The 57,671-nt window shown below is 30.5% G+C and carries 57 protein-coding genes, 4 pseudogenes and 1 riboswitch (1 of these 62 only partly in view); of the genes and pseudogenes, 36 read left to right on the top strand and 25 right to left on the bottom strand.

The features are described from left to right. On the bottom strand, window positions 1-555 hold the 5' portion of the coding sequence (locus G9F70_RS26315) for a hypothetical protein (RefSeq protein ID WP_224617969.1). Its footprint begins 363 nt before the window's first position; only the first 555 of its 918 coding nucleotides appear in the window; its start codon is at window positions 553-555; its stop codon lies off the left edge, out of view. Between the two features lie 531 nt (window positions 556-1,086). Between G9F70_RS26315 and G9F70_RS26310 the strand changes: the two genes are divergently transcribed. The 3 genes from G9F70_RS26310 to def all read left to right on the top strand — a co-directional run bounded on the left by G9F70_RS26310 (window position 1,087) and on the right by def (window position 2,818). Then, window positions 1,087-1,494: a hypothetical protein gene (locus G9F70_RS26310; protein ID WP_164947492.1), complete on the top strand. Its 408-nt coding sequence runs from the start codon at window positions 1,087-1,089 to the stop codon at window positions 1,492-1,494. Window positions 1,495-2,131: 637 nt separating this feature from the next. Next, a complete protein-coding gene (locus tag G9F70_RS26305; protein ID WP_164947493.1) occupies window positions 2,132-2,368 on the top strand; it encodes a helix-turn-helix transcriptional regulator in 237 nt (78 codons plus the stop codon). Next, window positions 2,369-2,818: a peptide deformylase gene (def, locus tag G9F70_RS26300; RefSeq protein WP_164947494.1), complete on the top strand. Its 450-nt coding sequence runs from the start codon at window positions 2,369-2,371 to the stop codon at window positions 2,816-2,818. A gap of 24 nt (window positions 2,819-2,842) precedes the next feature. On the opposite strand, the gene G9F70_RS27405 is transcribed toward def, so the two are convergent. After that, window positions 2,843-2,932, bottom strand: coding sequence for a hypothetical protein (locus G9F70_RS27405; protein ID WP_202882662.1), 90 nt, complete (start codon window positions 2,930-2,932; stop codon window positions 2,843-2,845). Between the two features lie 22 nt (window positions 2,933-2,954). Beyond that, window positions 2,955-3,089, bottom strand: coding sequence for a recombinase family protein (locus G9F70_RS27400; protein ID WP_224618004.1), 135 nt, complete (start codon window positions 3,087-3,089; stop codon window positions 2,955-2,957). Window positions 3,090-3,135: 46 nt separating this feature from the next. Between G9F70_RS27400 and G9F70_RS26285 the strand changes: the two genes are divergently transcribed. Next, window positions 3,136-3,699, top strand: coding sequence for a flavin reductase family protein (locus tag G9F70_RS26285; protein ID WP_164947495.1), 564 nt, complete (start codon window positions 3,136-3,138; stop codon window positions 3,697-3,699). A 186-nt stretch (window positions 3,700-3,885) separates the two neighbouring features. On the opposite strand, the gene G9F70_RS26280 is transcribed toward G9F70_RS26285, so the two are convergent. The 3 genes from G9F70_RS26280 to G9F70_RS26270 form a co-directional block, all read right to left on the bottom strand. After that, window positions 3,886-4,518, bottom strand: a complete 633-nt coding sequence (locus G9F70_RS26280) for a glycoside hydrolase family 73 protein (protein WP_164947496.1) — start codon at window positions 4,516-4,518, stop codon at window positions 3,886-3,888. A 289-nt stretch (window positions 4,519-4,807) separates the two neighbouring features. Then, the gene (locus tag G9F70_RS26275) at window positions 4,808-4,990 is read right to left on the bottom strand and encodes a hypothetical protein (protein ID WP_164947497.1); all 183 of its coding nucleotides are present in this window, start codon (window positions 4,988-4,990) and stop codon (window positions 4,808-4,810) included. Between the two features lie 6 nt (window positions 4,991-4,996). Continuing rightward, complete coding sequence (locus G9F70_RS26270) at window positions 4,997-5,323, bottom strand: hypothetical protein (RefSeq protein WP_164947498.1); 327 nt, start codon at window positions 5,321-5,323, stop codon at window positions 4,997-4,999. Window positions 5,324-5,502: 179 nt separating this feature from the next. Here G9F70_RS26270 and G9F70_RS26265 point away from each other — a divergent pair, with 179 nt between their 5' ends. From G9F70_RS26265 to G9F70_RS26255, 3 genes are all read left to right on the top strand, one after another. Continuing rightward, a complete protein-coding gene (locus G9F70_RS26265; RefSeq protein WP_164947499.1) occupies window positions 5,503-6,225 on the top strand; it encodes a Tn3 family transposase in 723 nt (240 codons plus the stop codon). A 275-nt stretch (window positions 6,226-6,500) separates the two neighbouring features. Next, the gene (locus G9F70_RS26260) at window positions 6,501-7,001 is read left to right on the top strand and encodes a hypothetical protein (RefSeq protein ID WP_164947500.1); all 501 of its coding nucleotides are present in this window, start codon (window positions 6,501-6,503) and stop codon (window positions 6,999-7,001) included. Between the two features lie 187 nt (window positions 7,002-7,188). Beyond that, window positions 7,189-7,767 carry a Uma2 family endonuclease gene (locus G9F70_RS26255; RefSeq protein ID WP_224617968.1) on the top strand — a complete coding sequence of 193 codons (579 nt, stop codon included), beginning with the start codon at window positions 7,189-7,191 and terminating at the stop codon, window positions 7,765-7,767. Between the two features lie 183 nt (window positions 7,768-7,950). Here the strand turns inward: G9F70_RS26255 and G9F70_RS26250 are convergent, their stop codons facing one another. Further along, window positions 7,951-8,283: a hypothetical protein gene (locus tag G9F70_RS26250; RefSeq protein WP_164947501.1), complete on the bottom strand. Its 333-nt coding sequence runs from the start codon at window positions 8,281-8,283 to the stop codon at window positions 7,951-7,953. A gap of 432 nt (window positions 8,284-8,715) precedes the next feature. Between G9F70_RS26250 and G9F70_RS26245 the strand changes: the two genes are divergently transcribed. From G9F70_RS26245 to G9F70_RS26235, 3 genes are all read left to right on the top strand, one after another. Continuing rightward, on the top strand, window positions 8,716-9,087 hold the full coding sequence (locus G9F70_RS26245) for a hypothetical protein (RefSeq protein WP_164947502.1): 372 nt from the start codon (window positions 8,716-8,718) through the stop codon (window positions 9,085-9,087). 285 nt (window positions 9,088-9,372) lie between these two features. Beyond that, window positions 9,373-11,085, top strand: coding sequence for a methyl-accepting chemotaxis protein (locus G9F70_RS26240; protein WP_164947503.1), 1,713 nt, complete (start codon window positions 9,373-9,375; stop codon window positions 11,083-11,085). A 670-nt stretch (window positions 11,086-11,755) separates the two neighbouring features. Continuing rightward, window positions 11,756-12,184 (top strand): GNAT family N-acetyltransferase, encoded by a 429-nt coding sequence (locus G9F70_RS26235; protein ID WP_164947504.1) that lies wholly within the window; start codon window positions 11,756-11,758, stop codon window positions 12,182-12,184. A gap of 187 nt (window positions 12,185-12,371) precedes the next feature. Here the strand turns inward: G9F70_RS26235 and G9F70_RS26230 are convergent, their stop codons facing one another. From G9F70_RS26230 to G9F70_RS26215, 4 genes are all read right to left on the bottom strand, one after another. Next, window positions 12,372-12,524: a hypothetical protein gene (locus tag G9F70_RS26230; RefSeq protein ID WP_164948125.1), complete on the bottom strand. Its 153-nt coding sequence runs from the start codon at window positions 12,522-12,524 to the stop codon at window positions 12,372-12,374. Window positions 12,525-13,306: 782 nt separating this feature from the next. After that, window positions 13,307-13,897, bottom strand: coding sequence for an ABC transporter permease (locus G9F70_RS26225; protein WP_224617967.1), 591 nt, complete (start codon window positions 13,895-13,897; stop codon window positions 13,307-13,309). A 27-nt stretch (window positions 13,898-13,924) separates the two neighbouring features. After that, window positions 13,925-14,281, bottom strand: coding sequence for an RNA polymerase sigma factor (locus G9F70_RS26220; protein ID WP_164948010.1), 357 nt, complete (start codon window positions 14,279-14,281; stop codon window positions 13,925-13,927). Window positions 14,282-14,311: 30 nt separating this feature from the next. After that, the gene (locus G9F70_RS26215) at window positions 14,312-14,458 is read right to left on the bottom strand and encodes an RNA polymerase sigma factor (RefSeq protein WP_164948011.1); all 147 of its coding nucleotides are present in this window, start codon (window positions 14,456-14,458) and stop codon (window positions 14,312-14,314) included. 167 nt (window positions 14,459-14,625) lie between these two features. Between G9F70_RS26215 and G9F70_RS26210 the strand changes: the two genes are divergently transcribed. Further along, window positions 14,626-15,129, top strand: a complete 504-nt coding sequence (locus G9F70_RS26210; protein WP_224617966.1) for a transposase — start codon at window positions 14,626-14,628, stop codon at window positions 15,127-15,129. A 256-nt stretch (window positions 15,130-15,385) separates the two neighbouring features. Here G9F70_RS26210 and G9F70_RS26205 read toward each other — a convergent pair. Next, a pseudogene (locus G9F70_RS26205) lies at window positions 15,386-15,646 on the bottom strand (glucosaminidase domain-containing protein); the annotation flags it as partial. A 375-nt stretch (window positions 15,647-16,021) separates the two neighbouring features. Here G9F70_RS26205 and G9F70_RS26200 point away from each other — a divergent pair. From G9F70_RS26200 to G9F70_RS26165, 8 genes are all read left to right on the top strand, one after another. Continuing rightward, complete coding sequence (locus tag G9F70_RS26200) at window positions 16,022-17,272, top strand: DNA polymerase thumb domain-containing protein (RefSeq protein WP_164948014.1); 1,251 nt, start codon at window positions 16,022-16,024, stop codon at window positions 17,270-17,272. Between the two features lie 16 nt (window positions 17,273-17,288). Further along, entirely contained in the window at window positions 17,289-17,552 is a 264-nt protein-coding gene (locus tag G9F70_RS26195; RefSeq protein WP_164948015.1) for a hypothetical protein, read from the top strand. Between the two features lie 46 nt (window positions 17,553-17,598). Next, window positions 17,599-17,796, top strand: a complete 198-nt coding sequence (locus tag G9F70_RS26190) for a hypothetical protein (protein ID WP_164948016.1) — start codon at window positions 17,599-17,601, stop codon at window positions 17,794-17,796. A gap of 255 nt (window positions 17,797-18,051) precedes the next feature. Further along, window positions 18,052-18,480 carry a hypothetical protein gene (locus tag G9F70_RS26185; protein WP_164948017.1) on the top strand — a complete coding sequence of 143 codons (429 nt, stop codon included), beginning with the start codon at window positions 18,052-18,054 and terminating at the stop codon, window positions 18,478-18,480. Between the two features lie 114 nt (window positions 18,481-18,594). Further along, on the top strand, window positions 18,595-19,086 hold the full coding sequence (locus G9F70_RS26180; protein WP_164948018.1) for an HD domain-containing protein: 492 nt from the start codon (window positions 18,595-18,597) through the stop codon (window positions 19,084-19,086). Between the two features lie 4 nt (window positions 19,087-19,090). Continuing rightward, the gene (locus G9F70_RS26175; protein ID WP_164948019.1) at window positions 19,091-19,363 is read left to right on the top strand and encodes a hypothetical protein; all 273 of its coding nucleotides are present in this window, start codon (window positions 19,091-19,093) and stop codon (window positions 19,361-19,363) included. Window positions 19,364-19,573: 210 nt separating this feature from the next. After that, window positions 19,574-20,965 (top strand): transposase, encoded by a 1,392-nt coding sequence (locus G9F70_RS26170; RefSeq protein WP_164948120.1) that lies wholly within the window; start codon window positions 19,574-19,576, stop codon window positions 20,963-20,965. 238 nt (window positions 20,966-21,203) lie between these two features. Further along, a complete protein-coding gene (locus G9F70_RS26165; RefSeq protein ID WP_164948095.1) occupies window positions 21,204-21,770 on the top strand; it encodes a hypothetical protein in 567 nt (188 codons plus the stop codon). A 45-nt stretch (window positions 21,771-21,815) separates the two neighbouring features. On the opposite strand, the pseudogene G9F70_RS26160 reads toward G9F70_RS26165, so the two are convergent. Continuing rightward, window positions 21,816-22,067: pseudogene (locus tag G9F70_RS26160) on the bottom strand (recombinase family protein); the annotation flags it as partial. On the opposite strand from G9F70_RS26160, the gene G9F70_RS26155 reads away from it, so the two are divergent. Beyond that, window positions 22,066-22,602: a recombinase family protein gene (locus G9F70_RS26155; RefSeq protein WP_164948096.1), complete on the top strand. Its 537-nt coding sequence runs from the start codon at window positions 22,066-22,068 to the stop codon at window positions 22,600-22,602. The pseudogene G9F70_RS26160 and the gene G9F70_RS26155 sit on opposite strands and share 2 nt — an antisense overlap. A gap of 267 nt (window positions 22,603-22,869) precedes the next feature. Next, window positions 22,870-23,016 carry an RNA polymerase sigma factor gene (locus tag G9F70_RS26150; protein WP_164948011.1) on the top strand — a complete coding sequence of 49 codons (147 nt, stop codon included), beginning with the start codon at window positions 22,870-22,872 and terminating at the stop codon, window positions 23,014-23,016. Window positions 23,017-23,323: 307 nt separating this feature from the next. Here G9F70_RS26150 and G9F70_RS26145 read toward each other — a convergent pair whose 3' ends face one another. After that, window positions 23,324-24,184 carry an IS1380 family transposase gene (locus tag G9F70_RS26145; RefSeq protein ID WP_224618002.1) on the bottom strand — a complete coding sequence of 287 codons (861 nt, stop codon included), beginning with the start codon at window positions 24,182-24,184 and terminating at the stop codon, window positions 23,324-23,326. A 780-nt stretch (window positions 24,185-24,964) separates the two neighbouring features. After that, entirely contained in the window at window positions 24,965-26,335 is a 1,371-nt protein-coding gene (locus tag G9F70_RS26140; RefSeq protein ID WP_164948111.1) for an ISNCY family transposase, read from the bottom strand. A gap of 321 nt (window positions 26,336-26,656) precedes the next feature. Here G9F70_RS26140 and G9F70_RS26135 point away from each other — a divergent pair, with 321 nt between their 5' ends. The 3 genes from G9F70_RS26135 (at window position 26,657) to G9F70_RS26125 (ending at window position 30,948) form a co-directional block, all read left to right on the top strand. Continuing rightward, window positions 26,657-29,665: a Tn3 family transposase gene (locus tag G9F70_RS26135; RefSeq protein ID WP_164948053.1), complete on the top strand. Its 3,009-nt coding sequence runs from the start codon at window positions 26,657-26,659 to the stop codon at window positions 29,663-29,665. 214 nt (window positions 29,666-29,879) lie between these two features. After that, the gene (locus G9F70_RS26130; protein ID WP_164948052.1) at window positions 29,880-30,149 is read left to right on the top strand and encodes a hypothetical protein; all 270 of its coding nucleotides are present in this window, start codon (window positions 29,880-29,882) and stop codon (window positions 30,147-30,149) included. Window positions 30,150-30,372: 223 nt separating this feature from the next. Further along, entirely contained in the window at window positions 30,373-30,948 is a 576-nt protein-coding gene (locus G9F70_RS26125; RefSeq protein WP_164948051.1) for a recombinase family protein, read from the top strand. A 49-nt stretch (window positions 30,949-30,997) separates the two neighbouring features. Here G9F70_RS26125 and G9F70_RS26120 read toward each other — a convergent pair. Both G9F70_RS26120 and G9F70_RS26115 read right to left on the bottom strand, forming a co-directional pair. After that, window positions 30,998-33,931 (bottom strand): annotated as a pseudogene (locus G9F70_RS26120) (Tn3 family transposase). Between the two features lie 45 nt (window positions 33,932-33,976). Further along, the gene (locus tag G9F70_RS26115; RefSeq protein WP_164948133.1) at window positions 33,977-34,531 is read right to left on the bottom strand and encodes a recombinase family protein; all 555 of its coding nucleotides are present in this window, start codon (window positions 34,529-34,531) and stop codon (window positions 33,977-33,979) included. A gap of 469 nt (window positions 34,532-35,000) precedes the next feature. Here G9F70_RS26115 and G9F70_RS26110 point away from each other — a divergent pair, with 469 nt between their 5' ends. Continuing rightward, entirely contained in the window at window positions 35,001-36,272 is a 1,272-nt protein-coding gene (locus G9F70_RS26110; RefSeq protein ID WP_202882674.1) for an MFS transporter, read from the top strand. A 459-nt stretch (window positions 36,273-36,731) separates the two neighbouring features. Then, window positions 36,732-38,174, top strand: a complete 1,443-nt coding sequence (locus G9F70_RS26105) for an IS4 family transposase (RefSeq protein WP_224617501.1) — start codon at window positions 36,732-36,734, stop codon at window positions 38,172-38,174. Between the two features lie 159 nt (window positions 38,175-38,333). On the opposite strand, the gene G9F70_RS26100 is transcribed toward G9F70_RS26105, so the two are convergent. Together G9F70_RS26100 and G9F70_RS26095 are read right to left on the bottom strand one after the other, a co-directional pair. After that, a complete protein-coding gene (locus G9F70_RS26100; protein ID WP_224617965.1) occupies window positions 38,334-38,942 on the bottom strand; it encodes a transposase in 609 nt (202 codons plus the stop codon). A 176-nt stretch (window positions 38,943-39,118) separates the two neighbouring features. Further along, on the bottom strand, window positions 39,119-39,319 hold the full coding sequence (locus tag G9F70_RS26095) for a hypothetical protein (protein ID WP_164947366.1): 201 nt from the start codon (window positions 39,317-39,319) through the stop codon (window positions 39,119-39,121). Between the two features lie 174 nt (window positions 39,320-39,493). Between G9F70_RS26095 and G9F70_RS26090 the strand changes: the two genes are divergently transcribed. Beyond that, the gene (locus tag G9F70_RS26090; RefSeq protein WP_164947365.1) at window positions 39,494-39,991 is read left to right on the top strand and encodes a hypothetical protein; all 498 of its coding nucleotides are present in this window, start codon (window positions 39,494-39,496) and stop codon (window positions 39,989-39,991) included. A gap of 124 nt (window positions 39,992-40,115) precedes the next feature. On the opposite strand, the gene G9F70_RS26085 is transcribed toward G9F70_RS26090, so the two are convergent. Then, entirely contained in the window at window positions 40,116-40,982 is an 867-nt protein-coding gene (locus tag G9F70_RS26085) for a LysR family transcriptional regulator (protein WP_164947364.1), read from the bottom strand. A 161-nt stretch (window positions 40,983-41,143) separates the two neighbouring features. Here G9F70_RS26085 and ispG point away from each other — a divergent pair, with 161 nt between their 5' ends. After that, entirely contained in the window at window positions 41,144-42,193 is a 1,050-nt protein-coding gene (gene ispG / locus G9F70_RS26080; RefSeq protein ID WP_164947363.1) for a flavodoxin-dependent (E)-4-hydroxy-3-methylbut-2-enyl-diphosphate synthase, read from the top strand. Between the two features lie 312 nt (window positions 42,194-42,505). Here the strand turns inward: ispG and G9F70_RS26075 are convergent, their stop codons facing one another. Continuing rightward, window positions 42,506-42,670, bottom strand: coding sequence for a hypothetical protein (locus G9F70_RS26075; protein WP_164947362.1), 165 nt, complete (start codon window positions 42,668-42,670; stop codon window positions 42,506-42,508). A gap of 45 nt (window positions 42,671-42,715) precedes the next feature. Beyond that, complete coding sequence (locus G9F70_RS26070) at window positions 42,716-43,978, bottom strand: helix-turn-helix transcriptional regulator (RefSeq protein WP_164947361.1); 1,263 nt, start codon at window positions 43,976-43,978, stop codon at window positions 42,716-42,718. Between the two features lie 496 nt (window positions 43,979-44,474). Between G9F70_RS26070 and G9F70_RS26065 the strand changes: the two genes are divergently transcribed. The 3 genes from G9F70_RS26065 to G9F70_RS26055 are packed head-to-tail and all read left to right on the top strand — an operon-like array spanning window position 44,475 to window position 48,061. Continuing rightward, window positions 44,475-46,571, top strand: coding sequence for a hypothetical protein (locus G9F70_RS26065; protein WP_164947360.1), 2,097 nt, complete (start codon window positions 44,475-44,477; stop codon window positions 46,569-46,571). 21 nt (window positions 46,572-46,592) lie between these two features. Further along, window positions 46,593-47,444 (top strand): ABC transporter ATP-binding protein, encoded by an 852-nt coding sequence (locus G9F70_RS26060; RefSeq protein ID WP_164947359.1) that lies wholly within the window; start codon window positions 46,593-46,595, stop codon window positions 47,442-47,444. Then, entirely contained in the window at window positions 47,441-48,061 is a 621-nt protein-coding gene (locus G9F70_RS26055; protein ID WP_164947358.1) for a hypothetical protein, read from the top strand. The genes G9F70_RS26060 and G9F70_RS26055 overlap by 4 nt, the downstream gene beginning before the upstream one ends. A 78-nt stretch (window positions 48,062-48,139) precedes the next feature. Here the strand turns inward: G9F70_RS26055 and G9F70_RS26050 are convergent, their stop codons facing one another. Together G9F70_RS26050 and G9F70_RS26045 are read right to left on the bottom strand one after the other, a co-directional pair. Then, a complete protein-coding gene (locus G9F70_RS26050; protein WP_164947357.1) occupies window positions 48,140-48,301 on the bottom strand; it encodes a YvrJ family protein in 162 nt (53 codons plus the stop codon). A gap of 66 nt (window positions 48,302-48,367) precedes the next feature. Next, window positions 48,368-48,910, bottom strand: coding sequence for a sigma-70 family RNA polymerase sigma factor (locus G9F70_RS26045; RefSeq protein WP_224617963.1), 543 nt, complete (start codon window positions 48,908-48,910; stop codon window positions 48,368-48,370). 450 nt (window positions 48,911-49,360) lie between these two features. Between G9F70_RS26045 and G9F70_RS26040 the strand changes: the two genes are divergently transcribed. Next, complete coding sequence (locus tag G9F70_RS26040) at window positions 49,361-49,834, top strand: tyrosine-type recombinase/integrase (RefSeq protein WP_164947356.1); 474 nt, start codon at window positions 49,361-49,363, stop codon at window positions 49,832-49,834. Window positions 49,835-50,597: 763 nt separating this feature from the next. After that, window positions 50,598-51,783, top strand: a pseudogene (locus G9F70_RS27570) (reverse transcriptase domain-containing protein). 1,411 nt (window positions 51,784-53,194) lie between these two features. On the opposite strand, the gene G9F70_RS26030 reads toward G9F70_RS27570, so the two are convergent. After that, complete coding sequence (locus G9F70_RS26030) at window positions 53,195-54,097, bottom strand: Druantia anti-phage system protein DruA (RefSeq protein ID WP_164947355.1); 903 nt, start codon at window positions 54,095-54,097, stop codon at window positions 53,195-53,197. A gap of 415 nt (window positions 54,098-54,512) precedes the next feature. Then, a riboswitch (FMN riboswitch) is annotated at window positions 54,513-54,626 on the top strand. A 318-nt stretch (window positions 54,627-54,944) separates the two neighbouring features. On the opposite strand from G9F70_RS26030, the gene ribB reads away from it, so the two are divergent. The 3 genes from ribB (at window position 54,945) to G9F70_RS26015 (ending at window position 57,428) form a co-directional block, all read left to right on the top strand. After that, entirely contained in the window at window positions 54,945-55,583 is a 639-nt protein-coding gene (ribB, locus tag G9F70_RS26025; RefSeq protein ID WP_164947354.1) for a 3,4-dihydroxy-2-butanone-4-phosphate synthase, read from the top strand. A gap of 165 nt (window positions 55,584-55,748) precedes the next feature. After that, window positions 55,749-56,375 (top strand): HAD family hydrolase, encoded by a 627-nt coding sequence (locus tag G9F70_RS26020; protein WP_164947353.1) that lies wholly within the window; start codon window positions 55,749-55,751, stop codon window positions 56,373-56,375. Window positions 56,376-56,441: 66 nt separating this feature from the next. Then, a complete protein-coding gene (locus G9F70_RS26015; protein ID WP_164947352.1) occupies window positions 56,442-57,428 on the top strand; it encodes a phosphotransferase enzyme family protein in 987 nt (328 codons plus the stop codon). Window positions 57,429-57,671 lie beyond the last annotated feature (243 nt).

Below are 57,671 nucleotides of genomic sequence, written 5' to 3'. Positions count from 1 at the left end.
TTCATCTTCATTCTCATCCATTTTAGCTAGAAGTTCTCCAGAATTAGCTCTAAAAACAACATTTAAATTATTTAAACTTGTTTTTTCAATTTTTGTTATAAAAAAACTCTCGGATACTACAAAGTCATCTTCCTCATGAGTTACATTTATAGCTTTAGTACCTAAATCATTATTTTTTGAGCCTTTATTTAATTTAGAAATTACTTTAGTATTTTTAGGTACTTTTATAGTTCCTTCTGAACTAACTTCTACTGGACTACCATCTGCATATAATGTGAGTCCTGTTTCAGAAGAGGTTTTTATCTTAGATTTAATTATTACCTTAACAGAATCATTTGAATACTTTATTTTAGCATTTAAAGATTCTGTTAAGAAATCTATGTCTTTATTTGTAAATACTTTTTCAAAAATTTCTCTAGGAAACTCATCTGTTGTTTCAGTATATACTCCTACTTTAATATTCTCATTCTCTTTGGCAATAGCAACAGATGGTACACTAACTATTAGGGATAAGGTTAAACCTAATAGAGCTAATAACTTGGGCATTTTTTTCATTACAATAGCCTCCTGTTTTATCTTACTTAAAAATATCTATATAAATATCTATATAAATATTCAAGGTAACTAAAAGACTTAATCATAAACTAATGTATAAACAATACTATTTACAGCTTTTCACTTCTGTTAGAGAAACGTATAAGGTTTTTAAGGTCTTTTTCATAGCAGCAACTCATTTGTAATATTATAGCATTTATACAATAATCATAGTATTTTGTATGATTTTATGATAACATACATATATTACAACGTCAACATTCGATAGTATCAGAAATATAGCCAATTCCAGAATAATTGCCTGTGTTTGTCTTTCAAAACATGTAGTCAGCATTTGAAATAGGGGGTTCTACGCCTTAAATCTGAAATTTTTGATTATTTATCCATAGTCTTGTGACATAAAATAACTCCAACACAAAACCCCTACTTTTGTGACAGCTTGCATAAATAAATGGTATAATATTCCTGTGAGTTACGTCAGATTTGTTAAAAATTACGCAGTAATTAAATTTATTTTAGGGGGCTATTATTATGAAAAAAAAAATATTTACTATGTTATCTTTAATAATTATTTTACTATTAGTAGGATGCACATCTACCATAAAACCAACTTTAAAAGGTTCTTATCAGACCGAAAAAGATGTAAATGGATATGTGGCTGTAATAAGTGTTCATCAAAATGATAGTATCTTTGTTGAATATATTGATAATAGAGAAGTTGATAGAGGAACCTATGAAAAAAAAGAGAATAATGCATATAAAATGAAAAGTGATAAGCAAAATTTTGAAATTATATTAAATGCTGAAAACTCTTTTGAAATAATAATTAAAAAACTTAACAATGGAAAACCAATTCAAATGAAAAATATAAGTGCTACTCCAACAGATTTTTCAACAAAATTTGGTGATGTAGACGAGTATAAAGCTTTATTAAATTAGTAAAGTAACAAACAATATTCTTATATTGTTCATCAACAAGAGCGTAAATAAATGCTCTTGTTTTTTTATTTCAGCACCATAAACGGTCGTTTTCGGAACTTAAATAAAAGTCTTAGAAATAGCCACTTTGTAGGTGTTTTTTGGTTCTAAAACTATTACCAAAAACAAAGTATCAAAACAATTCTAATATAACCTTTATGGTACTTGCTTTGGAATACTAAGGGCTTAACGTGGGTAAAAACCATGATTTATATCCATTTTATGTCTTAGAGTGGGTTTTGTCGGAAATGTTGGCTGCACCCCTAAGTTGATTCACAATGGTAATCAACTGCGTACTAAAAGGGTAAAACAAAATGTTAATTCATACAACATATTAAAAATAATATAATCAATATTAGCATTAATTATGGTATTCGTTGTAGTTTTTTTACTATTATCATGGCATTAAAATAATGATGAGTATGCAAAACCTATTTAAGAGACATTCTTCATAAGTTACGGTGAAACTGTAAAATACGAGGATTATTAATTTAGATTGAAATTTTATTTATTCTATATTATGTAAGGTTAACTTGACACAAAAATAAAGTAATGCTATATTTACAATGTAAGGTTAACCTTACCGAGGTGGTAATTAATGAAAAATAGAATAAAACAATTTCGTGAATCTTTTGGATTAACTCAAGAACAATTAGGAGAACTTGTAGGGGTATCAAGACAAGCAATTAACTCCATTGAAACTGAAAAATTTGAGCCGTCTATATGGTTAGCTTATGATATTTGTAAAACATTCCACAGCTCCATAGAGGAAATTTTTCTTTTTGAAGAAAGTGAAAGAAAATCGAGAGCACAGCAAAGTAGGGGGGTAGTTTAAATGGCATTAAGACAAATTAGACTTTTTGATGATGAAATATTAAGAAAAAAGAGCAGAGTAGTTGAAGTAGTAGACGATAAAATAAGGCGAATTCTAACTGATATGGCGGATACTATGTATCATTCAAAAGGTGGAGGGTTAGCGTCTCCGCAAGTAGGTATACTAAAGAGGTTAGTTGTAATAGATATGGGGCAAGGACTTATAAAATTAGTTAATCCAAGGATAATTAAGCAGGAAGGTATTCAGGAAGTTGTGGAGGGCTGTTTAAGTATTCCAAATACATTGGGAAAGTTAAAAAGACCTGCAAATGTAACGGTGCAAGCGTTGAATGAAAATGGTGAGGATATTATATTGACTGGTACAGGAGATTTAGCAAAATGTTTTTGCCATGAAATAGACCATTTAGAAGGTATTCTTTTTACTGATTTAGTTACTGAATATATAAAGTAAGGTTATTATTGTAGTTTTAGATTTTCATATATATCTACATAATGTTGCCTGGCTTATTCTAGACATTGCTACAATTTCACTTATGCTGTATTCTTTTGAATTATATAGATTCAATGCCTTTTCAATATTTTTATCTTTAACTTTTGGCCGGCCACCTTTTCGCCCTCTGAACTATGAGTTCTCTCTCAAATTGGCTGAATGCTTCAAAAACTGTAAGCATAAGATTCCCTTGTGGTGCATTTAGTCTATACTTTTTTTGATTTTTCTGTATAATTATTATTGTTGCAACAAATACATAATTGAATTGGAGAAAGAATATGATAAAGAAAAAAATAGCAAATATCCCTTTTGGACCATTTATTACAGTTTTAGCAGGAGCGATGGTTAATGGAAAGCCAAACTATGCCACACTTGGTGCATACGGTGTTGTAAGTGAGAAACCTGTATTGTATATTTCATTGAAAAATTCCCACTATACAACTTCAGGTGTAGTGGAAAGTGGATTCTTTAGTGTAAACATACCATCCTCTGAATCTATTGATAAGACTGATTTTTGTGGATGCGTCTCTGGTAATAAAGAAGATAAATCAAATGTTTTTGATTCGTTTTATGATGAAGCAGGAAATGCACCAATGATAAAAGAATGTCCTGTAAATTATCTTTGTAAGGTAATACAAACTATTCCTATATTTGATTTTACGATGTTTATTGGAGAGATTGTTGCTGTATATGCCAATGAAGACTGCCTGGAAAACGGAAAGCCAAATGCTCTAAAAGTTAAACCAACAATAATGATGGGTTCAGGATACTTTGATCTAAAGGATAGAGTTGGTTCACTATTTAAAACATATAGTACCATAAGTACCGTTGATCCTAAATAATAAGTAATGAAAGGCTAGTATCTGTAACTATAATTCTAATTTGTAAATTTTATGTTGTTTATTCCAGTTTTTCATTCCATTACTGTTAGTCTTCCTCTGATACATATAGTGATAAGAGTATTTAACGATATTTCAGAAGGAAAGACTCCTACTTCTATAAGTGGGAGTTACATGCTACAACAAAAATTAAGCTTCAGTGGAGGGATAACAATTGAGAATTGTTATCTGCTCCAGAGGTCTACAAGGGGGTAAATCTCCTTCTGAAGTCGTTAATTGCAGCGACCCAGGAGATGATTTAATCTTCATCTTATTTAATGCACTCTGCAGGTATTTGATATTTTCTAAGTCACTACTAGTGGGGATTTTACCTCGAAACACAGGATCATATTGATAGAGCTTATTTTCCTGGATTATGGCCACAAGTTTTTCAGGGTACTCATAAGCAGTGCAGTAACCACAGTTATAAAGATTTTGGCAGGCCTGTTTGTAGTCTTTAGATTCTATAACAGCGCGGTATCTGCTAAAACTTAAAAGCTTCCTATGATCTAGAATGCTATCGTCAAAAGAGTCGTACTTTCTAAACTTGCATACCATGGGGGTTTTGACTCCATTTATCCATTCGTGGGTGTTTAGCTCTTGGATTTCATATCCGCAACCATTTGTCCATTTAATTCCGAAGATGTTATTGCCTTCAACATGTTGCAGCCATCCGGTCTCTAAAATAGCTTGGGCTATGGTTACTGAGGGAAGGGTGTTGTATTTTTTGTAGGATAGTAGGGCACCGGTGGTTAGGGTTTTTATTATTTGGGTTTTGTTCATTGCTTGTTCCTACTTTGGGGTTTTGATTTATATATATGGAGGAGGAGATGGGTTTTTAAGATTTGGGGAAAAATATTTTATTTTTTTGATTAAAGCATTGATTTATATGTGTTGTTAAGCAGTTAGTTAAATTTAACTAAGCAATTATGCGGTTGAATGTATTGTTTTTATTCACTATAACCATTAGTATATTGAATATTATTTTATGGCATTAAATGATACAATATATTTATAAGTTGTTTCGCAGTCGTAGAATATTGTGCAAGAAACTTACTGTAGATTCTGCTTATTAGCGGAGGTTAATCCAATATATTTGTTGTTCTTTACCTTCATGGAAATTTACGCCTGTTAATATACCACCGCAACTCATCGCAGTCTGACTTGAAGCAATATTATCTTTATCACAGATAATCATTACTTTTGGAATTTTCATATCTTTTGCAATTTCTAAAACAAGTAATGATTTCCACAAATGTATCTAAAAACCTTCTAAGTTCTGATTGTTTTCTAAAAATAGACGTACTTTCCCCCTCCCCAAAATAAACACTCTACGCGACACTATTCCATTTTTTTCACAAGGTGGGGAATTATTTTTACGGTCTAACTTCCCTTTTGTTATCATTTTACCATTGCCACAGCAAGAACAAATATTTATATCTATTCCTGTGAGCTTAAGAAGAAGGTCTGATGCATTTAATTTAACCTCTGAGTCTTGTTTTTTACTTTGCACTGAACCTGTAAGTTCTTTGCATTTCTTAAGCTTAGTTGACCTGTTCCTGTTGCTTAAGATTTTCAGTAACATCAAAAATAGATTTAACTTCCTCAGGAGATAAAACTGCAGGTAATCTTGTTGGTTCTTTAACCCTTGCAAGTTTGTCCATATTCAGTATCTATTAAGAGTTTTTATATAAAAAAACTTTAGACTCGCATTAATATAATTAACTGTACCTTCACTTAGCTTCCTTTCCATGATACAATAATGTATTGGTAGCCTTAAATACCAAATTAGATTTGGCCAAAATATGGGGTGGTGGTGAAGTTGCATCTGCTGATGGATTGCGATTTGTAACACTTGTTAGGACTATTAATTCAAGATCAAATTCCAAATATTTTGGAGCAGGACGTGGTGTTACATATTATAACTTTACGAGTCATCGATTTACAGGTTTCAATGGGATAGTTATTCCTGGCACAATAAGAGACACTCTTGGCACGATAAATTCAACGCAGCTTATTCAGACATTGCAGCGTGAAGGAAAACCTACAATGATAGGTCGTGCACTAGGAGAATTTGGCCGTATCTATAAAACTCAATACTTACTCACTTATGTTGACGATTCAGAATACCGCCGTAGAATATTAACACAGCTGAATCATGGAGAGTCCCGTCATAGTCTAGGTAGAGCTGTATTCCACGGTAAAAGAGGAGAACTTCATCAACCATATAAAGAGGGGCAAGAAGATCAATTGAGTGCGCTAGGACTTATCGTTAATGCAATAGTTGTATGGAATACACGATATATGGAAGTAGCTATTGATTCACTACACAAAACTGGTCATAACATCCCTAAATCCGATATACAAAGATTATCACCATTAGGCTATGAACATATTAATATTATGGGCAGATACTCATTTATCATTTCAAAAGAAATTGAAAATGGTATATTGAGACCATTAATGACTTTAGAGAATGAAATAGGTTAAATTTTATATGTAAATAAATGGGTCTAAATTGTAATTTTCTGTTGCATTACTACAGAGAACCCTCTTAAGACTATTATTAATGTGAAAGAAGTTAAGAGAAGAAATAATGAGAATCATAAGGTTAAGAGACGAGATGAAAAGGGGCTAACTAAAAGACAACTAGAAAAGGTAAGTAAGGAAAATAGTTTGGTATCACGAAACGTCCGATAAGATTATGGGTATAACCTGGTTCCTTTTTTAAGTTTTTTTGATATGTACATTTAGGGGGGATTATTGTGTTTTATAAAGATTTAGAACAAAGGTGGAAGCTTAGTATTAGTGGGAGTATGACTAATACTTTAAAAGGGATATCAGAGGATGACGCCTTTGGTGCTGTGTTTGATTATTGGTACACGGATAAATTTGAAATGAACGATGGAAAGCTGCAGTTTGTTAAGCGAATTACTGATGAAAGATTTGATATAGATGAGGAGCTCTTAGAGGATATTAAGAAAGTGTTTGAAGAGAGGTACCTTAAAAAAATAGATAAGTTAAAGGGTAATACTGTGGAGAGGGTTAAAAAGCAGAAGGTGGAACCAGCTACAGATAAGCAGTTAAAGTATGCGAGGAAGCTTTACAAAAAGGTTTATGGAGGAGTAAAGGGTTTTGATGATAAGGAATATAGTAAGCATGAGATGGTTTTGATAATAGGGGATCTGGTGGAAAGAGTGGATAAGATGGAGGAAGATAATCGCGGAGAGTTTGAGGTTATGGAGTTGAGTAATTTTAGAAATTAATAAAAGACAAGGATTTTTCAATTATTGTTATGTAATTGAGAGGAATGTTGGCGAGACCCCTGAGTATACGGTAATTTAAGGCCGATTAACATTATTCAATGTTTCTAAATTTCAAAACATATAAAAATCATTGAAAGAGCAAACTAGAAATATTAAAACTAAAAAAGAATAGATTGGAGCCAGCAAAATGGAGAATAATTTAATAAAAGAAGAATGGATTAATGGAAATGTTATGATGTCACCGAGACCACAATATAATCACATGGAAATCGAAAAAATGATAGGTTTTAGGTTGGAAAACTATTTTAATGGAAAATGTAAAGTAGCTTTAGAAAATGCCTTATTTTTAACCAAAGAAGATCCTAGTGAACTCAAAAATGATATAGTTAAATTAAGAAATTTAGTAACCGGAAAAGGCGCGGAACTTGTTCCAGATGTAGCAGTATATTGCGATAAACAACAGATATTTAAAAGAGGATTTTTGGGAGTGCCACAATTAGTAGTAGAGGTGTTAAGCCCTAGTAATTCAGAGGATGATACAATAAGAAAAAAAGAAATCTATGAGAAATTTGGTGTTCCAGAATACTGGATTGCATCGCCTATGTCTAAGAAATTATATGTATATAATTTAGAAAATAACAGATATGAGTTAACTTGTGAATATAATTTTTTAGAAGAAGAAATAAGGTCAATTAGATTTAAAGATTTAGCTTTAGATATAAGAGATATAGAGTTGTTTGAAAATCAAGATGATGATGATATGTAATGGAACATAAAACATGTATACCCATATTAAAAGGCACGTAATAAATATTATTATGTGCCTTTTAATATGGGTATGAAGAACATATCTGCTAGCAACCGCAAATCTGAATATCATTACATTTATTGGGATATGCTATTCTTAACGTAGGAAATATCATTTTTACGTACGCTACCTCATCATTAGCTAATGATATAATTTGAGGCGTACAGTTATACCATACATACACACCTTCCATTTACCATTTTCTTTTAAAAGCTCTATATATCCTTTTGTCACATCTGCTTGTTCAGCCTTCCCGTCAGTAGAGATAAACTTCAATTTAGTTTCATAATAATATCTTACTTTATCTTCTTTTTCTGCATACAAATTTTTACCTAAAATAAATTCTGTAACCTGCGACGTATAATTACCCTTAGCACAGATATTCGGAATTAAAAAATTGAATTTATCCGCCACAATACCTTCATACCCTTCTTTGGTCATTAAAGGTTGTATATTTTTGTCAAAGGATTGCATGATTTTGATATATTCCTCACTAGGTCCTGTTTTACTTCCGTTGGGAACACCTTCACCAATCGCACCGCCTATTGGTGTTGCAATAAGTTTATTAAACTCAGCAACTTTTTTTGCATCTACTGTATACAGGTTTCTAACAAATTTTTCGGCAGCTTTTTTTGAGTTATTTTCATTTGAATCACTACATCCAACTAAAGTTAACGTAATTAAAAACAGAATACTAAATAATTTTATTATTTTTTTAATGATTATCCACCCTCCTTCATTTTATTAGTTATAAAGTATTACCATTGCGTCCTTATTCAATTATATAGCATATCAAATACTTATTCGAATATTTAACAAAATTGCATATAAATTTATTTTTCTATTTATTGACAATATAGTAATTAATTATATGTAATGTAGAAAAAGATACGAGGGGGAATAAAAATGAAAAAAATTATTTATTCAGTTATGTCACTAATTATAATGCTAAGTGTTGTTTTGGAAAATTCAGTTCAAAGTTGCAAAGCTGCAGAGCTAGAAAACACAAGTGATACGACAATACCAAATTTTGTAATATATTGTCCTTTCAGCTCTAATGGGATACATCATTATACGGCTAGGGGGACAGGCAACTTATATAAAGGAACTTTTACTAATCACACATTAATATTAGGCAAAACTGGTTCAAGCGAATACCAATGTACCTATTGTAATGACGTAATGATAACACAAGCTGATGCCGAAACATGTAAATCTACCGGCTACGCAATAGGAACATATGGATTATTTAATATATACTTTTTATTACTGTTTTAGTTAGCATTATCAATGCTTTACACTGATGGTATATATTTTTTTGGTAATAACTGTCTTAACGTATATTTTCCGCGTTTTGCGAGCACTACCCCAGTATGTATTATAGCAACGTAGGATTCTTGCTTAAATAATTTTCTGTAATATGTGAAGTAATTTAAACTTATTTAAATAAATCAGTATTTATATATAAATAGATTGTCGAAAGTTTGGATTTATAGTATTATTATACATAGTACTGTAATTATTGAAAATTACAATAATATTTTACATGAGGAGTGAACATTAATGAAATGGTTTAACAATTTAAAAATGGTTCAAAAACTATTATCAGTTTTTATTACATTGTCGTTGTTTATTGGTATTGTCGGATTTATTGGATTATATAGTATGAAAAACATTAATAATAATGTTAGTAATATCTATAATATAGATTTGGTAGGCGTTAACGCTATTGGTAATATTAAATCAAATTTATTAGAAATTAGAACAGGTATATTGTTAATTCTTGATCCCAAAAACAAAAGTGATTTACAAAAAAACAAAGATCATATTGGAGATATAGTAATTAAAGATGATGCACTTATTGTAGAATATAAGAATACCATTACAACTGATTTAGATAGGCAACAATTTACAGAATTCGAAAAATTGCTTGCGGATTATCGTATAGCAAGAGGGGACATAGTTAAACAAGTTGATGAAGGCAACTATGCAAAAGCAAATGAGCTTTTCCCAGCTATATCTAAGCTTAGAGGTGATATGTTTACAATATTAGACAAAGAGCTAAAATTAGCTACTGATATGGCAAAAGCTGATTACGAAGCTAGTAAAGTATCATATAGTAAAGCCTTTATTCAAATTATAGAAATAATTGTTCTAGGATTAATTATTGCTATTACACTTGGTTTAGTAATTTCTCTTAAAATTTCAAAGCAGATAAAGAAAATTTTAACTGTTGCAGAGGCACTTGTAGAAAATGATTTATCAAAAACCGTTGATATTGATGCTAAAGATGAGATTGGAGGTTTAGCAAAAGCTTTAAATAAAGCAATAATAAACTTAAAAACGCTAATTGGAGAAATATCAGAAGGTGCTACTGATATTAGTGCTACCAGCGAAGAGCTATCTGCTACAACAGAAGAAATATCAGCAAAAATGGATATTGTTAATGAATCAGTAAGACAGGTATCCTTAGGCGCAGAACAGTTAAGTGCCACAACAGAAGAAGTAAATGCAACCACTCAAAGTATTTCAGAGAATGTGGCTGATGTTACTGGACGTGCAAATAAAGGAAATAAGATTGCAAGTGCTATAGAAGTAAAGGCAAATCAAGTTAGTAAAAATGCTGAAAATAGCTCTAGTACCTCAAATAAATTATATTCGGAGAAGCAAGAAAGCATATTAAAAGCAATTGAAGAAGGCAAGGTTGTTAGTGAAGTTAAGATAATGGCGGATGAGATAGGTAATATAGCAAGTCAGACAAATCTTCTTGCACTTAATGCAGCTATTGAAGCCGCACGTGCGGGAGAACAAGGTAAAGGATTTGCTGTGGTTGCTGATGAAGTTAGAAAATTAGCTGAACAGTCGTCCGTTACAGTTCAAAGAATTCAAGATGTAACAGGGAAAGTTCAACAAGCATTCAATAATCTTTCTAAGAATGCTCAGGATGTATTAATCTTTATGGATAATAATGTTAAACCTGATTATGAATTATTTGTAGATACAAGTAAGCAATATGGTGAGGATGCTGTGGTATTTAATGAGCTATCCTCGGATATTGGAGCTTCAATGAACATAGTAAACGAAACTGTATCAGAAATTAAAAAAGCAATTGAAAATGTATCAGCTACAGCTGAGGAATCAGTTGCTAGTTCAGAGGAGATATTAGCAAGTGTTAATGAATCTGTTATGGCAATCCAAGAAATAACAGCCGCTTCTCAAAATCAAGCTATATTAGCAGAGAAACTAAATGGTATGGTTCAAAGATTTAAACTGTAGAACCCTACATTTTATTTCAGTGGTATAAACATCAAAACCTGCATAGATTCCATTAAGTACAAAGTAGCGCTCAAAAGCAATTAGGATCTAATTTTCCTAATTGCTTTTTTATTAGCTAAATGTAAAACCTCATCATAAATTTTTTACTAATTTGTAACTAAAAGTGGCAATCTGTAAGTAATGGGGTAGTGCTCGAAAAACGCAGAAAATATACGTTAAGACAGTTATTACCAAAAATATTTTTTATCAAAATATTCTGACTTAGAATTAATACTGAAAAGTTCTAACTCAAAAAAGTATATATTATCAGTTTAAATCATTGATATATCTAGGGTTTAATCACTAAATCGGGTACAGTCGACATACGTGCAAAAATAGGCCACATGATGGAATTGATATCCAACATGTGGCTATATATAGTTTTATAAGTGTTGCATCAAGCCTATTTGTATTTGAAACATTTCATATATCTTTTCTATAACCCTAGTGAAACATATTCTAATAGTGTCATTAGGGTACACCTCATTGTGGCAGTTTTAATATACAGTCTGTGTTAGTAGATTCTATAAGTTTATAAAAATAGTATATTATGGTATAATACTCTATGAGTTACTTCGGATTGGTATAATTATGTGCAACAAAAATTATATATATTTTGTGAGGTGAAGTCATGTTGATTATCAAATATAATAGCAAATATCGAGATGATATGATTTATATGGTGCTTGAAGCAAAAAATGCACTGGGTAGAATTCCAAGCCTTAATGAGGATTTATTAGATATTGACACATATTACATTTCAAACGGGGATATGTTCTGGTTAGCAGTTGACGAAAAAGATAGAGTCATCGGCTGTATAGGGACAAAAGCTACTGGTGAGCACGAAATGTGGTTGAAAAGGCTATATGTAAAAGTATCCTTGAAGCGCAATGGAATTGGTGGTCAGCTCCTTAAAACTGCGGAAAACTATGCAACTAGCAACGGAATAACTAAGGTGTATACGAGGTTTGCAAAGGATTATGTTGAAGCTCAAAACTTTTACCCAAAGAACGGTTTTACTGGAGTTGCGCCATATGAAATGGTTAAGCACTTATCATAAGTAAAGTGAGCATTATCTTTAATAAACTATGTGGCGTCTCTTTCATATAAAGTGTAATAAATTGCTATATTATCATTTTAACAATAACATTAATAATAATGAATATACCTACAATTACACAAAATATTCCAACTTTTTTATTCACCTTACTAATTCCTTTTGAATCTATCTTCTGTGCCATATTAATTTAATTAAATCCAAGGAACAATTGAGTAAAACCTCCAAATATAGCTATAGTCTCACCGTTAACATAATTAAAGATGTATAGAAATGATAAGCAAATAGTAATAACACCAAAGGAATTTGCTACCATTAAGTATGGTCGTTCATTGATTTTCATTACATCACTCCCTTGTCAATTTGTAATCAATTAATACGCGATAAAATACTGTTGTGACGTAAAATATTTATTTAATTATACTATTATTACCGTAAATTGGATATAAAAATAAACGTATGCTTTTAGTCAAAAGACTACATGATTACATAAGAATTTAAAACTTGAAATTTATAAAAATAATCTAATTTACAAACACATCCAGTAAAATATTTGCATTTACGGAATTGTGTTTTTCTTAGCGTACGAAATATCATTTTTGCGTATGCTATCCCAGATATGCCTCTTTTGGATACGAACTTATTAGGAGACTTTATAAGTAGACTGGTTTTGGAGGTATTATCCTGCGTTTCGGAAAATTAGCGTATTACAATAAAAAAACGCCAGGAGGAAGGAATTTTATTAGCAAAACAGAAAGGCGTTTATAGTGGTAGAAAAAAGATTGACTTACCAAATTTCGATGAAGTATATCTAAAATGGCAGGAAACCTCTATATCTGCTTTAGGGGCGTGTAGACGACTTAATATAGGGGAGCAGGCAGCAAAACGCGGTAATTATACTCTAAGGATTTACAAATCATGAAGTCCTTAATTTTTATACTCTAAAGTGTGTACCCATAGGCAAAGTTTGTCTTTTTCAGTTGATGGACATTAAATGAAAGTTGTATACTAATTCTATTTACCGGGATTTTTTATATTACTATTCTATAACACGAAATTCGTGTAGACTCTGTCTAAATACATATGTAGACAAAGTCTTCTTTATGTATATATCTTTCAATTTCATCAGATTCTTTGCGATATCCGGGTACAGCCACACCTAGCATTACTATTTCTAATCCAATATGCTAGTAATGATAAAATTATTAGCACTACTGATGCCACAAGCAAATAATACTTTTCTTTAAAGCTATTATTAATCAAAGAAAATAGAAACAAATTCTTTGTGTATTTACCCTTTGTCATAATATCAAAGACAAAATAAACTATTGGTATCATATACCCTATGCTTACATTTTCAGTAAGAGAAGCAACAAATAACCCTAATCCGCCTAAAAATAATGAAGATGCAAATGTTCCCATTATTAACCTTCCAGAAGTAAATGTTCCACCAAGATAAATTAATATATTAACAAATAATGCTATTAGTGATATTAGTAAAATTACTGATATCACTATTCTTATTATATAAACCAATATAGGAGAAATAGCCTTTGCGTTTATTGTCTCTTTTATATTTTCATCTTCTTCTGGTGTAAATATTGGCACTAGAATCACTACTCCAATTATTACAATAAATTGCTCGCATATTCTTGCAGCCATTGGAAAATCCAAGTTGGTAATGCTAAAGATTATGGGAGTTGAAATTAATAACATAAGTGATAACAATAGCTTAGAAATTCTTTATCTTTTAACATCTATATTCCTTCCTCGCAAGTTTTGTAGCTTTTTTCTTGCTCTAAAAATAATAATTTTCACTTGACCTACAGACTTAATCATTATCTTTGCAATATCCTTATAGGACATACCCTCATATTCATAAAGGTACAATGCAGTCTTATAATCCTCGCGTAATTTACCTAATAATTTTGTCACAAATAATCTGTCTTCCTTTTTCATAACAATATCCTCTGCGGAAGGTGTCCGTAGCTTTATATCATCAATATTTACAGGCTTTTGTTTTCTTAGATAATCGATGCACTTGTTCCTTATTACTGTGTATAAGAACGTTTTAAAGCTGTATTTATTGTTATAACTCATTCTTTTTATATAGATTAAAGCAAAACTATCCTATATTATATCTTCTGCTATAAATTCATCTTTTACATATTTCTGTGCAAATCTTAGAGCCTTTAATCTGTGTCTAATTACAAGCTCTTCAAAAACTTTCTTATCGCCACTTTTGACTAGATTCATTATTGTATTATCGTCAATCAAATCTTCACCTCTTTGTGAAAAAACATATGCTACATATTTTAACCCGGATTATTCACGCAACACCAAAAAGCTATGCCTTACATAGCTAAAACACTGTGTTTTATAATTTTTTAGTTTTTCACGAAAAAAGTGATAAAAAAGTATATGCAAAAAGCCTCAAATTTGTTATGTTTAAGTTGAGAAACCCAAAACAAAAGACAAAGGAGAGACTTCTTACAATGAATAGTTTAAATGAAAAATCTTTAAAATTCAACAAGAAAATTAAAATAAATTTTGAAGGTGGGAATTTAACATCAGATGCAGGCCTTTTATTATATAAAGAATTTGATGAAAAAATTGGTTTCAGCAAAACCATTAAAGAAAATATTGATGTTAAAGATCCGTCAGCAAACGCTAGAATACATAAAAATGAAGACATTGCCATTCAAAGAATATATCAAAGAATCGCAGGTTATGAAACTGATGATAACGCTGATGAACTTAGACATGATCCTACTTTTACCAATGTACTTGAAAAAAAATCATTAGCTTCTCAACCAACAATTTCTAGGTTTAATAATAGGGTTTCTGGTGAAACAGTAAAGAGCTATCAACAAATTAATGAGCTATTGCAATATAAAGTTTATTCTGTGCGGATGCCAGAGCATATTATTTTTGTAGCCTCCGATTGAAAAGAAACTATTTAAACTCTTTTAAACTCTTTTAAACCTTCTTAAACTACTACAGGAGGCTTTTGTTGTGGTTTAAGAAATCTGTGGATAACTTATAAATTTAGGCTAATATAATAATATTATACCGTACTATTTCAGAAAAAAAAATATGTATATTATAAATACTTCCGGTCTCAATATGCAGTACATAGAGATGCCTAGTATGTCCTAAAGCTTTTTAATTGCGCTTATGGTGATTGGGCCACTAACTAAAGCATTATTGTTTAAATCTCTTATTTCCTTCAATTATGACCATAAGATTTTTATGATACTCATTATCCTTGCAGTAAACAGAATTATAATCGTTCTGGCAGGCCTCCTTGTAGTCTTTAGATGTTATTACAGATTTATACCCATTGAAGCTTAAAAGCATTCTGTGGTCAAATAAGCTATCATCTAGAGAGTCATACTTTTTAAATTTGCACACCATGGGGTTTTTTACTCCATTAATCCATTCCTGGGTGTTAAATTCTTGGACTTCATATCCGCAACCATTTGTTCATTTGATACATCAGTACTTTGATTATGATACTGAGTTATAGAACCTATTAATAGGTCTTATCTAACTAATTGCAAATAAGAACTATAAACGGTGGTTTATGGGAGGGGGTATTTCAATAAAAAGACTTGAATTGTTAGATAAAATGGTAAGTGACCCATTTTTAAGTAAGTAGACGGTAATTTTCTAAAGGATAATATTTTAGCGGCATATTAAACCCATACAATAAGATTTACAGATATACTAAAAATAATTTTCGAATTTGCTTCTAATAATCAATAAAGTAGTATATAATAATTACGAACATATGTTCTAATGCTTAAGCCTGCAGATTAGGCGAAAAGGAAGATGGTTATGAGTAGATTAATATTTCATATAGATGTAAATAGCGCTTATCTATCCTGGGAAGCTGCTTACAGACTTCAACAGGGAGAGCAATTAGACCTTAGAACGGTACCATCTGTAGTAGGTGGAGACGAAGAAAGCAGGCATGGCATTGTTTTAACTAAATCAATACCTGCTAAAAAATTTAATATTCAAACTGGAGAAACTTTATACAATGCTAGGGCTAAATGTCCAGATATAATAATAGTTCCACCTAGGTACTGGCTCTATATGAAATGTAGCTCAGCTATGAATCAAATATTCCAGGAATATACTCCACAAATCCAAAGATTTAGTATTGACGAAAGCTTTCTAGACTTTTCTAACATGGAACATTTATATCCAGACTATATGGAGCTCGCTGAAACTATAAAAGATCGGATAAAGAAGGAGCTCGGTTTTACCGTCAACATAGGGATATCAAATAATAAGCTATTGGCAAAAGTAGCTTCAGATTTTAAAAAGCCAGATAGAATACATACTTTATTTCCTCATGAGATAAAACAAAAGATGTGGCCATTGCCTATTGAAGATTTGTTCATGGTAGGTAGAGCTACAGGACCCAAATTGCATAATCTAAATATCAACACCATTTGCGACTTAGCAAATTATGATTTAAAAATTTTAAAGAACAAATTTAAGAATCATGGCCAAGTAATTTATAATTATGCTAACGGTATAGATATTTCAGAGGTCAGGAAGAGTAACTGCATTGAAATAAAAGGTATAGGCAATTCCACAACAATAGCTTTTGACGTTGAGGATAAAGATACAGCTCATAAAGTACTATTATCCTTGTGTGAAACAGTATCTATGCGTTTAAGGGATTCACAAAATTGCTGCACTGTGGTTTCGGTAAGTATAAGAGGAAGTGATTTAATATCATATTCACATCAAAAGAAATTGACAGTAGCTACTGACTCAACCAGAAAAATATATGAAGTAGCATGTTATCTATTTGATAATGTGTGGAAGGGCAACTCAATAAGACATCTAGGGATCCACATAACAGATTTTTGTTGTAATGATTTTTATCAGTGTTCTTTACTTGATACTTTTAATTATGAGAAGGATAGAAGAATAAATGAGGCAATTGATAAAATTAGACTGAAATATGGTTCTACAGCAATAGTACGGTCTTGTTTTCTTCATTCAGGTTTAAGCGCTATGTGTGGAGGGATAGGAGAAGATGATTATCCTTTGATGAGTTCTATGTTGTAAGGGAGGTTTTAAGTAAATGAAGGTTTTAGCTCTACCTATAGAAATGGTTTCCTATACAGATAACAAAGGTTCTATTAATCCTATAAGGTTTAGAATGCAAATCGGTGATGAACCTATGCAAGTTATAAAAATAGATAAAGTTATATTAAAAGAGACTGAGAAACTTGCAGGGAACATTATGATTGTTTATAGGTGTCAAAGCTTAATTGACGACATCATGAAATTATTTGAAATCAAGTATGAAATTTCAACCTGCAAGTGGATTCTGTTTAAAATTTAAAGTGTAATTAAGTTATGTAAACTTAATTACACATTGGAGTTATACAATGAAAATAATGTGTAAATGCGGAAATATAGAAGATATAAAAACAGATAATAAAACAGTGGATTTTGAATTTAAAGATTGTGATGATGGTACGATATTTTTAGTTTGCAAGAAGTGTAATGAAGTTATTTTTATAAAATTATATATAAAGTCGTACATTCATTTTTTGATTAAAGCATTGATTTATATGTGTTGTTAAGCATTCAGTTAAATTTAACTAAGCAATTACGCTTTTGAATGCACTGTTTTATATTTTAAAATTAAAAAAACATCTATATCTAAGATGTTTTTTTGATTCACTATACCCTTTATTATGTTGTATGGTTTTTATGGTTTAAAAGTGCAAAATTTTTAATGCGTAATATATGTAATATATAGTATAATTAAGTAAATAAGTAAATTAATTCGAACTTGTATTTTATTGTGAACTAAAATTAGAAGGAGGAATTGTAACATGAAACAAAAAATGAGAATAAACTTATTAGGAGTTTATGACTTAATTTTATCATTAGGTGCTATTTTTATAGGAATAATAATGGTAAGTTCAAGGAATGGGATATTTATTGAGTATCCAAAAGAATGGCTATCTAAAGTTCCTTTTGAAAGTTGGGTTACCCCTGGTATAATTGCAATTGTGGTATTTGGATTAGGAAATATTATATCAGCAATATTTGTTTTTAGGAAAGAAAGTAACAAATCATGGGTTATGTCTGCTATAATGGGCGGGATATTTTTTATGAGTATTGTTGCTCAAGTAGTAATCTTAGGGGAATGGTATATGGCAACCGTACAGTTTTTAATTTTTAGTATAATTCAAATATGTCTTAGCGGATATGTATTTTCAGGTTATAGAAAAAATCTAATGAGTTCTAAAGTTTTGTAAATAGGGGATACGCATCTCTCTTATTAGATATGCATATCCTAAAAATACGATAGATACTAAGTTGTATAATATTCCAAAGTAAATATTAATTATAGTTGGTGGGGTGAAACGATTATGAATAGAATTGAAATTTTAAGAAAATATATTGATGAAATACTTTTGAATATGACAGATGTTGAAGAAAGAAGATGTGCTTATTTACATTTATATGGTGTTGCTCAATCTTGTGCATTAATTGCACTAAAGCGTGGTGAAAACGCTGAACTTGCAACAATGGCAGGTATGCTTCATGACATATATTCATATGCTAAAATGGACACAAAAGACCATGCACATGAAGGTGCTATCTTGGCAAGAGAAATATTGACATCATTGCGTATAACAAATGATGATGAAACTAAAATGATTTGCGATGCTATTTATACCCACAGTGAAAAAGAGGTCATACATTCTGATTTTAATGAAGTTTTAATAGATTCGGATGTATTTCAGCACTGCTTGTATAATCCTATGTTTAAAATCATGGCACATGAAAAAAATAGGTACGAAAAACTTAAACTTGAATTTGGCATTGCGTACCATGAAGAGTCAACCGAAAGGGATTGACATTATGAAAAGAAAATTTATAAGCGGAATTCACTGGGACTTTTTAGATTCATATTCATCCAAATATATTCATATTGATGACATATTTAGCGGGTATGTTTCGCTGATTAAGATTGATAAGGTAAAACAAAAGATTACTGTTGACTATGAACAGTCAGAAAAAATTTTATTGGATGATGGGCATAAATGTTTAATGTTTTTGCCTGATAATGAGAATTGGTGTGTTAGTGCAGTGTATACTGACATACATAAAGGTAAGAATGAGCGTATAGGCTAGTTATAAGGCGTAAACAAAAGTCGTGAAAAATATATATTTCACGACATTTGTTATTTTATAATTAGCTCAAACTTCGCACATAAAAACATGACTTAGACCATTGAAAAATCAAGGATCCACAGTGTTTTAATATAGAAAAATCCTCTCAAAAATGATATAATGTAAGTAGTGACAAATACAAAAATATCATATTTAGGAGGATTCATTCATATGAACAATATACCACAAAACAGTCAAAATGAAAATGATTTTATGAAGTCTATAATGAATTTTATTAAACAATTTAAGGTTATTAGTGCTTTAAAAAAAGCAAATTGTTATAAAGAAAAAGGTATATGTGTTCGTGATATTTTTTGCTATTTACTTCAGATTGTTTATACAGGCAAAAGCATGTATATGAGTTATCAAACTGAAAGTAATGCTCCTAAATTTGGTAAAGATGTAGTATACAGATTCTTAAATTCAATGTACATAAACTGGCAATCATTCTTGTTAAAATTATCAGGAACTATTATAAATGAGAGTTTAGTAAACCTTACTTCTGAAAAACGTATCAACGCAATAGTTGTTGATGATTCTTTTTATGGTAGACTTAGAAGCAAAAATGTTGAATTACTTTCTAATGTAAATGACCATGCAAGCAAAGGTCAAAAATATAAAAAAGGATTTAGAATGCTTACTCTTGGATGGACTGATGGTAATACATTTTTACCTATTTTATTTAACTTACAAAGTTCAGAAAAGCAAAAAAATAGATACTGCGAAATGAAAGAAGGTTTAAACAAGAACACAATTGCATATAAACGTAGAAAACAAGCAATATCAAAGTCTACAGATGTTATGATTGAAATGCTAGAAGCTACTGTAAAGGCTGGCATTCCAGCAAAACATGTATTATTTGATAGTTGGTTTTCTTATCCTGTTACCATAATTAGAATATTTAAGCTTAAGCTACATACTGTAGGTAGGCTTAAAAACACTACAAAAATAAAGTACATTTTTGAAGGTGAAAGAAAAACTTTAGCTCAGATATACAAAGAAAAAAGAAAACGTCCAGGGAAATCAAAATATCTTTTATCAGTAATGGCACAAATATATGATGCTAACAATAATACATTGGATGTAAAAATAGTATTTGTGCGTGACCGTAATAATAAAAAGAAATGGATAGCAATTATTTCTACTGATTTAAGCTTATCCGAGGAAGAAATTATAACACTTTACGGTAAACGTTGGAGCATTGAAGTTTTCTTTAAAGTATGCAAATCCTATTTGAATCTTGGAAAGGAATTTCAAGGTCTTTCTTATGATTCAATGATTGCACATACTTCAATTGTGATGGTTCGATATATGATGCTTGCTGTTGAAAACAGAAATAATAAGGATTCACGTACAATGGGAGAAATATTTTTTCTAGCTTTTGATGAGCTTAAAGATATTCAATTTTCAGAAGTATTAGAAATAATCTTCAACATTCTACAAGAAACGCTGCAAGAATTATTGTTTTTAACTGTGGCGCAAATAGATAGTTTTATTGCCGCTTTTATTATAAAACTACCTAAATATATTTCAAGGAAATTCACTGCTAAAAAGATAGCTTAAAATCAAATTTTATCACTGTTTTAAGCCATCTTACCATTGATTTACAAGGTGTTATAGCTGTTTTTTTCCTGCGAAGTATGAGTAATTAGTGATAAGTAAATGTAGATCACCTACTTATTTTTATATATAATTCACATTATAAATAGTATAATTAAATAAATATTTTATTTTGTACCTGGATTATATTATAATATAGGAACAGTAGAATTTTTTTAATAAAACCACGAGGGGATTGATTATGAATAAGAAAATTTTTGCTTTATTAAGCTTCATAATAATAATTTGTATTGCATTTATTTCATATTCAAGGGTGTATACAATTATGGATAATGAAATACAATTAAAGGATAATATAATACAATTCCTTAATAGGCCCACAGTAATTGTAAATAAGATTGATATTAAACAGGAATTAAATCTTGATAATAAAAAGTATATTTTATTTATATTTAACAATACTTGTGGGGAAGCCGAACTAACTAAAGGTCTAACTAATAAATATAAAATAGAGAGTATAAGATATGGCAGTAGCAGTACTTATTTTAACGATGAAATATATAAAACAAATAAAGGGAAGTATCTTATTATGACAGGTGAAAACCCTGATATGAAAATCATATATGCAAGAGTAACATTGGATAATAAGGAATATAAAATTAGCATACCACATCAGGAATACTTTATTTCCTATTGCGCCATTCCAATTGATACACAACTTGTATATCCAAGCTTTAACAACACAAAATTATATAATAAAAATGATGCTGATATTACGGATAAGATAAGCAAAGTTTTATTTAAATAGTTCACAACTTTCTCAAACAAACTACGTAATATACTCTATTTTCAAAAGGTAAATTAAATGCTTTAATGATCTTCCAAGTCTATCAAGTTTCCAAACAACTAATATATCTCCCTCACGTAAATATGTTAAAGCTTCTTCTAATCCATTACGTTCAGTTTTAACTCCGTTTGCAATATCTGTAAAAATCTTTTCACATCCAGCTTTTTCTAAAGCATCTGTTTGTAATTCTAAATGCTGATATTGTGTAGATACTCTTGCATTATGTGACTTGCTAGATAATGCAAGAGTAAGTACAATGGAACAAAGTTTGGATAGGCAGCTTGATGCTTTAAAGTTAGCAGGAGCTGAAGAAATAATTCAGGAGAAGATTACAGGAGCTAAAGCAGATAGACCTGAATTAAATAGGTTATTAAGTAAATTAAGAAAAGGTGATGTTATATTAATATCAGCTCTTACAATATTAAGCAGAAGTACAAAGGATTTATTTAATCTAGTGGAACAAATTGAAAAGAATGGTGCTAATATTAAGAGCTTAAAAGAAAGTTGGTTAGATACTACTACACCTCAGGGTAAATTGATGTTTATTTTTATGGCAGGAATTAGCCAATTTGAAAGGGACCTCATAAGTGAAAGGACAAAAGAAGGATTAGCATCTGCAAGAACAAGAGGCAAAGTCGGTGGAAGGAAACCAAAGCTAGATATTACAAAAAAGAAAGCTATTTATGAACTATATCAACAAAAGAAAACAACTGTCAAAGACATTTGCATTATGTTTGATATTTCAAAGCCAACTTTATACAAATCAATAGCTGAAATAAGTAAAATCATATAAATTAAATATTTCTTATGTAATCTTTAAAAGGTATTGACTGTCGCCTTGTGGATTAGCTTATAGTAGTTATGAGCTTATTAATTATCATTACAGTTATGGGACGAGGGTTATCTTAGCATATAAAATATCATTTTTAATGATGCTACCTATACATAGCTCCTTTTGTTTCTCATAAATTTTTTTTATAGTGTAACTTTTTATGAACTTATACGTGTAAGAAGTATATTAAAATATGTAGCATATGTTTTTTCACAAAGAGGTGAAGATTTGATTGACGATAATACAATAATGAATCTAGTCAAAAGTGGCGATAAGAAAGTTTTTGAAGAGCTTGTAATTAGACACAGATTAAAGGCTCTAAGATTTGCACAGAAATATGTAAAAGATGAATTTATAGCAGAAGATATAATATAGGATAGTTTTGCTTTAATCTATATAAAAAGAATGAGTTATAACAATAAATACAGCTTTAAAACGTCCTTATACACAGTAACCCGGATTATTCATGAACTTAAATTTTATGGGTTTAATTTTAAAAACACATAGAATTTGAGTTTTATTATTTATTTTCATTACAAAAATCGCGTTTCCTGGATAGAAATCACATAAAATATGATTATACATATATTTACATTTTAAAAAGTATACACTTCACCAATTTGTTTTAATCATATTATTTAAATTATTAAGTTTTGCAAATGAATTATTAAATCAAATGAACCTATATAGGTATGTAGAAAATTCTATTTAATATATTAAAAAATACTTCTTTGTAAGGGCAACTGCTGCATAATTTAAACTTTAGATATCTTCCACCTTTCACTATTTTTGCTGCAATCTTTATTAATTTTGTGCGAATAGTTTCAATTGTCATATTTTTCATTGGTGTTTTATCTAAGCATAGATTTCGAAACCAATTGTTAAAATTATATGCAAGCACCATTTCTTGAAGCTTATTAGCATTAGCTATAAAAGTAGTACTGCTCATTTTATCAAAAGATAATCCGAGTTTACCTTCTTTTATAAAGTTTTCCATAGTACCTCTGTTGCAATAGAATTTAACCACGGATTCTGGAGGTAATGTCATATTTGTAACAATGAACGTATAGTTATAGCACATTTGATCTTCTGGCTTTTCTATTTTTACAACCACCCTACGCTCTTTTTCCCAACTTGATGCTTTATATTTAAATTCTCCATAAACAACATGGTATGAGCAAAAGTCTCTTTTGCACAATTTAGACATTTCATTAGCAAATTCACATGCTGATTTGTATAATGTAGAGTTAACCTTTAATCTTATTGCATAAAGTGTGTCAAGTTGTTCGGAAATTTTATATAACTCAGGAGTAGCAAATCCACTATCGCCTCTTATAACCTTTGTAGTATTAGGATATTTATTCACATATCTTTTAAGCACAGGACCTATAAATCTTACTGCTTGCCTTGAAGTATAGACATTTCCTGACCTAAGCTCCGCTTTAATTAAATCACCTGTCAGCCCATCAAACATTAATAGTGGATGATATCGGGGTACGGCAACGATTCGTGCAAAAAACAGCCATAAGACAGTTATTACCATATATATCACGTTGCCGTTCTTCCCTAATGTAGTAAATTGCTCATTTATGCCATAGCAAAAGATAAATTATAGTCTATATTCGGTGGCTTCCGATTTAAATCTAAATTATAACGCCCAAAACGATTAATATGCTGGGTTATATATGGGCTTAATGCTGCTATAGTAGGGGGTCGTGTAGTAATGGAACAGAAAACCGGTATAAGCATAGAAAATAATGATATTCATAAATTTAAACTCAAATTAAGTACTATATATTCGTCCTAAGTGATTTCAATATACCTCACAGTATCACTAATACCACAAAATTTGAAATTTTGTGAATCATTTCGATCATCACATCTTTTATCCACTTAACATCTTTTATCCACTGTCAAGCATTTTTGAAAATGTCCTCAAATATTTAAAACATTAGCACCAGTTTTTCTGGTGCTTTTATTAATTTGGGTTACTTAATGAATGTTGCACAAAGTGGCTATAAGATTATTTAATTACTTTGAAATTTTCCTAAAATCTTTTCTAAATATCTTTTAGCCGTAGGCTTATAATTGGGGGTCCATTAAAGCTTAAAGGTCATTTTTGAAAATGTGTATGAATCCTTCTATTTATATTAGCGTAGCTAATGGATGAGAATCCATTTCTTTTTATTAATTTGATTTTATTATTTATGACTTCCATTGGTCAGTTTCTTAATCTATTATCAAAGTATATTTTGGGTTCACTTAATAAACCTTTGAAGATTGTCTTTTTCAAAGATCTAAAATGAACAGATTTTTAGTGTTTCTATGCTACATTATTGTTCCGGTGAGCCTGTTTCTTTAGATACCGCTCAAACGAATCTTGTTTCCAAGGGTGATTCATTGGTGGTATGTAGCGTTTGCTAGGTTGGGTATTGGGAACTGCTAAATCAAAGTTTTTGGAGGAGAGTTCATGTCCAGGTAATAAATCTAGCGCATAAACTTTCTCATCTACACACAAGAAAATCTCGCCATTAAATGATTGAATTACCGTTCCAACTGTTCCTTTGCGATAATGTACAGGATATCCATTGCAATCAACAGGCAAATAATAATTCTTTTTAAATTTGATACAACTTCCGTTATCCACCTTCCTACTGGTCAATACGGCAAGAGTTAAGTTGATTTTTTCAATATCTGGTTGCATTTCAAAGACAGATTTGATATTATCAACAGGTAATGCAAACTGAGCATTGAATTCTTTTATGTAGGAGTTTAAGAATTCGTTTGCTTGCTCAATTGTGTTTATACCACTTATCCGCATTTCCAAGGGGAGGCGTGATTGTAACGTCTGAAACATTCTTTCTACGCGTCCCTTGGCTTGTGGAACACTACTGGTTTTAATTTCAATACCTAATTGTTTGCATGCATAGCTAAATTGTGTAAATGTGTCCTCTTCAACTGAAGGGGAATTTTTTTGTTTATATTCAAAGACCGTACGCCTATCAGTGAATAACATGTAGGGAATACCATAGTTAGTAAGTACTTGGTGTAGTACATGATAGTACCCATTTAAAGTTTCTTGCGGATCGAAATAAGCACCCACAATAGCACCAGTAGCATCATCTACTGCGATATGCAACTGACTTTTATCGTTACCGAACCAAAGATGTACCGAAGCATCCATTTGAAGCATTTCGCCTGCATAAGCACATCTTGGACGTCTAGGATGTGCATCCTCGGCAGCAATTATGGAACTTTGAATTTTAGCAATTTCTTTTATAGAATTAGTTGCTTTTTGCAGTTCTTTTAATTCAGCCTTAATCCTTTTTCTTGTAGCACGCTTCGCCTTAGGGGACAGGATGAAATCTTGCATAAGGATAGAACGAATGGTGCTAGTAGAAACCGTTATATTCTCGTGCTTTTTTAGCAATTCGCAAAAATGGGTAATATTAGCTTCAGGGTATTTGGTGCAATATAAATCTAGGATTAACTGCTTGGTATTAGCATCAAGAGCATGTGCGGGCTTTCGCCCTCGATTACCATGAATAAAGAATTCCTTTCCACTTTCTTTATACCCCTTAATCATTCTGTTAATATGCCTAACCGAACAATTGAGAGCAATAGCTGCTCGCTTTTTATTGGCATCTGTTTCTATTAATTTTTTTATAGTAGAGTACTTATCCATTTCTTCCATAGTTAAATTCACCTTTCTTATTATCAGCACCTCATTTCTAGTCATGAGGTTTATTATACAATGTTTTCATATTTGGGACATAATCAAATGTGGTATAGTAAGACATTATCATAAACGGATCATATTTATCCACTTAACATCTTTTATCCACTTAACATTGTTAGTAAAATATGATAAAATTTTATATTATATGAGATATAACCATAATACTTGTATTTTATTGTCATAGGATTTTTAAAACAGTTATACATCAAGTGTTTTAAAGAATTTAGTAGACTATTTATTACGTTAGATTGCCAAAATATAATTTAGGAGTAGATAATGCCTGTTGAATTTTTAACAAAAGAACAAATAAATAGATATGGAAATTTTATTGATGACCCTACAAATGAGCAATTAGCAGTGTATTTTTTACTTGATGATACCGACAAAAAAGCTGTGCATAGTCATAGGGGCAATTATAATAGAATTGGTTTTGCAATACAGCTTGGGACAGTAAGGTTCCTTGGTACTTTTTTGCCAAATCCACTAAAAATACCTTCTAATATTATTCACTATATTTCTCAACAGCTAGAATTAAGTGAGAATAATCTGGAGAAATATAGTTATAGTGAAAGCAGATGGGATCATACACGAGAAATACGTCAAGCATACGGTTACCATGATTTTACAGAACAACCTTTCCACTTGAGTTTAGTCCGTTGGCTATATAATCACTTTTGGTTAGCACCCGAACGCCCAAGTGTTGTTTTTGACCTTACTGTGGCCAGGCTAATAGAACAAAAAATATTATTGCCTGGTGCTACAGTTTTAGAAAGGCTTATATCTCAAATTCGTGAACGTGCAACCTCAAGGTTATGGCATAAACTAGCTTCTCTTCCGGATGCGAATCAACGAGAAATGCTTGAAAATTTGCTTATAGTAGATGCTAAAAATAAAACCGGTTTAGAAATGCTTAGACAGGCTGTAACACATGAGTCTCCTATTGGATTTTTAAAAGCAATTGAACGATTTAAAACAATTTATTCAATAGGATCTTATCAATGGAACATATCCAGAATACCTATAGGAAGGATATCAGTCTTATCCAGGTATGCTTCAATTGCTAGAGCTCAAACCATTGAAAGGATGCCAGATGAACGTCGCATAGCAACATTAGTTGCGTTCGCTATAACATATACTACCAGTTCCCAAGATGATATCATCGAATATATGGAACGATATTTTTCAACTTTATTCAATGGTGCAAACAGAAAAGGAGAAAAAGAAAGACTACGCTCTTTGAAAGATCTGGACAGCTCAGCACGGGAACTCAGTAGAGCTTGTTTGCTGTTGTTGGATGAAAAGGTACCTGATGAAACAATACGAAAAACCATATTTTCAAGCATACCCAAAGAACAGTTAAAATTGGCCATTGGAATGATAGATACGCTTACGAGACCCCTAGATCAGACTGTTGAATACAAAGAACTCTTTAGGTATTATACTTCCATTCGTAGATTTCTTCCATCACTTTTAGCCACTATTAAATTTAGGGCATCAGCAGCAGGACAACCTGCTCTTGCTGCATGGGATTTTCTTTTGAAAGTTGAGTCAAAGACTGGAAAAAATAAATTTGCGGATGCACCTACTGAGGGAATTTCAGCAAGTTGGAAAAGAGTTGTTTTTAAAGGGGAGATGATAAGTTCTTGTCCTTATACTTTCTGGGCAATAGAAAAAATGCTTGAAGGTATTAAAAATTATGATATCTATCTAGAAAAAAGTGATAGATACAATGATCCAAGAAGCAAACTTTTACAGGGATCAGCTTGGGAAAGTGTTAAAAGTAAGGTATTAAGCACATTAGGTTGGCCTTCGAATGCGGAAGAATCATTGAATCCATTAAAGAAAAACTTGGATATTGCATTCAAGAATACAATTAAAAATTGGGATGATAATCCAGACGTTCGAGTTGATATGGTTAAGGGTAAGGAAAAGATTGTTCTCTCTCACATTAACCGACTTGAAGAGCCAAAGTCTTTAGTATTGTTGAGAAAGCAGGTTGAATCTCTGATTCCTCATACAGATTTACCAGGATTATTAATGGAGATAACTGCATTAACCAGATTTACAGACCAGTTTACCCATATAAGCCAAGGTAATTCTAGAATCAAAGATTTGTCTGTTAGCATATGTGCTATTTTCATAGCCAAGGCATGTAATATCGGACTTAAACCAGTGGTTCAGCCAGACATACCTGCACTGGAATATGACAGATTAACATGGGTTGAACAAAATTATTTTCGCAGCGAGACAATTACACAAGCAAATGCTGTCCTTGCTGATCATATATCTAAGATGACTTTAGCTAAATCATGGGGTGGAGGGGATGTTGCGTCTGCAGATGGAATTAGATTTGTTGTACCACCAAAAACTATTTATGCAGGTCCCAACCCACGATATTTCGGTATTGGACGTGGCATAACAAGTTATGATCTTATCAGTGACCAATTTGTTGGACTAAATAAACTTGTTATTACAGGAACTATCCGTGATTCCTTATATTTACTTGAATTGGTTTTAGGTCAACAGACAACGTCTAAACCTCGTGAAATAATGACAGATACCGCCGGATACAGTGATATTATATTTGGATTATTTGCATTATTGGGTTATCGCTTTAGCCCACGTCTTGCTGATATAGGAGGTACAAGGCTCTGGCGATTTGATCCAAATGCAGACTATGGTGTCTTGAATAGTCTATCTAAAAACAAATTACGTGAAGACCTTATAATTAAGTCCTGGGATGATATGCTTAGGGTTGCTGGTTCACTTAAACTTGGAACCATAAATCCTACAAGTCTTGTAAAAATGTTACAAAGAGGCGGGAAGCCAACTATGCTTGGTCGTGCAATGGGCGAATTCGGACGAATTTTTAAGACCACTTACGAACTGTCATTTTTGGATGACAAGAATTATCGCAGGCGTATTTTGACACAGCTAAATCGTGGAGAAGCGGAAAATGGTCTTAAAAGAATTGTTGTATACGGGAAAAAAGGAGAGATTCATCAACCACACCGTGAAGGTCAGGAAGATCAATTAAATACATTAGGGTTAGTTACAAACGCTATTATACTCTGGAATACAGTCTATATGGAAAAAGCATTAGATGCTATTCGAAATGCAGGATATATCGTGAATCCAGATGACGTAAAACGACTTTCTCCTCTTGGCTATGATCATATAAATATTGTAGGGCATTATTCATTTGACTCAGCAAAAGAAATATTATCTGGAAAGCTGAGACCATTGCAACCAATGGATAAAAAATTATTTGGTAAGAAACGGTAATTCTATTGCCATTTCTGTCCCATTACTACACAAACCACTATATCAACGTTTTATATAGTATCACAAGTTTATAAAATGTTCTATAAATACCATATGAGACAATAAGTTAGATAAATCTAAACCTATAAGGAGCTTATCGGTAGTGGTATAATATTCCTTGATATTAAGACGCATCTGTAATTTATGACGAACTAATTTTTTAGGGGGAATTAACTTGAAAGAAAAAGATTTTATACGGTGGACTAAATATCGTGAAAAAGGGAAATTTAAGTACACCTTATTTTGGTGCATATATTTTATTATATTGATTAATGTTGTAGTATCAGTTAGTGCTATCTTTAGGCATAAATTTATATTTGATATTGAAAATATTTTAATATCAACAATAATATCTGGGGCAAATGGTATTTTTTTTGGTGCAATGTCGTGGAAAAATTATGAAATGAAATACACCAGTTATATCAATAGTAAGAATATAGTTTAATTCGTAATCTTCTTTTATTGCGCAACATCAAGAGCAGAAATTTCTGCTCTTTTTATTTTTAATATTAAATAGTGGCTATAACTCTAATGTATAAGAAAATGTATAGAATCTCAATGTCATAACTTAACAGTATTGACACTGATAAAACACTTACGTATAATCAAGGATTGGGCGGTGTCAAAACTTACAGTCAAAACAATATGCTAAAAAGGGGTTATGAATTGTGATAATAGGTTATGCACGGGTAAGTACAAAAGGACAATTAAAAGAAGGTCATTCCATAGAGGTTCAGACGAGGGCTATACTATATAGATATGATGGTGCCGAAATTAGAGTAGAGCAGTATACAGGAACTTCAATGGATAGACCTATATTCAATAAATTGATAGGGGATTTAAAACAGGGGGATACCTTAGTAGTTACGAAACTAGACAGATTGGCTAGAAATACTGTAGAAGGCATTAGCATAGTTCAAGAGCTATTTGATAAAGGAATATCTGTCCATGTAATTAATATTGGACTGCTAGAGAATACAAGTATGGGTAAATTTTTTTTAACTACACTATTAGCAGTTGCCGAGATGGAGCGTAACACAATTATTGAACGTACCCAAACAGGTAAAGCAATTGCAAAAACTAAAGAAGGTTTTAAAGAGGGTAGACCTAAGATATATACATCAAAACAAATAAATAATGCGATTGAGATGCTGAAAAATAATTCATATACAGAAGTTACAGAGATAACTGGAATAAGTAAGTCAACACTAATTCGAGAAGTTAGGAAAAGAAAAGTTAAATAAGTACATTGTGTAATATTGGAGATTTTAAATTCGAAAAATATGGATATCATTATTTTCTGTTCTTATACCGGTTTTCTGTTCCATTACTACACAACCCCCTAGTATCTTCTTCAATTTTATGACCTTCCATTATTAGCTCCTGAAGAATTTGAGTTATATGAAAAACATTATGAAATATAATGCAATTGGAAACCAAATGATTATACTTTATTATTTTTCTTTGTTCATCTCTATTATTTTCTGCGATAATTCCGTCGCCACCAAAGGACACCCATTTAGTAAAGCAATTAAAAGATTCACTTTTATTTGTAGCTCCCTGTATTATACTTCTTAATTCTTCATTTCCGATATATTTCATTAAGTATCCTGTTCGAATAGCCCTTCCGAGCTCTCTAAAAGCTTGATATAACCGGTTTTTTCTGCTATAAGTACTAAGCTTTCGTAAAATTGTAGATGCTGTAATTCGGCCAGCCTTAATAGATAATGCAACTCTTAACATATCAGGAAAATGAGTTTCAATAAGATTCCAATCAATAGTATCAGAAAATAATTCATCAATATGTTCATATTTTGCATCTTTACATGGTCTATAAAGGGTAATGTCTTTCCAGTTACGAATGCGCGGCATAAGCTCAATGCCTAGCAAGAAAGACAATGCAAAAACCGGTGAATTTTGCCCTTGTGTATCTGCATGTATTGTATCTGGTTGAATATCGGATTCGTTTTTTATCATTGCATCCAGAATATATACTGCTTCCCAAACACCACAGGGAATAAAATGACTGAATAAAGCTATGTACGTGTCTGAAACATGATAATATCCAATGCCTCCGTACCCTCCATACCTTATGTGGTATTCAGATAATAAGTTTTGCTCGTATAAATCCCATTTTGTCCCGTCTGCTGAGACCCTTTTACCAGAACCCCAAAACTTAGGAAGTGAAAAGTAGTTGTAGGCATTTATAATGTTTTTTATAGCGAGCTCTATTTTTTCTTCTGTTATATGACGATTATTTATCCATGCTACTTGTTTACGATTAATACCTTCTAGAGATTGAGAAGTTTGAGTAGGTCCTAAATTGCAGCCATAACAAAAGGATGTTATAAGGTACCTTTCAATTGGGTTTTCAATCTTTGTATCATGACCAGAAATGGAGCCAAAGTCCTTTGTCCAGTTAATCCAGTGCTCCGTATCGGTAAGTACATCAAGAATATTAATAGGCTTTAATCGCTCTGAAATCAATGATTCAATTAATTTTAACTGATCAGGATACTTCTTTTTTTCAGGCTTCCCTAAAATGGGTATACCTTTTTCTATTCTTAGGTATTGATTAGAAGTAAATGACTTGTCTGTACTTAAAATCTCCTCATTAAGCCAATTTTTCACGTGTTCAATAAACCCATGGCTATCTACAGGAAGTCCTACTTGCTGACCATATAACTCTTTCTCTTCCTCATATTCTTCCCAGCTTATAAGCTGATCCCTATAATCAGAAAATTTATCACTACCTTTAACATATAAATCACCAGATTTTAAATCTCGCAATATTTGTGTGAAAACACACACCTCAAAATGTCTGCGATTTATTTTATCAGGGTAAATATTTCTGTTACTGTATCCCGTTATAAGTTTCCACCAATCATCCGGTATCCATGAAAGGTCTAAAAGCTTAATTTTATTTTCAGTGGCCTTCCCTTTGTTTTCAATTTTAACTGCATCCAGTAATTCTTTGCGTACAGTTTCATTTTTCTGAAGAAACTGTAATGACTGTTCTAGGGATATATCTTGGGTTGTGGAGTGGAGCGTAACGGTTTTTAATATTCTAAACAAAGTCACTCTATGGCTCTTGTAGTATTTCCAAAGGAATAAATAATAATTGTTGCCCGCATGAGCTGCATGCGCTTCACAATGGCTTAGTACTTCATCACTTTTTTCTTCAATTACGGATTGGATTGCTGCAAATTTTTCTTCTACGCTTCCATCTTTTTTATAAGCTAAAATCATATCACGTAGCGTCACCACTAATTTATCAGTGATTTGAATATTTTTGGACCTATAAAGTTCAAGTGCTTCTGTTCCTTTTCTATGCACACTTGACATTCTTTTAATAAACATTTCAGCCAAATCATCCAGTGATTTTGCAGATTGAACAGCCAATAGTGCTGCTGCAAGGGTATATCTTTTATTAGGTTCTAATGCTTTCATTTGTGCAGCATTAAGAGTATTTGCCTCAGATGCAAAATGTTTTATTTTATTATCTGGAATATTTGCAAGCACATCAGTACCAACATTTTGTACTGATAGCCATGTAATATAATTGACTAAATCTTTTAAATGCGTAAGTGTTGGTGTGCCAGGATCTTGTTTTAGAAAGTTCCATGAAGTATATATATTATCTTGTTCAGATTCTAAAAGGTTATCTATTTTACTTCTATCTTCTTCGCTAAGTAGAGTATTTATCTGACGGTAAAAAGATTTATATACAGATACTCTTATTCTATTTGATGCCCTTACTAACGTATCAAATGCTGGCAATTCATAATGTTGACGTATTAATTCTTCAATAGCAACATTTATAAGATCAGAAGGCTCATCCTTTGTTCTTGCGGCGGCCCCAATTGCTCTTACTAGTAGATGCCTGGCATCTGATCCATAAGGTTTTATATTTAAATATTCTCTAATAATTTGAGCATGCCTGAGTCTTGTTCCTGATTTATTTTAATTCTCAATAACCTCTGAAGAAATAGAGATATTCGTTGTCTTAGAAATATGCTGTATTACAGTCTGTGGAATATTTGACGGAGATACAAAATAGCCCAGTCTTTGAAAACTTTTAAGCATAATTAGAAAACAAAAGTTTGCATTTTCACCACGGGTAACTTTCCAAGAAAATTTAATTTCCTCTTGTGTGGGAGTATATATATCATTTAATTCCTTTTCAGAAATACTGCTTTTAAATCTTGGATATACAGTTTCGTGCATTGCAGGCAAAAATAATCACCTCTTTCGTAAAATTAATTGTAAAATTTATATTTCTTTGACTCTTCGGTAGAATGTGCCACGATTCATATTCAACTTATTCATTGCTTCAACTGCAGAAATTTCCCCGTCCTTCCACAGTTTTATTACCTTATCCCAATCTTTAGGATTTTCAACTCGTGGTCTTCCAAATTTCTTACCCTTTAGACGGGCTGCTGCAATACCTTCACTCTGACGTTGAAGAATGCTTTCTCTTTCTAGCTCAGATAATGCTCCAAATATAGTTAAAACAAATCGTCCTTGAGGGGTAGCAGTATCTATGTTTTCTTTTAAAGAAACTAGATCTACCTTTTTATCCTGAAGTTGCTGCACTATGGAAAGCAAGTCACGTGTACTGCGAGCAAGCCTTGATATACTTTCTATATACAATATATCTCCTTCTCTAATATATCCCATCATCTTTTTAAATTGTGACCGTTCAGTATTTTTACCTGAAGCTTTTTCAATAAAAATTGTTTGAATCCCTAACTCTGATAATGCTATTTCCTGTCTGTCTGTGTTTTGATTTATTGTAGATACTCGTACATAACCTATTTTAGACATAGCGTAATTCCTCTTTCATAAAAATTTTATAGCTAGATTATACCGTATCTGTCACAAAAACACCCTCATTACTTTTGTGCTATCACAAAATATAAAATAGGTACTTTTGTGACATAGAATTGTACTAACACAAATACCCTACTTATTGTGACAGTTATAAATTTGTAAAAATAGTATCTTGTGGTATAATATTTTTGAAAGTTAAGTCGGGACAGTGGAATATGACGACTTAATTACTTATGCGAAGTAATTAATAAGGGGTACCGCCAACATAACTCTGAATCACATCAGTAAAAAATTTATAACATCTTCATAAAGGTATCCCTTTGCGGAGTGGTATTTTTTTTAAAATTAAAATTATATGTCAGAGTTGTAGAAGTATTGTTATCACTTTATTTAAAGTTATTTTTTATTTCTGTTGGTGTGATTTGAGAGAAATGTTGGCTAGATCCCAATAAGAGGTGATTAAGTGAATAATAAATCTTTTAAAGAATTGAAAAATGAGGATAGTTCAATTCTAAGACTACTTCTACACCGATTGGACAAGGCTATATCTAAACAGTTGCCACTTCAATTTCGTATTTTTCTAATTGGACAATTAGTTTCGAGATTAGGTGACGCACTTTACACTTTTGCTATACCATGGATTTCATATGAACTAACACATTCAGTTATTGTTATGGGTTCAATGTATGCAGTCAGTGTATTGCCAATTGTGTTATTTGGTCCAATCATTGGTGCGTGCGTTGATCATTGGGATCGTCGACGACTGATGATGTTCGCTGATGTAACACGAGCGATTTTAGTCGCTTTAGTTCCATTAATGCAAATGTTGGGTATTTTGCAACTTTGGCAACTTTATGTTATATCATTTCTTTTGGCAGGGTTGTCATTACTTTTTGACATATCGGTTGTAGCTGTTATCCCCCATTTAATAGACAATAAAAACCTTACTAAGGCAAATGCATCGTATCAATTAGTTAATCAAGCCGGCGATTTAATTGGTCCTCTTCTTGCCGGTATTATGATAACCACTCTTGGAGGCTACCGTACGTTATGGTTTGATGCCGTATCTTTCGCAGGAACATTATGGGCTATATGGAGAATACAGACCTTGGTAAAACCGGTTACGAAAACGGGACTAAGTGATATTTTTCGTGGAATGAGGGAGGGACTGCATTTTTTAATTCACGACAAGTTGAATTTAACTCTCTCCCTACAGGCCATGATTGGCAACTTTGGGTATAGTGCAGCCTATGGAGTTTTAATGTTCTATCTCCTCTCCACACTCCATTTAAATGCGGCCCAAATTAGCTACAACTACGCACTTCTTGGCCTTGGTGGTTTAGTGGGAAGTATTATCGTGGTTCCTTTGGAACGTTACTTTCGAAGGGGGGTACTTATACCTATACTCTTAATTGTAGGAACATGTGGTTTTCTGTATGCATTAGTTAGCCGGTTTTGGCTAAGTCCAGGAATCGCATTTGGCATCGTTACAATCTGCAATGTGGCATGGAACACGCTTTCGACATCGATACGTCAGGAAACTATTCCTTCGAATATGTTAGGAAGAGTGCTTGGTTTCTCTCGCGTGTTTACACGCCTAGCTATGCCGCTTGGCATGATGGTAGGTAGTTTAGTTTCGAATTCAATCAATCCAGTTGCAGTATTCGCGATTGCCGCTGTTTCTAAGGGAGTTGAGGTTTCAATTGCATTATTGTCCCCAATTCGTAAGTTATAAAAACTTTATCAAAACTGCAATATAGATGGGGTGTTGCTTAAGGGGTTATGGATGTTAACAAAAGTGTTAGCTCAGGAACTGCATAAGTTTAATATTAATCTTAATAAATTAAGACACCGGAAGATGTTACGAATTTTTTATTATTTATGTCAACTCAACCGCTAGTTGATCCAAGAGGTCAAAGTTTTAAATTAATGAGAAGATATTTATAATTTGAAAATTTTAGTTAGTTCAACTATTTATTTTTTCATGTTGTAATAGCCACAAAATAGTAGTACCATTTTGATTTATAATTCATTAAAAATGGAAATTACTGTCTTGTGGCTGTTTTTTGCACGAATCGTTGCCGTACCCCATAGCCATCAAGCTAAGAAAATTCTATAAAAATAAAGCCCCCCATTTGTGAAAATGTTATTATTTGAAAGATAATAAAAACACATCAATGGGGGTAATTTACAAATGATAGAAGAAAACTTAAAATTGGATAAAGATATGAAACTTTTTGCAGCTGAACTTAAAAGTTGTTTTTCAAAAGAGGAGCTTGAAGCAATAGCAAGAGAAACAGGTTTTGTGAAAAGAAAAGGTAAAATTCGCGCATGGGAATTCGTTTGCTTATGCTGCTTTATGGATGCAGAGGTTGCGAATAATACACTTGTTACCTTATGTACAAAACTTAGTGCCAAAATAGGAATAGTTATTTCTAATCAAGCATTAGATCAACGTTTAAATGAAAAATGCGTGGAATTTTTAAAGAAAATTTTTGAGAATCTGTTGCGCCAAACAATAACAAATAATACTTGTATACCAAGTGTATGGGATGAACATTTCAAACGAATAAGAATACTTGATTCTACTGCTTTTCAAGTACCAGAAAGCTATAAAGATATTTACCCTGGATCTGGTGGCTGTTCTCAAGCTTCAGGTGTAAAAATACAACTAGAATATGAATTGAAATCTGGAAATCTTCTTAATATACAAGTAGGAGCTGGCTCTGGAAGCGACAATACTTTTGGGAGCAAAATAAGAGATACTATCAAATCTGGGGATCTTATTTTAAGGGATCTTGGATATTTCAACTTTGAAGATTTTTTGGACATAGAAAATAGAGAAGCCTTTTTCATATCAAGACTCAAACCTAATATAGCTGTATATATAGACAATGAGGATATAGAGTACTATAAGAATGGCGCCCCCAAAAAATCAAGCCTTTTTAAAAGAATCTATATTTCTGACATAATGAAACAGATGGGAGAGGGGGACCGTTATGAAATTAAGGATGTCTATGTAGGTAAGGAAAAGACACTAAAAACAAGGCTTATTTTATATAAACTAACAAATGATCAATTGAAAAAAAGAACAGAAAAATCTGTGAAGAACGCTAAGAAAAAGGGTATAGAAAAAAGTGATAATACTATTGAATTATTAGGGATATCTATTTATATAACCAATATTACAGAAGAAGTTTTAAGTGCAAAACAGGTTCATGAATTTTACAGCTTAAGATGGCAGGTGGAAATAATTTTTAAAACATGGAAATCCATATTTAGTATACAGGTTGTAAAGTTAGTTAAAATAGAACGGTTTCAATGTCAGCTTTATGGGAAACTTATTTTGCTACTCATAAGCTCTGCTATAATGTTTAAAATGAGGACTTTAGCCTTAGAAAATAAAGGGCTTGAAGCCAGTGAAATTAAGACTTGTGAAATAGTTCATGAATATATTGATGGGATATATTTTGAGCTTATCAAATTTCCTAATAAAGTTTTTAATACGTTAAAATTAATATTTGAAAATGTAGTTAGGAATGGTCTGAAATCTCATAAAAAGGATAAGAAAACTGTTTTTGATATTCTCGGAGTTTGTTATAAACTAACATCAACACAGGTTAAAGTTGCAGCATAGACCAATTTAATAAAATTGCGAATATTCCCACTATATAGTGGTTTTTTTGGCGTGACATGAAATTATTTGAATACTAATATGCACTTAAAATACACCATTCAAATTCACAAAAGAAAAATTAATGGTAAAATATTGTAGCTGGTGATAGTCCAATATTATTTAATGTGGCTTAGCTTGATGGCTATGTTGCCGTACCCCATATCCATTTGAACCATAGTGAGAGTTATAATCTGAACCATATTGATCACCATAGGTTTGAAAATTCGTAGAATCTATATCAAAAATAATATGCTCTGGCATTCTAACTGAATAAATTTTATCTTGTAGCGTTTCATTAATATATTCATGGCTTTTTAATGTTTCAACAGTAACCCTTTTATTAAACCTAGAAATTGTTGGTTGAGAGGCTAATGATTCTTTACCAAGTATATTGGTAAAAGTAGGATCGTGTCTAAGTTCATCGGCATTATCATCAGTATCATAACCTGCGATTCGTTGATATATTCTTTGAATCGCAATGTCTTCATTTTTATGTGTTCTAGCGTCAGCTGAGCTATCTATAATACAAATATTTTCTTTGATTGTTTTACTAAAGCCGATTTTTTCATCAAATTCTTTATATAATAAAAGCCCTGCATCTGATGTTAAATTTCCACCTTCAAAATCTATTTTAATTTTTTTGTTGAATTCTAATGATTTTTCATTTACACTATTCATTGTAAGAAGTCTCTCCTTTGTTTTTGTGTTTTGTTTTGTCAACTTAAACATAACAAATTTGAGGCTTTTTGCATATACTTTTTTATCACTTTTTTCATGAAAAATTAAAAGTTTATAGAATACAGTGTTTTAGCTATGTAAGGCATAGCTTTTTAGTGTTGCATGAATAATCCGGGATTCATATTTTTGAATGAAGCCTTGAGTTATATAGGTTGTTAAGCATTCAGTTAAGTCGCACGTTCTTCTAAACTTAAATCATAACTAGAGTTCATAATAAAATAATTTAAATTTTTAACTATAGTCATATCAATGCTTTGAGGTGTGTTTAAAACACTTAAAACATATAAAGCAACAATAATAAGAATAAACATATTTATTCTTATTATTGCATTGAATACTATATGAAGTCCAACTACCATTTCCGACAAAACCCACGCTAAGACATAAAGATGATAAATAGCTTATAGCTCAACAACTCTAAATCATAGTAAATAATGGTTAGTTATGATATAATTGTAAAATGTGCTGGGGATTATTTATAAAATTTTTAATATGTTTTTTTAAAAAATATACCTAATATTTTAGAAATGGGGCTTAGAAAAATGAAAAAAAGAAGTATTTTAATTATCATTTGCTTAATAACCATAATAATCTTAGGAATAGGGGCAGTGTTATATAAGAATTATTTTCCGAATATTGATTCAAATAATTATTTATCAAGCAATGATAAATCAGCCGAAAAAAGTTTTGGATATAAAGGAAATGATGAAATCGGTGAAAATAATGAAAGTTTTGACTTTGAAAAATTTAATGGTAAATGGGATTTAATGCAGTTCACCTCCAACAAAGGTAATAAAATATCTATTAATGATAATACAAAAATCAGTAAAGGCAAATTTTACATTGTGATTTTAAATTCAGAATATAATATTATAGCAAAAAAAAATGAGTTAAATGACAAGGGGAATCTAAATTTTACTATACCTAAAGATGGAAAATATACTATTAGAATTATCGGCGCAAATGCAAGTGGTAATTTTAACATAAGCATAAGTGCCAGTAATACTATAAAGGTTTCTCATATAGATTTATTTGATTAATTATCAAGATATATAATAACAACATAGGTATGATATTCATAAACAAGAGTGTAAATAAATGCTCTTGTTTATTTTTTTGCCTAAGTAAAATGAATGTTCCTTATTAATACTAATATTTAAATTATTAAACATTGATTATTCCTAACCAACTTTTTATTGCAATGGAATTTTTTTTGTTTTTATTAATTAACATATATATTTGCCTTTTGGGTGGTATGGAATCTTTTATTTTTACATGTATTAACTCTCCATATTTTAGCTCACTATTAACAGCGGATTTAGTAACAAATGCATAACCAAAGCCTTCTTTAACAAAATCAATTACATAGGAAGGTTCATCAACTGAAAGTTTTAATAAAGGACTATTTCCAAACAGTTTACTTAACCATTCAAAAAAATCTTCTCCTAAATCTGCATAAAGCAAGGGTAAGTGTATTAAATCTGAGTAAAGAATTTCTTCTTCAAGTACTATTTTATTTTTAGGACTTGTCACTAGGATTATTTCATCTTCTAAAAAATCAATAACTTCAAATTTACTTGATTTAAATTTTGTATAAACAAATCCAATATCTAATATACCATCACCTAATAGTCTTATAATTTCTTCTGAATGATTAACTTTAAGTTTTACCGCGATACTGGGAAAGGTTAAAAAATATTCTTTTATTATTGGCGATATAATACCCTTATATATTGAATCAACTAATCCTAATGCTAATCTATCCTCATATACTCCTACAGATCTGGCTTTTATTATTCCATCTTTTTTTAACATAATCATCCTTTTAGCATATGGTAGAAAGGCCTCTCCTGACTTTGTGAGTCTTACATTTTTATTGTTTCTTACAAATAATTTTTTCCCCACGTATTTTTCAAGTTCATTTATTCTATTTGAAATTGTTGATTGAACTAAATATTGTAGCTCGGCAGTCTTGGTAAAATTTCCATTCTCTGAGAGGATAACAAAGGTTTCCATTGATTCAAAATTCATAAAGCCCTCCAGTTACTATCTGTTATTTCGATTGTTATTATTAATATAATTCGTTTTTAAAATTGAAAACCCTTTGTTATACTATATATAAGTTCAAAAAAATTAATAAAAGTTTACTTTTAATTTTTGATAATATCCTTAGATTATAGGAGATGAAATTAATGAATAGGAAAATTACAAAAAAAATAAAGCTAGGAAACATTTATGTAGGTGGAGATTCAAGGATATCGGTGCAGTCTATGACTAATACAGATACTAGAGATATAGATGCTACTGTAAATCAAATCCTTAACTTAGAAAAAGCGGGTTGTGACATTATAAGGTGTGCTGTACTTGATATAGCATCGGCAGAGGCTTTGAAGGATATAATAAAACAAATTCATATACCTCTAGTAGCAGATATACATTTTGATTATAAATTAGCACTTAAATCTATAGAAAGTGGGGTAGCTGCATTAAGGATAAATCCTGGTAATATTGGAAACATAGATAAAATAAAAATGGTAGCCCAAGCTGCAAAAAATAATAATATACCTATTAGAATTGGAGTAAATTCGGGTTCTTTAGAAAAGGACATTTTAGAAAAATATAAAAAAGTTTGCCCAGAAGCCTTGGTTGAAAGTGCTCTAAGGCATGTAAGAATATTAGAGAGTTTGAATTTTTATGATATAGGTATTTCTATAAAATCTTCTAATGTGATGCATATGATAGAAAGTTACAGGATGATTTCTGAAAAAGTAAATTATCCTCTTCATTTAGGAGTTACAGAAGCTGGAACTTTGTGGCGTGGAACAATAAAATCTAGCATAGGTATAGGAACTCTTTTATCAGAGGGTATTGGTGATACTATAAGAGTTTCACTTACTGGGGATGTTTTGGATGAGGTTAAGGTAGGTCGTGAAATTCTTAAAGCTTTAGGTCATATAGAAGAAGGCGTTAAGTTTGTATCCTGTCCTACATGTGGTAGAACAAAAATAGATCTTATAAAAATAGTTGAGGAAGTAGAAAAAAGATTAGCTAATTGCGAAAAAAATATTAAGGTAGCTATAATGGGGTGCGTTGTTAATGGACCAGGAGAAGCTAGAGAAGCGGATATTGGTATAGCAGGAGGAAATGGTGAGGGTTTAATATTTAAAAAGGGAAAAGTAATAAAAAAGGTTAAAGAAGAAAATTTAGTTGAAGAACTTATGAAAGAAATTGAAAAACTATAAATATAATGATAGGAAATGTGAATGCTACTACAATAAAAAAGCAGTGTAGTACTTCGGTATGAAAATGTAGTAGTTAAGTACACACGTTGATATGACTAACTTAGAATTACCTATTAAATATTGTTAAACCTATAAAACAACAACAAGGATAATAAACATAAATAAGTTATATTTGTTGTTGTTTTGAAAAATATATAAAAAAATAAGAATACCTAAATTAAACTGGTACCCTTACTTTATTATTAGTTCAACTTAATAACTATTATATAGAAATACTAATGGCAATTACTATAAATCCTATCTATTTTAAGCTTAATGAAAAGGTGGATCATCAATAAGAATAGTACCACTACTTTTGGCTATTGAATTAGAACCTAATGCTACTGTACTATTTTGTGGTATGTATGTTGATATTAATAAAGAAACCATAATACAACATATCCCTGTGCTTAATAATTTTACCAATTTATTTTTCATAATAATATTCACCCCCATATATATAGTATACATGAACAATGCAACTTATTCATATAATTTTTGTGACAAAATAAGACATTCTTTTGCTTTTTCAATATCATTTTCATTTAAATATATAAGCGACAATTTAGTATATAGCAAGGTAAGTTCACTAAAATTATTGTTATCCTTTAATAAATTAGCAATTACTAAATAAATCTTTTTTAAATTTGAGATGTCATCTATGCTTTCATATATATGTAAAAGACTATAATTACCCTTCAATAAGTATTCATAATCTTTATAAGTTTCAGCACTTATTAAACCTAAATTTATTATTTTGATTGCCTCAGCATAAAAATGTTGACTAAAAAAGACTTTTGACTTATCTATAAGTGTATGACATAAATTATTTTTATCAACAGCATTCCTAATCTTTTCAGCCCTTTCAAAGCATTCCAAACTGGTTTTAAAATCAGCCTTATCTAAATATAGGACCCCTAAGTTATTATATATGTATCCTAATAAAGGATCTTCAGGTTTTGGAAGCTCTGCACGTAAGGAATTATAAATTTCTATAGCAATATCATATTTACCAATAGCTTTATAGCAATTTGATTTAAGAAAATTAGCATAAAAATAAAAATTATCTTTTTTGTTAGAAAAAAGTAAATACTTTTGAATAGTTTCTAATGCTAACTCGAATTTATTAATTTTTTTATAGCATAAAGCTATATCATATAAAACTAATTTTTGTGTTTTCGTATCCTTGTACATCACTGAATAACGCTCACAAATATCAAAATACGACAATGCATCATTATACTTATAATCTCTTGCTTTACAAATTCCCATTTGGAAGTAAAGGTGTGGAATAATTTCATGTTGTTTATTATCATTATAAATAGACATAGAGTTATTATAGTTAATAAACGCATTATCATAATCTTTTCTAGCTAGATAAAAATCTCCTTTCTTACTATAAAAAGAAGCCTTAATTTCTAATAGATTAAACTTGCAGGCTATTTCAATGATTTCTTCATTTATAATGGAGCCTTCAAGTTTTTTTAAACAATATAGCTCAGCATCCTCTGCAGGGGAACGTAATAAAAAATTTTCATCTATTTCAAACTTAATATCCAGTTCCTTAGCTTTTTGTTTAAATTTTTCAGCAAGTTTTATTGCTACATTTTTAGCTAATGCTCTTTGATCTGTTTCTATCATGCTTATTAGCCCTCTAGAGACATTTTCATCTTGTAAATCCTCTTGCTTCATTTTTAAATATTTTCTTGTTTCTTTAATTTTTTCACTTGGAGTTAAGAACTTCATATAGATCACCTTTCAACTACACTATTTATAGTAATTTATCATAATTATAAAGCATATTAAAACTAATTTATAGTTTTTTTTATCATTATTTACAATATATTAAAAATAAAAATAAATATAATATAAAGCAACAAATGTTTATGAAAATAGTTGTATTATGTTTAATTTAATATTACAATATATGTAATATTAACATTATTCTTGTTAACTAATAATAAGACAAGAACTAACCAAAACACAGTAAAAATGCAAGATATGGTGCTGATTATTAACGTCATATTTTATAGGCATTAACATTAGTATCGGTAAACTCCTTAGCTAAGGGTTGTTGGGGAGCAGGAAATCTTTACGACTAATACATGAATAATGCAACCATTAAGACTTATGAAAAATTTTCATAAGTCTTAATTATATAATTAACTGTTTAAGGTGTTTCCTAAGTTATTTAAATTTCTAAAGTACATTTTATATTAGTCAAGAAAAGGAGAGTTTTATTGTGAATAGAAAATCATATAAAAACGATATAGTTAGGCAATTATTAGACTGCATTAGGATTCAAAATAGATTTACATTCAAAGCTTGGTGGTTCTACTTAATATTGATTTTATGGACAGGAATTCTTTTAACACAAACATTAATTATAATGCCAGAACATCAAGAAATTGGAACATCATTAACATTATCAGCATATTGGGTACAAATATTAATATTTTTAGGTTTGTTTGTAGGTTATTTTTATGGCAAAAATGAATATTCTAACAACTGTGATGAACTTATGGTTACATTACCTAATGGATATGTGCTAAAACAAATATCAAAAATAATAAATCTTATTTTAATAGCAGGAATTATTTTTATTACATCAGATATTGCAATCATATCCTATTTTTTGTTAAAAGATATAGATATGATTTATTACTTTCCGTCAATTCAATATATTTTCCTATATTGGGTTATACCTTTTATTATAAGCGGTACTTTCGGAATTATTTTGGGGAATATTCTTTTTTCTAAATTAGCATATTTCTTTATTATACTTATTGGTTTATTAACAGGGCCATTATGTATGGGGATAATTGATCCATTACTAGATCAATTTAAAATAGTATTACATCCTTATTTTATGACAATAAATATAGGGCAAATGGATCCACATAAAGGCATGAATTCTCTTTTTGGGTATGAAATGCAAAAGGATTTATGGATTATAAGATTATTATTAATACTTTGTTTAGTTATAGTGTTGTTAATGTTATTTTGCCGTTATCAAAAAAATAAATTAAAGAAAAAGATTACTGTTTATAGTCTAATTTCTATTGTTATTATCCTTATAGTAAGTTATACCATATCATTTAAATATGTGAAAATGCACTATTACCGTTACACTATGGATGATATTGAAAAAAAGTATAGTATTGAAGAAAATATAAAAAAAGATAAGAATGAATTTGAGATAATAAATTCTAATATTAAAATGAATATTAATAATGATATAACAATGTTTGCAGACATGAATATAAAGCCTACTAAAACAGTAAATGAAATAAATTTTGTTTTATTTCAAGGGTTTAAAATAGATACAATAAAGATAAACAATAATGATGTTGCATTCATACGTGAAAAAGATAATATAAAAATTTTAAATAAATTTATTGTTAATAAAGACTTTAATATAAGAATAAGTTATAAGGGATTACCAGTAAATTATTTTTACCAAGATACAAATGCATGGATGTTGCCTACTAACTTTGCATGGATTCCCTTTATAGGAAATGAATCAGCTATTGTTACAAATTCAAATGACATTTATGATATTTCATTTAATTACAATGAACAAAAGAAGCCAATTGAATATGAAATTACATATGAAGGTCCTGGAAAACCTATATGTAGTTTGGAGGCTATAGGAATTAATCACTGGAAAGGCAAATCACCTATTGGTATTACTATGGTTAATGGATGGTTAAAAAAGGGAAAAACAGAAGAAAATATTGATTTTTATTACCCAGCATCTTATAAAAAATATAATGAATATGTTCCTAAGATGATTAAACAATGTAAAAAAAATGAGACTATTATTAAGAATGATTTCAATATAATTAAAGGCAATGAGAATAAAGTAAGATCATATATGTTTTTACCAAATGTGTTTCTCAGAAATGATGGTATTTATAATTTTGGTGACCATTGTATTGTATCGATTAATGAAGCTTATATAGAAGGTGATTTCCTCGTTTATCCAGATGTTACTATAAACTGGGTATTAGAATCAACTATATACAACAATCACTGGAATAATAAGCAATCTTACATAAAGGAGGCTTTTACTCATTCATATATAACTTGGTGTACCAATAGGTATAAAAATGACTATTTAAATAGCAATTTATCAAGTGCTAATATGTTATTGGATAGAGTAAATATTTATGAACAGGCTAATGAGAAAGATAGAGTAAAAATTTATAAAAAATTAAGTGATTTTATTATGACGAATAATAATAATAGAATAAAGCAATTCTTTAATGATTGGCTAGAAATGGCATATGCTGATACCGAAATTAAGTGGAATGATCTTGAAAAGTTAATGAAGTAATTAAAATAAAGGGGAGCTATAATGATACTAAAAATTGATAATGTAGTTAAAAGTTTTGGGAAAAACAAAGCATTAAATGGTATAAATATTGTATTAAGGCCTGGTATTTATGGATTATTAGGACCTAATGGAGCAGGAAAAACAACGTTGATGCGTATTTTAACCACAGTACTTAATCAAGATATTGGGGAAATTACCTATGGAGATTTAAATTGGGATAATAAAAATAATGTACGTAAAATAATTGGATATTTGCCTCAAAAATTTTCTTTGTATAAAAGTTTAACAATAATACAAGCACTGGAACATATAGGAGTCCTAAAAGGAATTAAAAAAGATTTAAATGATCAAGTTATTGATGTTATAGAGAAGGTAAATCTTATGGATCATAAAGATAAAAAAATTGGACAGTTATCTGGTGGAATGATTAGACGAGTAGGCATTGCTCAAGCTATCTTAGGAAATCCTAAAATACTTGTAGTTGATGAACCAACAGCAGGACTAGATCCCGAAGAACGAATGAGGTTTAGAAACTTAATTAAGGGGCTTAGTAGTACTAACATTGTAATTATATCTACTCATATTGTAGAAGATGTTGAGATGATGTGTGAAAATGTAGCAATTATAAATAAAGGACAAGTTATATTAGAGGGGGAAATTGAAGAAATTAAGAATTCTTCAAAAGGGATATCCTGGGAATTCGAGATATCTAGTGATGAATTTTTAAATTTACAAGATAAGCTTAAAATTACTCAGCAAAATAAAACAAATACTGGATATAAATTAAGAGTAATATCAATACATAAACCATATCAGTCAGCTAAGGAAGTTCAACCAACTTTAGAAGAAATATATTTAAACTTAGTTAGTTGAAAAAACAAAATTTATTTAAAAATGAATGGATGGCACTTGGGAAAAGTGCCTATATCCCTTTCTTAGTTGATGTTTTGTTAATTATGTATTGCAGGTTATTTGAAAATCAAAGAATTATTAGTATAGCACTACAAGCTGTACTTCCAGTGGTTGCTGCTTGGTGGTGTATTATATGTTTTTACAATTTAGTGGAGGAAGATGGGAATGAGGTTTTTTTCTCTTATCCAATAAATCGTTGGTGGATAGGAATTGGTAGATGTTTATCATTTTATATGTTATATATAATAACAATATATATAATAATCTTATTATGCGGTGTAGATATTGTTATTATTAAATCAGTCTTTATTCAATTAATTATACAAAGTTTTTTTTATGTTAGCCTAGGCTTTATGTTAGTTTTAATAACAACAAACACAGGTGTAAGTATAGGGCTAGTAATTGGTTATTGTACATTTCAACTATTAAGTCAAGGTAAAGTATTGTCATTTATTAACATTTATAATTTTGGTTCACAACCACAAACAATAGAAACAGGCATATATATTGTATTATTATCATTGGTGTTTTTAGTAATAGGACAATTTTTAATATTAAAGAGGTTTAAGTTTATGTAGATAAAAAATGAAATAAGTTATTTTTATTGTTGCTTTGAATAATATATAAAAAAATAAGGATACCAAAGTTAGGTACCCTTACTTTTGAGATTTTCCTATAACGGTGGATATAGCTGCAGTTAAATCAGAAATAGATTTATTGAGATCTTCAATTTTCTTCTCAAATCGAACAAGCAGATATATTGTCACACCTATAGGGAAGCCAACTGTATTAACCAGTTTAACAAATGCATCATACATGACGCACCACCTCCCTCACCGCTATAGATAATATATATGCTTATTTCAATTAGTTCCTATAATCTTTTAAATATATTTTTTAAGTTTTTTTAAAGCTTTATCTTTAACCTTTCTATAGTGAGTATAACTATTATCACCATCACAGGCTATTTCGCGAAGACTATCATAGCGTAAGTAAAATCTGGCAACAACATCTTTTTCAACTGGATCTAATTTCTCTAAGGCTTTATAAAGCCTTTGGGCCTCCTCAAAAGCTATTACTTCATCCTCTAATGTAAATTCATACTCACACGCTACGCCGAGACGTATAGGCTCCGCATTTGGAACTTCTCTATAGTGTTTTATTTCTCCCTTTAAAAGAGCTTTAAAATTAGTTCTAATAGCATGTATACAGTAACCATCAAAAGTATTGCTATTAAGGTTATAAAGATTTACTGCTTTTATAACAGAAAGATATCCATGCTGAACCAGGTCATCAAATTCATAGGAGGGTATGTGGTAACTTCCAGCTAACTTAATTATCAAAAACTTATACCTTTCAATAATATCCATCAAAGATTTTCTGTCCCCATTCTTTGCTTTTTCAACTAAACTCTCCAGTATAAACACCACCCTTTTTATTTCATATATCTATTATACATATTTTGTAACAAATGTTAAATCATTTTTTTAATCTATTTAAAGCTAAGATTAAAGAAATAATAATACATGAAAAATATCTTCTAAAAAATAATACCAAATAATGTATTTACATATATTACAAATACGAAAATGGTTTGTAATATATTGTCAATCTGACACAAGCGGGTTATGTCAGATAAGAAATGGCTCAAATACTAGTGTTGTAAAAAACTGTAAATTACCAATTACCTCTAATCTTACATATTGACTATTTTTCATATATTGTGTAATATAAAAACTGGGAATTCTAATTTGCGAAAAGATATGATATAAATTTACCTTGAAAACCTAATACATGCGACAATATTTAACAAATTTAGATATGAATTTAGTAATTGTTAACTATTTAACAAAATAGAATATAAAGGAAGATGTAAAATGAAAACTGTAGAACCTATAAGAGATTTAAAAACCATAAGAATTATGAGATCCTATTTAAGAGATCAGAGTCTTCGAAATGAGCTTCTATTTATTCTTGGAATAAATGTTGGACTTCGTATAAGTGATATTTTAAAATTAACCTTTGATGATGTTATGAATTTCAAAACCATGAGTGCCAAAGAATATGTAACAATAACAGAAAAGAAAACTTCAAAAACCAAAAAGTTTTACATAGGATCCATAGTAAGTAAACTAATTGAAGGCTATGCGGACAGTTTAGAGGAAGTGCTGCCAGATATGTACGTGTTTTGTAGTAAGAAATCAGAAAACAAACCAATATCTCGTCAACATGCCTGGTACATATTAAATAATGCTGCTGAAATGATAGGCCTGGTTGAAAGGGATCATAAAGGAAATATAATATCCGGAGAGGTTGGTACCCATACTATGAGAAGTGCGACTTGTTTCTAAGTGAAAAGCTTAGACTAATTAGTTGATTGAATTCAAAAATTAGAACTGTTATAACAAAAAGTAGAATGAAAGGGTAACGCCTTGAAATGCTTTCTCTAAGTCTCCGACTAGCGTGGTGGTGAGTAAACACCTAAATGTTAGAAGCTCGGTGAAGTCGGCTGAGAGTACACCGCACGTAGAAGAAATACCATGCCTACACGAATAGCGAACCAGAGGTGGTCGAGTGTATGATAGGCCGGGAGTCTATAAAATATTTATGGTTAGGAAGTTCATAAGAACTGACGAAATTGGGAATGTACGGGTCTTTATGGTGAATATTCAGAAATGGGTATAACACATATGTGTTAGTGAGTGTGGATGAGTAAGATTTTCTTATATGAAAATCCATATAATGTTACAGGCATTATCAAGCTTACAAGGCTTATACCAATGACCTAAGGATATATATGTAAAGATAGTAATAACGGAACAAGGGAAGCTTGGAATATGGAGGGTTTATTCCCCATGAAGTAGTGATAAGGAAAACGCACGTATAACTTATCTTAATCCAAGTGAAAGTGGTGGCATAAAGCTACAATGGATTCTGTAACGGTCTCCTAGCAATAGCCACTAGACAAATTGTTATTTGAAAATTAAATACTGAATAATTCAAGGTTCGAGTAAGACTAAGAGAAATGAAACACCGTGAGGGGTAGTAATTGACTTGAAGGAAAACTTTAAATTAGAGAAAAGACAGAAGCTAAGAAATAATGAATATTATAATATGCAAGACGTATTTGACAATCTGTATAAAGACTCTAAGGAAGGCAAAAGTTTTACTAATCTACTGCAATATATAACCTCGAAGCAAAATATCCAATTAGCATATAGGAATATTAAAGGTAATAAAGGTTCAACTACTGTTGGAACGGATAACAAAGATATCTCCTATTTTAAAGCTATGGATAATAATAAGTTTACTAAACTTATACAAAGGAAGTTTGCAAACTATCACCCTAAAAGTGTGAGAAGAGTGGAAATACCTAAACAAGGCTCTAACAAAACTAGACCTTTAGGTATTCCATGTATAGATGATAGAATAATGCAACAATGTATTGTTCAAGCATTAGAGCCAATATGTGAAGCTAAGTTCCATAACCATAGTTATGGTTTCAGACCAAATAGGTCTACGAAACACGCTATAAGTCGATGTATGTCTCTCATAAATGCATCTAAATTACATCATGTCGTAGATATAGACATAAAAGGTTTTTTTGATAATGTTAATCATGCAAAGTTAAAAAAACAATTATGGAATATGGGCATACAAGATAAGAGCTTACTAAGCATCATTGGTAAAATACTTAAATCAGAGATACAAGGTGAAGGAATTCCCACAAAAGGAACGCCTCAAGGTGGTATTATTAGCCCTCTATTATCTAATGTAGTATTAAATGAGTTGGACTGGTGGATAAGTTCTCAATGGGAAACCAAACACAATACATGGAGTCTCTATTTTCCCGATATATGGTTGTAGAACAAAACCTCCAATGAACTTTAGGAGAGAAATATGTAGTTATACAAAGGAAGGTAGGGAGCATATCCATGCAAGTTTAGGTGGAAAATATTCTATGCATATAGAATACTTACTACGTAACCAAATGGGTAACAATACCACCGAATATAACGACAATAGATTATCACTTATGGCAGGTCAAAGAGGGATATGTTACATAACAAAAACCTCTCTAATTCCTTGGAAAATGGAATGTCATCATAAGAACCCTAAACACTTAGGTGGAACTGATGAATATAAGAACCTTGTATGGTTAAGTGCCGATTCTCATAAATTAGTACATGCAACCAAACAAGATACCATAAATAAGTATATGGATATACTAAGGCTAGATAATAAAGGTTTAAAATGTGTCAATTCTCTAAGAAAGTTAGTAGGAAATTCAGTTATTTAATCAAATATAATACAATTTGTTGGAACGCCGTATGAGGTGAAAGTCTCACGTACGGTGTGAGGTGGGGGAAAAGGTGGAGATAATATCAAATCCTTACCTATCACTATAAACTTTTGGTTACCACGCCTATACTGGAGGAACAACCATAGAGCTGTTAATGGATATATTTAATCATTCTTCTAAAACACAAACTTTAAGATATATAGGCATAACAGAGGATCAGAAAAAGGAAGTTTATATGCAAAGTAATTTGGGTTAGGTAGAGGGTTTGCAGTATTGCGAGACTAGACTTGCAGTATAAAAATGAAATATAAGTAATAAAAATCCTTCATATTTAATCTATGAAGGATTTTTATTAAAAAACACCATTTTATGAGAGTATATTTTACGATATATATATTGAAATTAATATTGCATTTTAAAGAATATTCTATAAAATATACCTAAACCAGGCATCATTCTACTAAGGTGCTTATTGCACTTGGGGATGCTACATTTTTGAACTTTGGGAATCAAAGTACACCATTACAGCTGATGAGTAGTAGATGATATAAATATTATGTACATAAAAGAGATGCAGTAAAAACTTTAATTTACATTGCTTATCATTTTAAGTAATTGTAGTTATAAGAATAGCACTAAACCGATAGCGCGGCGGTATTGGCCTAACGGGTATATAGATAATATGTATTTCACAGGAAAAGGAGTTAGAGATATCTTACCTCTAATGTTTGATATATAAACCCGGATTATTCATGAACTTAAATTTTATGGGTTTAATTTTAAAAACACATAGAATTTGAGTTTTATTATTTATTTTCATTACAAAAATCGCGTTTCCTGGATAGAAATCACATAAAATATGATTATACATATATTTACATTTTAAAAAGTATACACTTCACCAATTTGTTTTAATCATATTATTTAAATTATTAAGTTTTGCAAATGAATTATTAAATCAAATGAACCTATATAGGTATGTAGAAAATTCTATTTAATATATTAAAAAATACTTCTTTGTAAGGGCAACTGCTGCATAATTTAAACTTTAGATATCTTCCACCTTTCACTATTTTTGCCAGAGCTGAAGCATGATTTTTTTTAAAAGCACTAATTTCATGTTAAATTATGAATTACTGGTATTGTTTTTAATTTTGCGTAATTATTCTTGCTAAAGTAACCTTCATTATATTATTATTTTTAGCCATTAGTAAAAAAATGAACGACAAAAATGCCCTCAAAAGAGTGGCTATAATCATTTGCATTCATTTCACTCCACCTCCCTACGGGCGTAGCCCTTAAGAACCAATGCGAGTTTTATTGTCTAACTAATCTCCACTGATAACTATCTAATTCTTTAATTTTAAGGTCTTGTTCCTGTTTTCTTTTCTTGTGTCGCTCTTCTGTTCTATTCATCAGGGTTCACCACCTTGCATGGTTTAAGTCCTTTAAGACAATCCTTAAAATCCTTTTGCAGTGGATACATATAGATAGCTTTTGGTGGTAGCTGCATTTCTTTTTTTCTGTCCATTCTGCCACGACCTTTGGTTTCACCTAAATAAGTCCAATTTGAGGCCTTATAGCATGTACCCGCAAATTGAGAAGTATCTACAAATGTCTCTAATAACACTGGCGCATAACAATATTCTCTTAGCCAATCTTTTTGAATTTGCTTTATAGATAAAGCCAATGCTTTGCTTGCTAAATTTTTGATATTAACCCAAGGAAATATTAAAAATCTACTGTTATTCAGTATGAAATGAAGCCTTACATTTTTATCTTCAATACTCCATCCTATCCATTCATCACGTGGTTTAAGTGCCCACGCTGACGCGGAAAATTCAAGACACCCAAGCTTCTTGTCTCCACTTTTAACAAAATAGTACAATCTAGAACCAAATACCTGCCTATCTCCCAACATATGATAATCATTAACATATTTTCTCCATAGTTTCAATTGGGCTCCGGCTCTTGCAATCTCTAATTTTATTGGTTCAAACTCTTTTAAATCCCCTACAATAGAGGATGTATCTATATAAAAATTCGGTATTATTGATACTGATACTTTTTTTGACTTAATAATTACAGGTGGCAATTCAATAATCCCAGCTTTTTCTAACTCCACTAGAAATGCTACGCATTGAGGTGTTTTGGCTCTTCCAGCTGGCGTAGTCCAGTCTAAAAACTCGCATACAGTACCTGCTAATTCTTTTCTTGATAAATGCGAATATTTTTTTCGTGTCCATTTGATAAGATCTATATCTTGAGATGTGAAATTTCGTCCGGAGGATGCCATAATAATATTGTCCATATTGTGCCCCACCTACCTTTCCAATATTATCATAACATTTAAGCTGTGATGTTGTCCAGGGGCATTTAAGAAAAAGTTTTTCAAAAAAACTTTGTAGCCCTTGCTACACAAGGGCTATATTTTTATGCTTCAGCTCTGCTCCAACTAATTTCTCGCACCAATGGTGCGAGATTTGGTTTATCAAAATACTACTCCTCCTAATTTTCCTGTAAATTATCAGAATATCCTAATAATGGGTAAGTTTCTGTTGCATATTATTAGTTTTTCGTTGTAAACACGCCAATAGTGCCCCTAATACCAATGTCCCATTGAAAAGAAACTATTTTAACTTAAGTTTCTCTTTAATGGTTATAATTTGATTTTTTGGTTTGACAAGGAATAATGTAAATGGTATATTAATAATAAAGTTATATAAAGTATCCTTCAGGGTTGGGTGAAATTCCCTATCGGCGGTATAGCCCGCAAGCCGTAAGGCAGATTCGGTTAAATTCCGGAGCCGACAGTATAGTCTGGATGAAAGAAGGTGAATGCAATTATACGTAGTTTTTATTATATATATTTGTTGTGTTCTCAAATCCCCTTAAGGCTGCTTAAGGGGATTTTTTGTGGTGTAATTTAGGAAAATGTGTTAAAAATAAAAACTAACTTTATTACATAATGATCAGTGATCAAGCCATCATTATATAATCAAAAAAGTTAATTTGTAGATAACTGTTTAGCATATATAAAATAGATATGCTAGTGTGATATTGCAGTCATAGCCAAATTCCACAGAAAGATAATACACATACAGTATAAAACTTTAGGTGCTTTATGTAAAATTTATTATAATTTGGAGGGGTTTTTAATGAATGAATCACTATTGAATCAATTTGGTAATAATTTACAACGTGTAGAAAAAGCATTGGGTATTCTTAAACAAGGTAAAGGTGTAATTCTTGTTGATGATGAAAATCGTGAAAATGAAGGAGATCTTATTTTTCCTGCTGAAACACTTACTGTGCCTCAAATGGCTATGTTAATTAGAGAATGCAGCGGTATTGTTTGTCTCTGTTTAACAGAGGATAAAATTAAAGAGTTAAATTTACCTCAAATGGTTCCTAATAATACATGTAAATATGAAACTGCATTTACTATTTCAATTGAAGCTAAAGAAGGCGTAACTACAGGAGTTTCCGCTGCTGATAGAGTTACTACAATTCTTACTGCTGTAAAAGATGACTGTAAACCTGAAGATTTATGTCACCCTGGCCACGTTTTTCCGCTTTGTGCACGTACAGGAGGGATTTTAGTTAGACGTGGACATACAGAAGGTACTGTTGATCTTATGCGTTTAGCAGGACATAAACCAACAGGAATTTTGTGTGAACTTACAAATGCTGATGGAACAATGATGAAATTGCCACAGATAATTGATTTTGCTAAAAAACATGATATGACTGTTGTTTCTATAGATGATATTTTTGAATATAAACAAAATATGTAAGTTGATGAAATTAAAAACCATCATAGGTGCATTCCTGTGGTGTTTTTTACTATTTATTTTAATGTCCATTATAACTCAAATCTATGGGATTCTGTATTTTATGCAATGCCCAAATAAATAAGTGATTTTAAAAGTATACTAAATTATTGGGGGAGGAGATAAAAAATGATTAAATTAATAATTTTTGATTACGATGGTGTAATAGTAGATTCACTTCCTACTGTTTACGATATATATAAAACTATAGGAAATAAACTTAATGTGAAAATTCCTGATTCAATTGACGAATTTAGAAAATCATATGGAGCTAATTTTAGTGAATGTTACAAAAATCTTGGCATGGACATAGATGAACAAAAAAAAGCTATGGAAATTTTTGGGGAAGAGATAGGAAATCAAAATCCAGAAATTTTTTATGGAATTAAAGATGTTTTAAGTTGGGCAAATACTTATTACAATTTAACCTTAATATCTTCAAATTATACAAAAGAAGTTATACAAAAGCTTAAAAAGTATAATATATACAAATATTTTTCTTTTATAGATGGTAATTGTACAACCGACAAATCTAAAAAATTTAAACTTATACTTGAAAAATATAATCTTAAAACTAATGAAGTGATAGTAATTGGTGATAGATTATCTGATTATAGTTCTGCAATAGAGGCTAAGATTGAACATATAATTTTAGTTGAATATGGTTGGGGATATGACAGAAGTAAATATCCTAATAATAAATTTGTAATAAATGAGCCAATTCAATTAATAGATGCTATTAAAAAAATTGGCTAGTATTTATAGTAAATATAGCACTATATTGTTCAGACGAATAATTTGTATTGGGGAGATAAAAATATAATGGAGCTTAATAATAAGATTATAAATGCGTGTTTAGACCGCTATGGAATAAGCAGAAACAGTTTAAAAAAGCTTATAAGTCATCAAAATATTGTCTACAGTTATTCTAAAGACAATAAAGAATATATTCTTAGAGTTTCAAATAGTAAAAGAAGAAATTTAAAGTTCATATATGGAGAATTAGATTGGATTAGTTTCTTATCTGATAATAAAGTTTCTGTGTCTAGTGCAATAGAATCTCTTAATGGTAAACTAATTGAAGTTGTAACTGTAGATGGCAATGACTTTTTTATAACAGCTTTTAAAAAAGCATATGGTATATATGCAAAAAAACAATATAGAAATAAAGAATTATTTGAAAATATGGGAAGACTCACAGGTGAAATGCATAACTTATCAAAACAATGCAATTTAAATAAAAAATATTTTTATAGACCTCAATGGTATAATTCAAATTTATTAAATTACATAAACATAACTGTTGACAAAAGTGAGACGATTATATATAAAGAGTTTTATAACACATTAAATGAATTAAATCAATTACCTAAGAATCATTCTTCATACGGAATTATTCATTCTGATATTCATTTTAAAAATTTTAACGTTTCTGATAATGTAATAACATATTTTGATTTTGATGATTGTGAATATGGCTGGTTTGTAAATGATATTTCTATTCAATTATTTTATTTTTATGTAGAAAACTATGATTCTAATGAAAAAGAAGAAGATGCAAGATGCTTTATAAAATATTTTTTAGAAGGTTATAACAAGGAAAATCATTTAGATAATTATTGGATTACGAAATTACCATTGTTTTTAAAATTAAGAGAAATTATAATGTATTCAATGCTATATAATTGGAAAACTTTTGATAGTTGCAGCCCATGGGTAAAGAAATATATGATTTGCAGAAAAGAATGTATAGAAAATAAAAAAACACTTATAGATTTGGATTTTTCTAAACTGTGCCATGAAAAATAATACTTTTTGGGGTAGTAACCGCAAAACGCGGATTTTATACGTTAAGACATATATTACCAAAATACCGATATATTCAAAGAATTCTTTGAATATATCGGTATTTTAATTACTCTAAAATATATTTTAAACATATTCCTTAAAAATGAAAAAGGTAGGATTTAAGTCACACTATGCGAAAGATACGACAAAAACTAAATCTAAAATTGTTCTACATCAACTTTACAAATTGGAATTTGATGAACT

This window comes from Clostridium sp. FP1 (genome assembly GCF_011065975.2).
Taxonomy (GTDB): domain Bacteria; phylum Bacillota; class Clostridia; order Clostridiales; family Clostridiaceae; genus Clostridium_AD; species Clostridium_AD tagluense.
Note: the sequence above shows the minus strand (reverse complement) of the source record. Positions and strands in the feature narration are given on the sequence as shown.

Excerpts from the sequence above, each read along its gene's own strand:
- G9F70_RS26310 (WP_164947492.1), top strand. The coding sequence starts at position 1,087 with ATGAAAAAAAAAATATTTACTATGTTATCTTTAATAATTATTTTACTA.
- G9F70_RS26305 (WP_164947493.1), top strand. The coding sequence starts at position 2,132 with ATGAAAAATAGAATAAAACAATTTCGTGAATCTTTTGGATTAACTCAA.
- def (WP_164947494.1), top strand. The coding sequence starts at position 2,369 with ATGGCATTAAGACAAATTAGACTTTTTGATGATGAAATATTAAGAAAA.
- G9F70_RS26285 (WP_164947495.1), top strand. The coding sequence starts at position 3,136 with ATGATAAAGAAAAAAATAGCAAATATCCCTTTTGGACCATTTATTACA.
- G9F70_RS26280 (WP_164947496.1), bottom strand. The coding sequence starts at position 4,518 with ATGAACAAAACCCAAATAATAAAAACCCTAACCACCGGTGCCCTACTA.
- G9F70_RS26255 (WP_224617968.1), top strand. The coding sequence starts at position 7,189 with ATGGAGAATAATTTAATAAAAGAAGAATGGATTAATGGAAATGTTATG.
- G9F70_RS26250 (WP_164947501.1), bottom strand. The coding sequence starts at position 8,283 with ATGCAATCCTTTGACAAAAATATACAACCTTTAATGACCAAAGAAGGG.
- G9F70_RS26245 (WP_164947502.1), top strand. The coding sequence starts at position 8,716 with ATGAAAAAAATTATTTATTCAGTTATGTCACTAATTATAATGCTAAGT.
- G9F70_RS26240 (WP_164947503.1), top strand. The coding sequence starts at position 9,373 with ATGAAATGGTTTAACAATTTAAAAATGGTTCAAAAACTATTATCAGTT.
- G9F70_RS26235 (WP_164947504.1), top strand. The coding sequence starts at position 11,756 with ATGTTGATTATCAAATATAATAGCAAATATCGAGATGATATGATTTAT.
- G9F70_RS26230 (WP_164948125.1), bottom strand. The coding sequence starts at position 12,524 with ATGAAAATCAATGAACGACCATACTTAATGGTAGCAAATTCCTTTGGT.
- G9F70_RS26225 (WP_224617967.1), bottom strand. The coding sequence starts at position 13,897 with ATGTTATTAATTTCAACTCCCATAATCTTTAGCATTACCAACTTGGAT.
- G9F70_RS26220 (WP_164948010.1), bottom strand. The coding sequence starts at position 14,281 with ATGAGTTATAACAATAAATACAGCTTTAAAACGTTCTTATACACAGTA.
- G9F70_RS26210 (WP_224617966.1), top strand. The coding sequence starts at position 14,626 with ATGTTTAAGTTGAGAAACCCAAAACAAAAGACAAAGGAGAGACTTCTT.
- G9F70_RS26200 (WP_164948014.1), top strand. The coding sequence starts at position 16,022 with ATGAGTAGATTAATATTTCATATAGATGTAAATAGCGCTTATCTATCC.
- G9F70_RS26195 (WP_164948015.1), top strand. The coding sequence starts at position 17,289 with ATGAAGGTTTTAGCTCTACCTATAGAAATGGTTTCCTATACAGATAAC.
- G9F70_RS26190 (WP_164948016.1), top strand. The coding sequence starts at position 17,599 with ATGAAAATAATGTGTAAATGCGGAAATATAGAAGATATAAAAACAGAT.
- G9F70_RS26185 (WP_164948017.1), top strand. The coding sequence starts at position 18,052 with ATGAAACAAAAAATGAGAATAAACTTATTAGGAGTTTATGACTTAATT.
- G9F70_RS26180 (WP_164948018.1), top strand. The coding sequence starts at position 18,595 with ATGAATAGAATTGAAATTTTAAGAAAATATATTGATGAAATACTTTTG.
- G9F70_RS26175 (WP_164948019.1), top strand. The coding sequence starts at position 19,091 with ATGAAAAGAAAATTTATAAGCGGAATTCACTGGGACTTTTTAGATTCA.
- G9F70_RS26170 (WP_164948120.1), top strand. The coding sequence starts at position 19,574 with ATGAACAATATACCACAAAACAGTCAAAATGAAAATGATTTTATGAAG.
- G9F70_RS26165 (WP_164948095.1), top strand. The coding sequence starts at position 21,204 with ATGAATAAGAAAATTTTTGCTTTATTAAGCTTCATAATAATAATTTGT.
- G9F70_RS26155 (WP_164948096.1), top strand. The coding sequence starts at position 22,066 with ATGGAACAAAGTTTGGATAGGCAGCTTGATGCTTTAAAGTTAGCAGGA.
- G9F70_RS26145 (WP_224618002.1), bottom strand. The coding sequence starts at position 24,184 with ATGGTAATAACTGTCTTATGGCTGTTTTTTGCACGAATCGTTGCCGTA.
- G9F70_RS26140 (WP_164948111.1), bottom strand. The coding sequence starts at position 26,335 with ATGGAAGAAATGGATAAGTACTCTACTATAAAAAAATTAATAGAAACA.
- G9F70_RS26135 (WP_164948053.1), top strand. The coding sequence starts at position 26,657 with ATGCCTGTTGAATTTTTAACAAAAGAACAAATAAATAGATATGGAAAT.
- G9F70_RS26115 (WP_164948133.1), bottom strand. The coding sequence starts at position 34,531 with ATGTCTAAAATAGGTTATGTACGAGTATCTACAATAAATCAAAACACA.
- G9F70_RS26105 (WP_224617501.1), top strand. The coding sequence starts at position 36,732 with ATGATAGAAGAAAACTTAAAATTGGATAAAGATATGAAACTTTTTGCA.
- G9F70_RS26100 (WP_224617965.1), bottom strand. The coding sequence starts at position 38,942 with ATGTTTAAGTTGACAAAACAAAACACAAAAACAAAGGAGAGACTTCTT.
- G9F70_RS26090 (WP_164947365.1), top strand. The coding sequence starts at position 39,494 with ATGAAAAAAAGAAGTATTTTAATTATCATTTGCTTAATAACCATAATA.
- G9F70_RS26085 (WP_164947364.1), bottom strand. The coding sequence starts at position 40,982 with ATGAATTTTGAATCAATGGAAACCTTTGTTATCCTCTCAGAGAATGGA.
- ispG (WP_164947363.1), top strand. The coding sequence starts at position 41,144 with ATGAATAGGAAAATTACAAAAAAAATAAAGCTAGGAAACATTTATGTA.
- G9F70_RS26075 (WP_164947362.1), bottom strand. The coding sequence starts at position 42,670 with ATGAAAAATAAATTGGTAAAATTATTAAGCACAGGGATATGTTGTATT.
- G9F70_RS26070 (WP_164947361.1), bottom strand. The coding sequence starts at position 43,978 with ATGAAGTTCTTAACTCCAAGTGAAAAAATTAAAGAAACAAGAAAATAT.
- G9F70_RS26060 (WP_164947359.1), top strand. The coding sequence starts at position 46,593 with ATGATACTAAAAATTGATAATGTAGTTAAAAGTTTTGGGAAAAACAAA.
- G9F70_RS26050 (WP_164947357.1), bottom strand. The coding sequence starts at position 48,301 with ATGTATGATGCATTTGTTAAACTGGTTAATACAGTTGGCTTCCCTATA.
- G9F70_RS26040 (WP_164947356.1), top strand. The coding sequence starts at position 49,361 with ATGAAAACTGTAGAACCTATAAGAGATTTAAAAACCATAAGAATTATG.
- G9F70_RS26030 (WP_164947355.1), bottom strand. The coding sequence starts at position 54,097 with ATGGACAATATTATTATGGCATCCTCCGGACGAAATTTCACATCTCAA.
- ribB (WP_164947354.1), top strand. The coding sequence starts at position 54,945 with ATGAATGAATCACTATTGAATCAATTTGGTAATAATTTACAACGTGTA.
- G9F70_RS26020 (WP_164947353.1), top strand. The coding sequence starts at position 55,749 with ATGATTAAATTAATAATTTTTGATTACGATGGTGTAATAGTAGATTCA.
- G9F70_RS26015 (WP_164947352.1), top strand. The coding sequence starts at position 56,442 with ATGGAGCTTAATAATAAGATTATAAATGCGTGTTTAGACCGCTATGGA.